This is a genomic window from Acinetobacter sp. YH12046 (genome assembly GCF_013419905.1).
Classification (GTDB): Bacteria; Pseudomonadota; Gammaproteobacteria; order Pseudomonadales; family Moraxellaceae; genus Acinetobacter.
On record NZ_VOZF01000014.1, the window covers coordinates 1 to 57,671 of the forward strand.

Here is a 57,671-nt window from a genome sequence, read left to right on the forward strand (position 1 = left end):
GAATAATTCAAGTGAATTTGTTTGAAAGAAGAACTTTAAAAGCTTTATTTTCACCCGATAAAATACCCATAAAACAAGAGGAAGCTCATTTGAGCTTCCTCTTGTGAAAAATTGTGGGACAGCAATGCGTACAGCGCCTTTTTTATTGTCTGTATTTTCTTTTATATCCAGTTTAAACAAAACAACATTTGCTTACCCAAATTTCTAGAAAAATCAGGCAGACTCGAAAACATTCGAAATAAAATAATACAGAAGGATGTATCTAATGACTCAAGTGATTGTGGTGCATGGCTATACCGCAAGTCCTGAAGAAAACTGGTTTCCATGGATTCAGGAAAAAGCCCAGCAGGAACATGTCAGCTTGAAAGTACTCAGACTTGACCCGTCAACTACGCCAAAACTGGAGGTCTGGGAACAGCAAATGCGTGAACAGATTGACGGGATTGACGAAAACAGTATTTTTATTGCGCATAGTCTGGGTTGTCTGGCTGCATTACATTATTTAAGTCGCGAATTAAAAAATCAGAGAATCAAACAACTGGTTTTGGTGGCCGGTTTCAATGGCCGACTGGGACGTCTGGAAGAAGTTAATCCGTTCATTGACGCGGCTGAAGTAGATTTTGATTTACTGAAACGTCAGATTGATGAACGTGTAGTGATTTATTCGGAAGGTGATGATCGGGTTCAGCCTGACTTCAGTCTGGAGCAAGCGGAAAGTCTGGATGCAATCGTAGTCTGTGCCGAACATCAAGGGCATTTTATTAATTCGCAGGGTTGTACTGAACTGCCGGAAGTCTGGCGAGTGATTCAGCCTTATCTGATCCAATCTTCAACTAAATAGGGAGGATGATGAACAGATTGGTTCAATGATGACAGGGTGAAGTTGAATAAGGAATATTGAATTTCATCCGCTAATAAATAATTAAAAACTTAATTTTTTTCGGAGCATTTTGCTCTCAATATAATAAGTACAATGCTATGAAAAATATAACGAAGAAAGTCTATATCGTGCCTGACTATCAGGCGACCTCAAATGACCACTGGTATCCGTGGTTAAGCCGGCAGATCAAAGACGCCGGGTTCGAGGCCAAACGGATCATGCTGGCCAATCCTTTTCAACCCGATCTGGAAGAATGGCAGCACAACCTGAAACTGCAGATTCCACATCTGGATGAGCATAGTTTCATTGTTGCGCATGGCTTGGGTGGCTTAAGTGCTCTAAAGTTTCTCGAAGAACACTATAACCGTACACAGTTGAAAATTGGCGGGCTAATGCTGGTCGCAGCTTTTGATACACCACTGGTGGCCTGGTCGGAACTAAACAAAATGGTGCAGGCAGTAAAGCTAGATCTGAACAATTTATCACTTGGCGCCAAACGTTTTGTAATGCTGCTTTCCAGCAATAATCCTTATGTGCCTGCACCGATTTCACTGCGTTTGGGCCATAGCCTGAATGCACAGATTTTTGAAATCAAAAATGCAGGGCATTTTAACAAGCTGGATGGCTATGCAGATTTTTCAAAGTTGCTCGAGCTGCTCAAACTGTGTTTGGCAAATGATCTGCAAAATGCTGCAGGCCTTTAAGCAATAAATCGGGTTCAATAATAGGCTGAAACCGTTCGAGATGCTGGGCAAAGAGTGCAGCATCTCCACCGGTCAGGATCAGCTGTGCCGGAAAATCTTGCAGTACTTTTTCAATGGTACTGAGCAGACCGAATAAAATGCCATGATGTACGGCATCAATGGTATTGCGCCCAGGACTGAGTTCCTCGAAAGCTGCATCCGGGATTTTAATGCCTTTGGTATTCTGGATCAGGGAATCGCGTTGTAAATACAGATTCGGCAGGATATAACCGCCGAGATGTTTCTGACCTTGGGCTAGATCAATGGTCAGGGCAGTCCCGCAGCTGATGACACAGTAATTTTGCTCGGTCGACTTGGCAACGGCCAGCACCTGCAACCAGCGGTCAATCCCAAGCTGGGAAGGATCATCATAGCCACAGATCAAACCGGCATAGCGTGCCTGTACCTTGGCAAAAACTACAGGAATGTTCAGGCAGGTCAGAATCGATTGAATTCGGGTATTATTTGCTTTGTCCAGCACGGAAGAAATCCCGACCTGATGCAAGCCTAAACTCTTAAAGTGCTGAATCAAGCCAAGAAGTAAGTCGGCAGGGGATTGCAAATGCATTTCCGCGGCATGTTCAATGATCTGGTTCTGCTCCGTAATCCAGTACTTGAGCCGTGTATTGCCGATATCCAACCATAGTTTTTTCATTGAATGATGCCTGTTCAGCCACCGTTTTTAAGACGGAGTTGCCCCTGATAAAATGTCTGCGTACCTGCATTCGTTTCGATAATGACCGCACCATCGTCTTGAATGCCGAGGAAAGTTCCGGAATATTGGCCTTGAATATCGGTAAATTCAACTGTTTGCTGGAAAAATGCAGCATATTGGTTAAACCGTGCCGGCAGATTCTGACTGCCATAATTAAACCATTCCCCCGCTTGCTGAATAGCCAGATACAACTCGGCAATCAGATCTACACGTGAAGTATGTGGTAGTCCCAATTCAGTCAGAGAGGTGACCTGCTGGTCTGGAATGCTTTCCATGAGTGGGCTGATATTGATCCCGACACCAACCACCACCTGTTGAGTCGAAATCGGTTCAATCAGAATGCCACCCCATTTCCCCTGCAGGCTGTACAGGTCATTGGGCCATTTCACCTGCAAGTCCAGTCCTTTTAGGCTTGGCATTTGCAGGATATTTAATGCAATTTCCAGTGCCAGGCGACCATCGATTACTTTTTGTGTATGCAGCAATGTGCTTAAATAGATGTTCCCCTCAGGAGAAATCCACTGACGTTGACGCTGTCCACGTCCCTGGGTTTGCACGCGGCTACACACTAGTACCTGTTGTACCCCTTTGGTTGCCAGTTCCCGGACATCGTCATTGGTCGATGTGGTGATCGGCTTGATCAGCAACACTTCAGGGAGTTGGCCTGCTTGACTTAAACGTTGCTGCAGTTCGCGAGTTTCTACATCCATTTGAATCTAAACGTGGTAAATGTCGTTATGGAGTTAATCATATATTTATTGATTGGTGCAATTGCAGGATTTGCCGCAGGCCTGTTTGGCGTGGGTGGTGGTCTGATTATCGTGCCAATTCTGTACATTGTTTTTACCCAGCTCCAGTACGATCCAAGCGTGATTATGCATATGGCAGTCGGAACTTCTCTGGCCACAATTATTGTAACCTCAATCAGTTCGGTGATGGCACATCATCAGAGAGGGGCAGTGTTATGGGATGTAGTGCGTAATCTGGCACCCGGCCTGGTCATTGGCTCATTCTTGGGAGCTGGAATTGCAGATTATTTATCGGGCCAAGGCCTGCAATTGCTGATTGGCTTCTTTGCAGTCTGGATTGCATTCAGAATGTTTAGAGGCGCGCATTATCAGGTTGATCCGAATCAGAAATTGCCTTCAGCCGCATTACAGTTGGCAGCGGGTGGTGGCATTGGCGTGGCATCGGCCATATTCGGGATTGGTGGCGGCAGTTTGACTGTGCCTTTCCTGAATCGTTGTGGTGTCGTCATCCAGAAAGCAGTAGCCACTTCTGCTGCCTGCGGTTTGCCGATCGCAGTGGCTGGTGCCTTAGGTTTCATCTGGTTTGGTCAGAAAGCTGAAGTCGAAGTACCAAATACGATTGGTTATATTCATATTTATGCGTTTATTGGTATTAGTGTGATGAGTTTTATCACTGCAAAATTTGGTGCAAAAGTGGCGCATTTATTATCACCAGTTCTATTAAAAAAATGTTTTGCGGCCTTATTGACTACAGTTGGTCTGTATTTTATCTATCAAGGCTTTACTGTCTGAACTACTCATTTTTTATCAGCTAAATTTTTTGAGGAGAATAGGTCACTATTCTCCTTTTTCTTTGACTGGGTTGGCTGTATAGACACAAGATTGTCTGACAATGTCAAAGTATTTTCTGCAAAAAAGCCGTTTAATAACTGAAAAGTCATCCAGAATGACTGCACTTGCATCAATAAAAATAAGACAGGAACAGTATGCAACAACAAGAAGCACACAGTTTGTCTGAACAGATTGCCAAGCATATCAGTGAACAGATTATCCGGGGTGAACTGGTTGAAGGCGAACGCATCCAGGAACTCAGAATTGCATCGGAACTTGACGTCAGTCGGGGATCAGTCCGTGAAGCCTTGCTCTTGCTTGAACGTACCCAGCTGATTGAAATCTTCCCGCGTCGTGGCGCCATTGTTTCGGAAATGTCGGCCATGCAGGTTCGTGCCCTGTTTGACCTGACCTCTTTATTGCTGGGGCAGATGGTACATCGCATGGCAGAGACCTGGCGCAGTCATGAGGCAGAGCGCATTCAGCTACTATTAGAACAATTGGAAGCCGAAACCCGCCAAGGCCATATCGAAAAGTTTTATGATTTGATCTTTCAGGGAATGGCCCAGCAACAGGAGATGGTCGGTAATCTTTACCTGATGCGCTACTATCAGGAACTGCTGCCATCTTTACGCCGTAGCTATTTTCTGACCCTGAATATTTCAAGACGTGAGCTACAGGAATCTTTTGAATTATTTAAACTGGTGACGGAAGCGATTTTAATTCGTAAATCCCATCAGGCGACGTTATTTATGGAAGATTTTTGTCGACACTTGCGCAACCTTGTGTTGGAATCTCTGATACGGATGAAACAAATTGAACTCGCGTGGGCCAGACGCTCACGACGTTAAATCAGGACACTATGCGTTTAAGCAGTTTAAAACTTTCAGGCTTCAAATCTTTTGCTGACAGTACTACCTTACACTTCAAGGATAACCGGACTGCAGTGGTGGGACCCAATGGTTGTGGTAAATCAAATGTGATTGATGCCATACGCTGGGTGATGGGTGAGTCCAGTGCGCGCCAACTACGTGGTGGCAGCATGCAGGATGTGATTTTTACCGGAACAGCCAAGCGCAAACCGGTGGGCATCGCCAGTGTAGAACTGCGTTTTGATAATACTTATGGCAAGCTGGGCGGTGCGTATAATGCCTATAATGAGCTGGCAGTGCGTCGTCAGGTCAACCGTGATGGCAAGTCTGAATATTTCCTGAATGGCACTAAATGCCGACGTCGTGATATTACCGATATTTTCTTGGGAACCGGTCTGGGGCCGCGTTCTTATGCAATTATTGAACAGGGCATGATTAACCGTCTGGTAGATGCCAAGCCGGAAGAAATGCGGGTTTTTATTGAAGAAGCTGCCGGGGTTTCCCGTTATCAGGCACGTCGCCGCGAGACCATGCTGCATCTGGATCACACGACGCAGAACCTGTCGCGTCTGGAAGATATTGCCTCTGAACTCAAGTCTCAGCTTAAAACCTTGAAACGCCAGTCAGAAACTGCCATTCAATATAAGGAACTGGAAGGCCAGATCCGTACCATCAAGATTGAAATCCTGTCGTTCCAGTGTGAGCAGAGCCAGCGTCTGCAAGAAGAATATACTGTGCAGATGAATACGCTGGGCGAGAATTTTAAGCTGGTACGTTCTGAATTGACTACTGTTGAGCATGATCTGGGAGCGACCAGTGAACTGTTCCAGCGCTTGATTCAACAGTCCACACCGCTACAAACTGAATGGCAACAGGCTGAGAAAAAGCTCAGCGAACTGGAAATGACCCTGCAGCAAAAGCAGTCCTTATTGCAGCAGAACTCAAGCAGTCTGGTGAAGCTGGAAGAACAAAAAGCACAAACCAAAGAACGTTTACAGCTGATTGAATTGCAACTGGACACCCTGCATCAACAACTCGAAGATCAGACTGCACAATTGCAGAAGCAGGAAGGTCAAAGTCAGGAACAAAACCAAGGTCTGACTGATCTGAAATCCCAGCAAGGCACAATTGCTGCCCAGTTTGCTCAAATTAAAACCCAGGTTGAGCAACAGCAACAACGTAAACAGCAAATGCTGGCGCAAAGTGAACAGCTGGCTAAAAATATTGTCCGGATTGAACAGCAAAAAGAAACCTTGCAACAGCAGGCAGCACAAATTCAGCAGCAGGCGCAGCAAGATGAGCTGGAACAGTATCAGACTGATAGAGCTAAAACTGAACAGCAAATCACTGGCTTTGAGGCTCAACTCAAAACACTGAAAACTGAGCTTGAGCAGCTACAGGCAGAACAGGCAAGTCAGCAGCAAATGCTCATGCAGCTGAAATCAGAAATTCAGGTACTGCATTCAGAACGCAAAAACCTGAGCCAGTTACTGACCAAAGCCAATCCAAACGCCAAAGCGGATGCGGTGCAGTTAATGCAAGTGCTGAAGCTGAATCCACAGGCCAAAGCTTATGCCAGTTTGATTGAAAAGTTCCTGGCGAAATGGCTTTCTGCACAAGTATTAGAAGAAACTGAGCATTTTCTGGAAAATAGTGCACGCCAGCTCAAAGCTCAGACGACACAGGATAATATTCAGCTTGATGGACTCCTTTGTTTAGCAGACTGGATTGAAGCGCCTCAATATTCGCTCTGGCAACAGGTGGCCGTAGCTGAGAACTTTAAACAGGCGCTTGGTTTACAAACTCAGCTGAGAACAGGCCAGTCGATCTTAAGTCTGGATGGCTATCATGTCGGACCCGACTGGATGATTGCACTGGACTATGATGAAGCCAGTCAGGCGGGACAAGGAGCACTGAGTCATCGTATTCGTCTGGATGAAATCGAGCAGCAACTGATTCAGCTTGAACCAAAATTCGCAGATCTAGAGCAACAGCTTCCTGAGTTAAATGCTCAAGTGAAAGCTTTACAGAGCCAGATTCAGAGCATCAATGAGCAGCAGAAGCAGGCACAAAAGCAGTTACAACAGCTTGATCTGAATATTGCTAAAGTCCAGAGTGCGACACAGGCCTTTGCAGTACAGAAACAGCAATTGCAGAACCAGTTACAGCAACTGGACGAGCAACTGGAAGAAGATGCGATGCAGAAAGATGATCTGGAGATTGATCTGCATGCGCTGAATCTGAAACTGGAACAGGCACTGCCAAATTACAAAACCTTGCAATTCCAGCTGGAAGAACTCAATGCCCAGCTGGAAGACTCACAGCAAGTCACTCAGCAGGCGCAGCAGGAATTAGAATTACTGCGCCGTCAAACGGTACAAAGTCAGCAGCAGGCTGAACTGCTGGAAAAAGACCAGCTGTTTTTAAAAGAGCAATATCAACAGATTATTGCGCAAATAGAACAGGCCAAAAAGTTTGTCGATCCGGTACAGCTGGAATTACCTGCTTTACAGAGCCAGTTCAATGAACAGGCACTGATCACGGAAAAACTGCAAAAAACCTGGGCAGACTGGCAGATCGAGCTGAATCAGATCCAGAGCAAGCAGCAGCACCTGACTGAGCAGCGCCATACTTTCCAGCAGCAGGATGAACAACTGCGTACTGAACTTGAAGCCAAACGTCTGGCCTGGCAGGCAGCAAAATCCGATTTACAGCATTATTCAGAGCAGCTGAAAGAGTTGAATAGTGAAGTAATTTCAGGGCTAAATATTGATGTAAAAGTACATCAGGCTAAACTGGAAAAAGCACAGGCTCAATTTGATAAATTGGGTGCGGTGAATCTGGCAGCTTCTGAAGAGTATGAAGAAGTTTCGAAACGTTATGACGAACTCAGCCATCAGATTCAGGATCTGGAAAATACCGTTGAACAGCTGCAGGCAGCAATGAAAAGTATTGATCAGGAAACCCGTAAGCTGTTTATGAATACCTTCGATCAGGTCAATGCCGAGCTACAAAACCTGTTCCCGAAAGTATTTGAGGGCGGTGAAGCGAGTTTAAGTCTTGAAGATGGATGGCAATCGGGTGTAAAACTGATGGCACGCCCACCAGGCAAGCGCAACAGTTCACTGGCATTGCTTTCTGGTGGTGAAAAGGCTTTAACCGCATTAGCACTGGTCTTTGCAATTTTCCGACTAAATCCGGCACCGTTCTGTGTACTGGATGAAGTCGATGCACCGCTGGACGATGCCAATGTGGGACGTTTTTGTAATTTAGTCAAAGAGCTTTCTGAACAAGTGCAATTTATTTATATTACCCATAACAAACTTGCAATGATGATGGCGACTGATCTTTTAGGTGTAACCATGCCTGAACCGGGAACCTCAAAATTAGTGACAGTAAATTTGGAACAGGCAAAAGAATACGGCTTAGCTGCGGAGGTATAACATGGAAATCACCACAATTATCGGGATTGTTATTGCAATTGTGATTATGCTATTCGGCATAAGACTGATCTTGAAAAAACCTGCGGAGGCTGTACCGTCACTGGATGCGGATCTTCATATTGATCCTGACAGCCAGACTCCGGTTATTCCAAGGCATGTACGATCTCAACTGTCTAAAACAGAAAGTCCGGCAGCTACACGTGTTGAACCGAGCCTGAATGAAGAAGCAGTAGACAACATTGCACCTGTGGCAGAACAAAAAGAAGCAGCCAAAGTAGAGCCAACTTTGACTGAAACCGTCCAGCCCGAAACCAAAGCAGCAAGTCCGCTCGATACACAGGTGGTTGCAGAGGAAGCAGCCAAAACAGAAGAAAACACTACGTCAGCTGAACAAGAAAGCAAGCCTGAAACAGTAGAAGTAGCAGAAACAGCAAAAGAGCCTAAAGCCGCCGAATTTAGCCTGAATAGCAATATTGAGAAAGCTGAAATTTCTGACTTCAATGATGAAAGCAGTATTCTGGATGCACATCTACATGAGCAAAAAATTGTGGATGAAGAATGTTCGCTAGCCAATGCTGAAACGATTATTTCATTGCATGTTTATCCACAAGGCCGTGCACTGTCAGGTGAAAAAACCTTGAAAGTTTTACTGAAATATGGCCTGCGTTATGGTGAGCTGGCATGTTTCCATCGTTATAGTGAAGATGGCTCGAAACTGCTATTTTCGGTATTACGTATGGCAGATACCGGTATGGAAGGTTTTGACCTAGAAACCCTGTCGACTGAAGAAGTGAAAGGTCTGGCATTCTTCCTGGCTTTACCGCATAGCGATGTACAGAATGCTTTCGATACCATGGACAGCATTTCACGTCTGATTGCGCGTGAAGTGGATGGTCTGGTTTATGATCAGAACCAGCAGGAAATGACCCCGCAATTACGTGAATTCTGGCGTCATCAGGCGATTGATTATCGTGCTGGACAGACTGCAGAAGTTTAATATTCCAATATTGAATCTGCAGAATCCGATTTTTATAATAGCGAAAAGCTGAATATTGTATAGGGCGGATTTTCCGCCCTTTTTTATGGTGAAATTATGACCCAAGATGCCACTGTCATTGCGCAAATGCGTCAATTGATTCAACTGCTTGCCAAGCATAATCATGCTTATTATGTGATGGATCAACCTACGATTGAAGACAGTGAATATGATCAGCTCTTTCATCAGCTCAAAGCTTTAGAAGAACAATATCCACATTTACAACAGCCAGACACACCGACAGTTAAAGTAGGCGGTCAGGCACTTTCCAAATTTCTGACCGTAACGCATGCGGTGCCAATGCTGTCTTTAGGCAACGTGTTTAATCAGGATGATCTGTTTGCTTTCGCACGCCGTATTGAAGAGCGTTTACCCAATCAAAAGATTGAATACGATGTTGAGCTGAAATTTGACGGTCTGGCAATTTCCCTCTGGTATGAACATGGCGTACTGGTTCGTGGTGTCACTCGTGGTGATGGGGAAACTGGCGAAGATATTACCCAGAATGTCAAAACCATTCGTAACCTGCCGAAATTTCTGTCTCCAGTGAATGGCGTGATTCCAGAATTACTGGAAGTGCGAGGCGAAGTGCTGATGCCGAAATCTGGCTTTGAACGCCTGAATGCAGCCAATGCTGCGAAAGGCGAAAAAACTTTTGCCAATCCACGTAATGCCGCGGCCGGCAGTTTACGCCAGCTTGATCCGAATATTGCAGCTTCTCGACCTTTGGCTTTCTATGCCTATGGGATTGCCCAGTGTGTACCGCATCATGGTCAAACCACGATGTCAGCCAGCCTGGAATGGCTACAGCAGTTTGGCTTTGCTGTGGGTGAGCGTCATTTTATCTGCAGTAGCATCCAGGAAGTGCAAAAGGTTTACGAGCAGATCATTGAAGAACGTTCAAAGCTTAGTGTCGAAATCGATGGTATGGTCATTAAGGTCAATGACCTTAAACAGCAACAAAAACTGGGTTTCTTGAGCCGTGAACCACGTTGGGCAACGGCTTATAAATTCCCAGCAGTGGCTGCATTGACCACCGTTGAAAATATTGACTGGCAAGTGGGTCGTACCGGGACTCTAACGCCTGTAGCACGGTTGAATCCGGTTGCAGTGGGTGGTGTAACCGTTTCCAATGTAACGCTGCATAATATTGGTGAAATTCATCGTCTGGATGTAAGAATTGGGGATACCGTCAGTGTCTATCGTAGTGGTGACGTGATTCCTAAGGTAGAAAAAGTCTGGCCAGAATTCCGTCCTGCCAATGCGGTAGAAGTGCATTTACCTGAGAATTGTCCGGTGTGCGGTTCTCCAGTCGTTATGCCGGAAGGTGAGGCCTTGGCACGTTGTTCAGGTGAACTGTATTGTGCAGCGCAGCGCATTGAGACCATCCGTCACTTTGTTTCACGTAAGGCCATGGATATCGAAGGTTTGGGCGATCGCTGGGTGGAGTCACTGTTACATCTCAATCTTTTGAAAGATGTGTCGGATATTTATCACTTGCATGAGCATCGTGAGCAATTACTGCAAATCGAAAAAATGGGTGAAAAGTCCGTTCAAAATCTCATTGATTCGATTGAGAACAGCAAGAAAACTACATTGGCAGCGTTTATTTATGCGCTCGGGATTCGTGGCGTAGGTGAAACGACAGCACGTATGCTGGCCAATACTTTCCAGACTCTCGACGCTTTACGTAGTGCTGATGTAGACGCTTTAAAGAAAACACCGGATGTTGGTGATATTACAGCAGAGTGGATTGTTGATTTCTTCCAGGCACCGCATAATCTGGAAGTATTGGATCGCTTGTTGGCTGCCGGTATTCATTGGGATGCGCCAATTGCACCAACGCGCCAACCACTGAATGGCGAAAGCTGGGTAGTGACTGGAACTTTAAGCTCTATGGGACGTGATGAAGCGACGCAATTACTGCAAGCCTTAGGTGCACGGGTCAGTGGCAGTGTCTCTAGCAAGACCAAATGCGTGGTGGCGGGTGAAAAAGCCGGTTCTAAGCTCGATAAAGCAGAAAAACTCGGTGTGCCCGTGATCAATGAAGCGCAATTTATTGCTTTGATGAAGGAGCATGGGCAAATCGAAGAATAATTAGCTCTAAACAATGACTCAAATAAAAAAGACACCCAGGATGATGAATCTTAAGGTGTCTTTTTTATTGCTAGTTCAAAACTATAGGTGAATGAGAGGGGAGGATAGACAAATACAAGGACGGGTTCGGTAATGTAAGTTGAATTCACGTACAATAGATTCATTTGCAGGTATAGATCCTGCCTGATTGATTCTGTTCTCCCTTTGATGATTGGCATACACATGGCGCAAGCAAAGAAATCTTTTCCGCAACAAAAATCGCAATTACATGCACGAAATCTGCATCGCAGTCGTTATGATTTTCCTCAGCTGATCAAGACTTGTCCGGAACTTGCGCCTTTTGTCAGCCCGAATCAATATAACGATCTTTCAGTCAACTTCTCTGATCCTCAAGCTGTGAAAATGCTCAATAAAGCATTGCTCAAGCATTTTTACGGCATTCAATATTGGGATATTCCTCAAGATTATCTTTGCCCACCGATTCCGGGTAGAGCCGACTATATTCACTATTTGGCTGACCTGTTAAGTCTCAATAATAACGGTCAGATTCCAACAGGACACGCCGTTCACGTATTAGATATTGGGGTAGGGGCGAACTGTATTTATCCGATCATTGGGCATCGTAGTTATGGTTGGAAATTTGTCGGCTCAGACATTCATTCGGCATCGGTTAAAAGCGCTCAATTTATCGTGGAGGCAAATCCGAATCTCAGGAAGGGGATTCAGATTCGATTGCAGAAGACACCCAGCAATATCTTCAAAGGTGTGATTAAACCTTCAGATCGTTTTGATTTGACCCTGTGTAACCCACCATTTCATGCTTCGCAAGATGAGGCAAATGCCACAGCAACGCAAAAATTACGCAAACTTGGCAAACCGGTTGATCGCTCTAAGGTGGTGTTAAACTTTGGCGGACAAAAGAACGAGCTGTGGTGTGACGGTGGAGAAGAACGCTTTGTTTGCCAGATGGTACAAGAGAGCACACAGTTTGCTGAGCAATGTCTTTGGTTTAGTACACTGGTTTCTAAGAAAACCACATTGCCTATGCTGTTAAATACCTTGCGTAAGTGCGGTGCAGTGGATGTAAAAACTATTAAAATGACGCAGGGGCAAAAAGAGAGTCGTTTTGTGGCTTGGACTTTTCTAGATACAAAGCAACAGCAAGCGTGGAAAAATGCGCGTTGGACTTCTGCTTAGCTTGTTTTTATGCAGGAATAGTGAGCTTGTGGGCGCATAAGTCGGTGTAGTAGCTCAAATTTAATCTGACAGACACCATAAAAAATCGGTCACTGTCAGATCAGGTTTGAGCTCGTACAATTAAGGAATATATTTCTTCACCACACCATCATCCAGCAATTGCTGGAAATGTTCGACCAAGCTTTCTTTTACTGGACGATATTCCAGACCGAGTTCATCCTTACTTTTTTGTGCATTAAAGAAAATTGGATAACCCATATTGAGTTCAACAAATTTACGGCTAAAGCCGGCCAGAGGACCAAAAATCTTGAAAGCCGTTTTTGGCAACTGGTTGCGCGGAAACGGGAATTTTGGACCAAATGCTTCACGCAGGATTTTACCCATTTCTAGCAGGCTCAAAGTCTCACTACAGATAATATAACGGCCATGCGCTTCCGGATTAAATGCAGCACGGATATGGGCTTCCGCAACATCTTGAACATCCACCACACCATTCCACATTGGTGGAACACCCAGCAAGGTCATGCCATTGGCAAACTGTTGCAGAACTTCCACACTGCCTGATTGAGTATTAGGCGTTAAGGATTCCCCAAAGACCAGTGCCGGATTGATACAGATCAGGTCCCAGCGATCCTGTGCTTCCGCCATTTCCCAAGCTTTGCGTTCTGCCATGACTTTGGAATATGGATAAGGCTGATGGGTTTCTGAACTGGTGGTATTCCAGTGAGATTCATCAAAACTGGTGTGCTCGGTTTGCAAAATATCAATCGCATCGCCATACGTTGAGGCAATACTTGAGGTGACAATCACACGTTTGACAGATTCAGTTTTATTGACGCTATTCAGCACATTTTGCGTACCCAGAATTGCCGGTTCAATAATGTCTTTGAGCGCATCCTTATAATTGGTGACCACAAAAGGCGAGGCCATATGAAAGACAATTTCACACCCTTCCATGGCCGCATCAAAAGAACCGGGCTTGAGCAGGTTAGCTTCAAACAGCTTTAAGGTCCCCGGGCTGCTGTTTGCAATTTGTTCAAGGTGCGTATAACTCTGGGTTTTATTCAGGTCACGTACAGTGGCATGTACGGTATAACCCTGTTTCAAAAGTTTCTGGATCACCCAACTGGCGATATAGCCAGATGCGCCGGTGACCAGAACAGGTGCTGTGCTATGTTGTAATGTCATATTTAAACCGTTGTTGTTTTGACTTCTTTCATCGTAGGCACAATTATGCATGAACCAGGCCAAACAGGTGAGTCCAAGATAAAAATAAGCAACAAGATAAGTGCTTATTAATATTTACAAAAATTAACGTTTGAATATTCCAGCTTGCTGGATTGAATAAAAACGGAACGAAAAATGCAAGATGTTGTTTTATAAATGGGATTTGTCCGAACAGAGAGCGTAAATGCAAGTGCTTCTCATTTTAATTATATAAAAATCAGACATTTACCATAATTTTGCTTTTGCAAAACAAACATCTTTTCTCCATAATAGGATGATAAAAGCAGGGAGTAATTCAAATGCGCGGTAATCCAGAAGTCGTAGATTATTTAAATATGCTGATCGGTGGCGAACTGGCTGCTCGTGATCAATACCTGATTCACTCTCGTATGTATGAAGATTGGGGTCTGACTAAAATCTTTGAACGCATCGACCATGAAATGCAGGAAGAAGCACAGCATGCAGATGCCCTGATCCGTCGTGTCCTTTTTCTTGAAGGTACGCCAAATATGCAGCGTGATGACATCGAAGTTGGTGAAGATGTAGTGACCTGCCTGAAAGCTGACCTGAAGCTTGAGTATCATGTCCGTGAAAAGCTGGCTCAAGGGGTCAAACTTTGTGAAGAGAAGGGCGATTATGTGACCCGTGACATGCTGCGCCAGCAAATGTCGGATACGGAAGAAGATCATACTTACTGGTTAGAAAAACAGTTACGTTTGATCGAGCTGATTGGTCTACAAAACTATATCCAGTCACAAATGTAAGATATTGAATAATAAAAAAACCCAGCAGATGCTGGGTTTTTTGATTCTATAGACTTAAGAATTGTTGTTACTGACAATTCCGATTTTTTTCACTTCCAGACGCTGAGCCGCAGCCATCACCATCGCGATATGCTTGTATTCAGTTGCACGATCAGCCTTGATTTTAATCTGATCCTGATCGGCTTTTTGCGCCACGGTCTTGAATAAGGCTTCTAGCGCTTGAGCATTGGCCACTGGCTGATCATTCCAGAAGATCTGGCCTTGAGCATCGAGACGCAAATTCACAATCTCTGGCGGTTTTTCCTCAGTCGGTGGTGGTGTACCATTCGGCAGGTTGATATTAATCGAATTATTCGGCAATGGAATAGTGATAATAAACATAATCAGCAAGACCAGCATGACATCAATCAATGGTGTCATGTTGACGTCCAGCATTACATCATCATCCTGATTTGAGCCAACATTCATTCCCATAACTGGATTCTCCCTCAATCTTAAGGTGAAGCGGGCGGGGTCGTGACAAATGCAATCTTGCCAATACCTGCTTGCTGGGTAGTACTGATGACCTGATCAATCGCTTCAAAAGCTGTTCTTTGATCACCGCGAATATGCACCTCAGGCTGAGGACGTTTCTGGGCTTCTGCCTGTAAACGGGTCAGTAAAATTGCCTTGTCCGGAATATAGGATTCATTCCAGAAAATATCGCCATTTTTATTGACTGCCAGCTGGATATTTTCCGGCTTGGTTTCATACGGGACATTACGTTCTTCAGGCAGATCGACCGGTACGGTATGAATTGCAACCGGTACTGTAATCAGAAAGATAATCAGCAGTACCAGCATCACATCAACCAGAGGCGTGGTATTAATGGTACCAATGACCTCATCATCGCTGTCGTTTGAATTGACCATCATTCCCATGGTTGACCCCCATTTTTATTTTGTGTCGCGGTGAACAGGATTGTTTGAGCTGATTTCGCCGCTCAGTAGTACAGCATGCAGGTCAGAACCGAAGGTACGAACTTCTTCCATTACAGCTTTATTACGGCGAGTTAACCAGTTGTAACCAAGTACTGCCGGAACTGCCACAGCCAGACCGATTGCAGTCATGATCAGTGCTTCACCGACCGGACCAGCAACTTTATCGATTGATGCCTGTCCTGAAATACCAATTGCAGTCAGTGCATGGTAAATGCCCCAAACGGTACCAAACAGACCTACGAAAGGTGCTGTAGAACCGACTGTAGCAAGGAAGGCCAGACCGCCACTCAGATGGCTTTGAATCTTGTCGACTGCGCGTGAAATAGAAATCGTAACCCAAGTATTAAAGTCGATACGCTCAAGTAAAGTACCGCCATGGTTTTTGGTTGACTTGATGCCTTTTTCAGCGATAAAACGATATACGCTGGCTTCATCCAGATTTTGCGCTGCATTATCCAGAGAAGAAGATTCCCAGAACTGATGCTCTGCTTCTTTGGCTTGTTTGCGAATCTTGCCTTGTTGCAAGCACTTGGTGATCATGATGTACCAGGTACCGATCGACATGATCACCAGAATGAACAGGGTCACTTTAGACACCATGTCGCCTTCTTTCCACATGGCTTCCAGACCATAAGGGTTGCTGGCAGGTTTTTCAGCTGCAGCAGGTGCTGGCGGTGTAGGCTCAGCGACAGTCGCAGGAGTTGGGGTTGCCGTTTCAGTGACTGTCGTTGCAGGTGTAGGGGATTCTTCAGCAAATACGGTTTGCAAAGGTAGTAAAGTACTTGCCGCAATGACACTTGCAGCAGTGATATTTTTTAAAGTGTGTCGTGCGTTTTTCATAATGAATCTCCTCATTTTGTTTTTAATCTGTTGTCTGGATCAGTCCAAGATAAATTCGTAGGGAATGTCGTACCAAGATTCTTGTGGTTCACCATTTTTCATTGCAGGTTTAAAGGTACATAAGCTGAAAGCCTTGGACGCTGCACGGTCAAGTGAACGGCTGCCACTGGATTTTTTTACTTTGGCATCTTTCACTTTGCCGTCGGTATTCACAAAGACAGAGATCAGCACATTACCTTGCTCTTCATTCATTAATGCATCACGTGGATAATCTGGACGCTTACAGCCAGCTTCACCTTGAGATACGCCGCGTGTAACGCCAGTTGGTTGCGGTGGAGCAGCAGGTGCCGCTGCAACAACTGGAGCTGGTGCAGCCACCGGACTTGGGGATGGTGTTGCTGCAGCTACAGGCGTTGGTTCTGCAACCGGTTGAGTGACTGTTGGTGTAGGCTGTGTTTTCTGTACCGGAACCACTTTTTCTACCGGTTTAACCTCAGGAACCTGTGCCACTTTTTCTACAATTTTAGGTGGCTCAGGTGGGGTTTCTTTAGGTGGCTCTGGTTCTGGTGGTTTAATATCCTGAATAATCATCAATTCAACCGGTTCTTCTGACGGTTTGATGATGTCTTTTGCCATACCTGCCATTAGCACCAGGCCCACCAGGATATGCAAGAAAATCACGACACCAATTCCAGTCAACTTTTTGGCGGAGCTTTTTTCTATGTCTTCAAACGTTGTGCTCATCATGACTCCTGGAATTTAAGACAAACAAGAAATAACGGTTTATTTCAAAGCTGATGTAGCTGCATTATTTTTTGTTTGGCTAAAATGATATGAATACTGCAAATACAGCATGGCGCTGTATTTGCAGAAAGCTTGTCTTAGAATTTGTAAGTACCACGGATGTAGTAAGTACGACCTGTAGGATCTGAGTAACGAGGGTCATAACCGTATTGGAAGTTATCCAGAACATCAGATGCAGCAGGCTCTTCATCAAAGATGTTGAGGATACCGCCAGTCAACTCCAGGTTTTTGAAGCCTTTATAAGTTGTTGCGAAGTTATAAAGTGTGTAGTCACCCACATCACGTTCGCCAGAGTAGTCTTCATAACCACGAGTGAACTGTTGTTCAAAGATCATTTTCCAGTCTTCATAAGACCAGTTCAGGTTGGCAACATGTTTCCAGCGAACTACTGCCGGGTCTTCATATTTGCCTACCAGACCAGACCATTCACCGCCTGGTTCACTTTGGTAGTCCAGATTGATCACGTAAGTACCATCAATACCGAAACCGAAACGACCAGTAGATGTTTTAGGTGTCAGGTAGTTCAGGCTCAGGTCTACACCTGAAGTTTTTAAACCGCCAGAGTTCATCAGGGTAGTACGGATGTGCTGGATACGGCCTTCGCTATCACGTATGAAACGGTCTGCATAAAGGTCTGGATTACCAAAGATTGATGATTCACCCACTGTACCTACCAGACCATCGATCTCGATATTGAAGTAGTCAGCAGTGAAGACCAGGTTTTTGATTGGTTCAAATACTAAACCAGCAGTGAATGATGTAGATTCTTCTGGTTGCAGGTCAGGTGAACCACCTTGGGTACGCTTAAACTGGGTATTACATTCAACCTGATATTTAGGTTCGACTGGCGTGCCACCTGGACATAACACAGGGTCATTGTATTTCGCACCTGTCCAGGTTTCACTGATTGGCGCGTTGATTTCGTACAAGCTTGGTGCACGGAAACCGGTGCTATAAGATGCACGGAACATGACTTCCTTCATTGGTTCCCAACGAAGACCAACTTTCGGGTTGAAGGTATCACCGAAGTCGCTGTAGTCATCATAACGGGCAGCAATTTGAGCTTCCAGGCTTGGCAAGATTGGAATCTGGAATTCAGTAAAGAATGCTGTGATGTCACGATCACCCTTACTGATTGGTTTGCTCGGATCAATACCAGAACCTGGTACTTGAGCCACGATTTCAGAGTTTACTTTTGCTTCCCAGTCTTGAGTCGTGAAGCTACCACCGAAGGCAAAGCCAACATCACCTGCAGGTAATTCAAAAATTGGACGGCTGATTGTAAAGTCTGCAGTTGTAGACTCTAAAGAGGCGGTGTTAGTTTCGCCATTAATCACAAATGATTCCCAAGGGGTATCGCCTGGACGTGCTGGACCGAATGGGTTGATACGACCTTCATTCAATGCAGTTTGCAGGTTGCTACGGTGTAAGTAACCCCCTGTAAACTCATCAGTTGCTTCACTTTTCGCGTATGACACGCCTGCGTTGATATCCCAGCCTAATGCCTCACCTTCAATACCTGCAAAGAAGCGGTGAGAGTCATTGGTTGACATACTTTGACGGTTGCCTGCCTGAGAACGGAGGTAAAGTTGAAGTGGGTCACCGCTTAACTCGCCATCTGTAATAGCTGGAGTAATACCATTACCTGGATAGTATTGGCTGCTTGAAGGTAAAGTCACGGTACGGCCATAAACGTCTGGTGCAATTGAAGTGGATACTTCAGAACGTGTAAACACGTATTCACCAACCGCATTTAATGAATCATTAAGCTTGAATGTCCCTTTACCTAATGCAGACAGTGTTTCAACCTGTGGTTTGATCGCAATCAAAGCCTGCGTATTCAGGTAACAGAAGCCGTCATCTGGAGAAGACCATGGAACATTATTACAGTCATCTGGATATGGGTTACCTAAGTAACCAGTGGTTGGATCATAGATGTTTGCCGGGAAGCCGCTTGCAGAGCCGGCATCAATACCTAATTCAGGAATTACACCACCACGGCGGCTGACTTTACGCTGTTGAGCATGGATCTGGTTAGATTTACGGTAGTCCAAGACACCCATGACGTTAAAGCCATTTTCATCCAGGTCACCGAAACCACCGAAGATCGCAGCTTGTTGTTTCTCACCACCTGAATGTTCAGTTTCATGTAAGGCTCCGGTAACGCCTAAGCCATTGTATTCAGATTTGGTGATGAAGTTGATTACCCCCGCAATCGCATCTGCACCATAAACTGCAGAAGCACCATCACGTAAAATCTCAATACGGTCAATCATCGCCATAGGGATGATGTTTAAGTTGGTACTATCTGTACTGAATGCACTATAGGCAAGACGGCGGCCATTTAAAAGCACAAGCGTTTTGTCTGAGCCTAGACCACGTAAGTTGGCTGTAGAACCTGAAGTATTACTTGCACCTACGTTTTGAGCAGTAGAGAAACCAGCCTGGTTGGCGCTGACTTTTACTAAAGCTTCTTCAACAGTAGTTACACCCTGGTTCGCAAGATCTTCACCTTTGATGACGGTGATTGGTGAAGAACTTTGTGCAGCAACCCCCTTGATTGATGAACCCGTCACTGTCACTTTCTGAACTTTAGTTGGCTGTTCAGCAGATGCAGCTTCTTCGGCATGGGCCAGCGGCAGACACATCATACTTAAGCTGAGTGCGCTTAACTTGAGTAGTCTTTTGCTGACGGTTGGAGCCCCCATAGATCCGACCAATTTATTTTTTTTCATCGTAAATTTCACCCTTTTGTTATGTGAAGTAGTGCTGGGTTGATCTAAGCAAGGCGAATGCCAACTTATAAAATTTTATATTTTTATATTTTTAAGTTATTGAAAAATATTAATTTAATTGAATTTGGTTTGATTTAGTCGAGTTATACTGAAGAAAAATTAAGAAGTCTGTGTATCGAATCTGAAGAAAGAAGGAAGAGAGAACCCTGTGAAAGCAATAAATAAATATTTAATGAATAAGAAAGTAGTCCAAAAATGAGAGGGAAATTGAATAAAGTTTAATCATGGTGCATAATTTTTACATAAAATATACAATATTTTTTTAAAATAAATTATTTATAATACAATTACTTGTGTTTATTTATTGTTTACCTAAAGGTATACAATAGTGCAATAAGATGAAACAGGGTTGAGTTATTTTTGTGCGAAATGAACTTTAGTGAGAATTTTAAGGATAAAAATTTAATTAATGATTCATGGAAAATATTATGTTATTCATAATGTTTTAAATAATTAATAAAAATAAACTTTTTTCAGTTAAAAACAGGAAGAAATCCCTATTTTTTGCAAGGATGGCATGAAATTCGCTTTGTTCAGTTTATTCCATCTGTCCAGCTTTGACCCATCCATTGAAGCAAATATGGGATGATGTATTTAAAACTTCCTATAGCAATAAAACTTCAAGATAAAGAATAGGTACAAATTTGAAATCAGCACTTTTTAGCATGACGATTTTGGCCTTGGCTATGAGCTCGGGGCAAACTGCCTGGGCAAAATCATCTGCACATCCGGATAAAGTTTTAAACCTGGCTTTCGAAGCACCTGATGATGGTTTTGATATGGTCAAAACCTATAATTTTTATAGTGGTAGCGTTGCTGAGGCCATTTTCGAGCCTTTGTTGCGTTATGACTATCTGGCCCGGCCTGCAATTTTGGCCCCAAATACCGCCGAGTCTTTACCCGTCGTTGAACAGGATGGCAAAGTTTATACCTTTAAAATCAAGCCAGGAATTTATTTCAGTCCGGATCCAGCCTTTCAGGGCAAGAAGCGTGAACTGGTTGCCCGGGATTATATTTATTCCATGCAAAGGGTGATGGATCCGAAAAACCATTCGCCTTCTTTTTCTTTTATCGAAGGCAAAATTCTTGGCGCAGATCAAATTATCCAGCAGGCCAAAAAAACGGGCAAATTTAACTATGATGCTCCGATTGCCGGTTTAAAAGCCCTAGATAAATATACCTTACAAATTACCCTGACCCGTTCAGACCTGAACTTTCCTTACATTCTGGCCTATGTCGCTTTTGCTGGCACTGCACGCGAAGTCATCGAACATTATGGCGATCGGGTAGGTCAGCACCCAGTCGGAACAGGGGCATACCAGTTACACAAATATGTGCCGCGTAGCCGCATTGAGTTAACCGCTAATCCAAATTATCGCGGTTTTGTCTGGAACTTTAAGGGGGATGGTTCAGAGTGGGATCAACGGATTGTTAAAGCCATGCAAGGCAAGCAGATGCCGCAAATCGGCAAGGTCAAGATCAGTATCATTGAAGAAGAACAATCACGTTGGCTGGCTTTAAAATCTGGACAATTAGACTATGACAAACTGACTGCAAGTGGCGCTGAACAGGCACTGGAAAATAAGCAGCTGAAAAGTGAATACAAGAAAAAAGGCATCCTGCATTATCCGAATAAAGAACCGGAAATCACCTATACCATCATGAATATGCGTGATCCGGTGATTGGTGGAGACTCACTGGAAAAAATTGCACTACGCCGTGCGATTGCCTTGTCCTATAACCAGAAAGAGGCCATCCAGCAGCTATATAAGGGGCATGCTGTTAAAGCTGAAATGATTCTTCCTGAAGGCGTGGGCGGATATAACCCGAATTATAGAAGCAGTATTGCCTATAACCCATTACTCGCCAATAAACTGCTCGATCGTTTTGGCTACAAGAAAGGCGCCGACGGTTACCGCACCTTGCCTGATGGCAAACCATTGGTTTTGAAAATGAACTCGACCAGCTCAAGTTCTTCCGTCATTTCTGCGGAGCTATGGAAAAAGAACCTGGATGCAATCGGGGTAAAAGTTGAATTTAAAGTCAGTAATTTTGCCGACAATTTAAAAGAAGCCACCCAGTGCAAACATATGATGTGGGGTGGCGCCTGGATTGCAGATTATCCGGAAGGGGAAAACTTTGCCCAATTGCTGTATGGCCCAAATGCCCAGCAAGGTAACCTGAGCTGCTATACCTCTAAAGCCTATGACGCGCTGTATCAAACTGCGATGAAACTGCCGCCTCAGCAACGCACTCCATATTATGAGCAGATGAACCGCCAGATGGAGGCCGATAATCCATGGATTTTGCACAATACCCGGGTACGTAACTGGCTGATTCACCCACAGGTACAGGGCTTTAAGGCACATCCGGTGACTAGAGCAGTTTGGCAATATCTGGATATTGAACCTGTTAAAAAATAACTTGAGAAGATTAAGAACCAGTATGAATGTGAATACAAACGCTTTAAAAAAGCTGGCCAGTGGTGTCTTAATGGCCAGTTTAATGATGGCCGGTGCTGCACCCACATGGGCTGCCAATCCCGCCAATCCAAATAAAGTCTTAAAAACGGTCTTTCCCGCGGCTGAAACCGGTTTCGACCCCGGTTATATCCATGACCGTTATTCGGCCAAGATTAACTCGGCGATTTTCGAAACCTTATATACCTATGATTATCTGGCTTCCCCAGCGAAACTGGTGCCATTGACTGCGGTAGATATGCCTCAAGTCAGTGCAGACGGTTTGACTTATACCATTAAAGTTAAAAAGGGCATTTACTTTGCAGATGATCCGGTCTTTGGCGGTAAAAAACGTGAACTGACCGCCTATGACTATGCCTATTCTCTAAAGCGTCTCTTAGATCCAAAACTTAATTCACCAAATAGCTGGTTGCTGGATGGTCGGATCAAAGGGCTGGAAGCATGGACAGCCATGGCGAAAAAAAATGGCAAAGTCTATGAAAATCCATTTGAAGGTATTCAGACTCCAGATCGCTATACCTTGGTACTCAAGCTGAATAATCCGGATCAGAACTTTCCGATGTTGCTGGCCCACGGTCCAGCTGCCGCAGTTGCACGCGAAGTCATTGAAAAGTATAAAGACAAAGCTGGCTGGGTAATGAGTAAGCCGGTCGGTACAGGGCCTTATGTACTTAGTCGCTGGACACCGGGATCACGCATTATCTTAAAGCCAAATCCGGCTTACCGTGGTTTTGTCTGGAATTATAAAGCCAATAGTGCAGAAGACCAGGCGATTGTCAGTGCGATGCAGGGCAAAAAAATGCCTCAAATCGGCACCATTGATGTGCGTGTCATTGAAGAAGCCCAATCACGGATGTTGTCATTCAAGAAAAATGAACTGGATCTGGTGGAAATCGACGGCGATCTGGTCGTGCAGGCATTGGATGGTGACAAGTTAAAACCTGAGCTGGTCAAGCAAGGCATCAAGCTGTCACGCATGTTGGAGCCATCGATTAACTACCATTATTGGAATATGCAAGATCCGGTAGTAGGTGGCTTTACGCCAGAAAAAATTGCCTTACGTCGTGCGATGGCAATGGCTTTTTCTGTTGAAAATATGATTAGCGTACTCCTTAAAGGAGATGGTGCAAAACTGCACATGCCTATTCCGCCAGGAGTTGCAGGCTATTCACCCGCTTATAAAACCAGTACGCCATATTCGGTCAAGGCAGCCAATATGTTGCTGGATCGCTATAACTATAAGATCGGTGCGGATGGCTGGAGGAGAACTCCTGAAGGCAAACCTCTGGTGATTGAACTGATTACGGCCAATACCAGTCGTGGTCAGCAACAGGGCGAATTCTGGAAAAAGACCTTAGATAATATTCATATCAAACTGACCAGTAAGGCCATGCCATTTGCTGAAGGCATCAAGCTGGAAAAGCAATGTAAAACCATGTTTAAAAGCTCTGCATGGATTGCCGATTATCCGGATGCTGACAACTTCATGCAGCTGTTCTATGGCAAAAACGTCAATGTCACCAATAATGCCTGTTTCAAGCATGCGGAATATGACCGTTTATATGAACAGAGTCAAAGCATGCCACCGGGTCCTGAACGTGATCTGGTTTATCGAAAAATGACCCGTATTTTAGAGGTCAATATGCCAACCATGATGCTGTATAGCACTTACCGTAATGCATTAGCGCAACCTCATGTTATTGGACACAAGTCCCATCCGATTCTGTCTACAGAATGGATGTATATCGATATTGATACTAAAAAGTAAGAAAAAGCTGGAGATGATGATGACATTAAAACACTTGAAATTTACCACACTCTGTCTGGCGATGATCGGGGGATCTCAAACCGTCATGGCAGAGACCCAAACCCAGCTTTTGCCTTTATTCAAGGCTGCAGAAATTCCGGCATTGTGCGATGCCAATCTGGATAAAATGCAAAAAGATATCCAGAAATTTGAAAGCCAGAAAATCAAAAATAAGGCTGAAGCCCGTCCTTATCTGGCAGCTTGGGATACATTGCAGGCATCGATCGGTGATTTTGTTTCACCTATCGGTCTATATAGTAATGTTGATCCTGATCCAGCCTTGCGTCAGGCAGCAGATGACTGTGAGCTGAAAATCAGTAAATACCTGACTTCCATGTATCAGAGTCCAAAACTGTATGCCCAGTTCAAGAAACTGAAAGCCACAGATCCGGTCGATGAAAAATTCCTGAAAGATATTCTGAATCAGTTTGAAAAAACGGGGGTACAACTCAGCGCAGAGAAACAGAAGCGTCTGAAGGAAATTATTGAAGAAAGTACCAAACTGGGGCAGGACTATTCCAAGAATGTACGTGATAACCCTGAAAAAGTTGAATTCACTGTTGCAGAGCTGAAAGGTTTACCTGAGAGCTATATCGCCGGTTTAAAGAAAAATGAAAAGGGCAATTATCTGCTCGGCTTCGACTATCCGGAATATCAGCCATTTATGGAGCTGGCAGAGAGTGATGAAGCTCGTAAACGTTATCAGACTGCCTATACCCGCCGAGGGACTGAGAAAAACCTCGAATACATGAAAAAGGCTATTGATCTGCGTTATGAATTGGCCCAGCTATTCGATAAAGACAGCTATGCTTATGTTGCCTTAAAAGATCGCATGGCCAAAACCCCAGAAGCAGTCAATAGTTTTCTGGATGAGGTCTATGCCAAAGTTGCGCCATTAGAAAAGCAGGATGTTGAAGAATTACGTCAGTTCAAGGCAGAAACCTTAAAAATTCCGCTGGAAAAAGCAGAAATTGAGCGCTGGAGCCAAGGCTACTGGAGTGAAAAACTGCGTCAGGCCAAATATAAGGTGGATCAGGAAAAACTGCGTGATTATTTCCCGACTGAAGCGGCGCAAAAATGGTTATTTGCCGTATCCTCCGAATTATATGGGATTGAATTCAAGCCGGTAAAAGTCAAAGCCTGGCACGATGAAGTTGAATACTATGCCGTGCATGACAAAGCCACTGGTGAGTTTATGGGCGGACTTTATGTCGATAAATATCCACGTGAAGGCAAATATGGCCATGCTGCAGTCTGGGGCGTTTATGGTGGCAGCCGTTTAAATCATCGCCGTCCGGTCTCTGTTTTGGTGACCAACTTCAACCGTAAAGGTCTGAACAGTAATGAGCTGGAGACTTTTGTACATGAAATGGGTCATGCGCTGCACGGAATATTATCGAAGACCCGTTATACCGAGCAGTCAGGTACATCGGTAGAGCGTGACTTTGTTGAAGCACCTTCGCAAATGTATGAAGAGTGGGCGCGCCGTTTCGAGACTTTATCTAAAGTAGCGGATTACTGTGAACCTGCTTGTCCTCGTGTCGATGAAGCCATGACCGAGCGCTTAAAGAATGTGAAAAATTATGGTCGCGGCCTGCATTATGCCCGTCAGACTTTATATGCTCAGTACGACATGGCCCTGCACGGTAAAGATGCGAAAAGTATTGATCCATTAAAACTCTGGCAGGATATGGAAAGTAAAACTGCGTTGGGCTCTGTTCCAGGTCAGCAATTCCCGGGTCAGTTCGGACATTTGATGGGTGGCTATCAGGCGGGTTATTACAGCTATATGTGGTCTGAAGTGCTGGCACTCGATATGTTGTCTGCTTATGGTGACCATCTGATGGATCCAAAAGTCGGCATGCACTATCGCGAGACTGTACTGGCACAAGGCGGACAAAAGCCGGGCGATCAGATGGTTAAGGATTTTCTGGGCCGTGATCCGGACAGCAAAGCTTTCTTTAATGAAATTTCAGGACATTAAGTCAAGGAAGGAAAGCGATGCTGGCATATATTATTCGAAGGATTTGGCAAATGATCCCCACCATGCTGGGGGTGATTCTGCTGATATTCCTGTTATTTAACTGGGTCGGGGGAGATCCGGCCTATATCCTGGCCGGTAAAATGGCCAATGCTGAGCAGATTGAAAATATCCGCCAGCAGCTCGGGGTCGATCAGCCTTATTACGTACAACTGTGGATTTTTATCCAGCAGATTTTGACCTTTGATTATGGCGTGAGCTGGAGTACCGGTGAGTCGGTATCCCAGATTATTACCACGCGTTTGGGGCCATCACTGACCATTCTGATTCCACTGACGATTCTGCAAACGATTGTTTCAATCATTCTGGCGCTCGGGGTGGCTTCAGTGCGTGGTTCGCTGACTGACCGCATGATCATGATGCTGTGTACCATCGGTATGTCGATCAGTATTCTGGTCTATATCATCGTATTCCAGTACGTCTTGGCTTATGAACTGAGCTGGTTCCCGGTACAGGGCTGGAGCGATAACTTTACTGAAAATTTATTCAAATATGCACTATTGCCAGTATTAATCATGCTGGTGGTGAGTATTGCACCGACTTTACGTCTCTACCGCAGTTTTGTTCTGGATGAAGTCAATCAGGATTATGTCCGTACCGCACGTGCCAAAGGTCTGGGCGAAAGCCGCATTCTGGGCGTGCACGTACTGCGCAATGCTTCGATTCCAATCATTACTGATGTCATGGCGGGACTTCCGGCTTTACTGATCGGTGCTTTCCTGATTGAACGTTTCTTCGGTATTCCTGGCATTGGCCGTGAAGTGATTATCGCAGTTGAACGTTCTGACTTTCCGGTAATTAAAGCGATTACGGTCTATGTTGCGGCTGCGACCATGTTATTTAACCTGATTGCTGATCTGATCTATAAATGGGTCGATCCACGTGTACAGTTGAAGTAGGTGAATTATGCTGAGTGCGATATTTAAAAAAGAGCAACATGCTTCAGCAGTGCCTGAGTCTGCTTCAACCGGATTATGGCAGCTGGCGTTGCGTCGTCTGAAACGTGACCGCATTGCGATGTTCTCCCTATTTGTGGTGCTGTTTTATCTGCTGATGTTGCTGCTTTCCATGACAGGTGTGATTGCCAAGGACTGGAATAAGGAAGTAGCGGTGAGTTATGCACCCCCAAGTTTTATCTATACACCGTCTGTACCTGGAGCGGCAGGTGAAGATCAAAGTACTGAATCTGCCGTAGTACCAGTTAATCCAGTTGATCCTTTAAAAGATGTGATTGCAGAACTGGAAGCAGAAATTGCTGCTGAACAGGGCGCAGGTGTGATTGATTATTATGGTGTAGTCGATCCACTGGCTGAAGATATGAAAGCCATTGATCAGGAATTAGGGGGTCAGTTACTGGATCAGAGTAGTGAGCTTAAACAGAGCCTGTTCTTTGGCGCAGATAAATGGGGGCAGGATGTACTACTGAAAACCATTAAAGGTGCAGAAACTTCGATTTTAGTTGGCCTGATTGCTGCGCTGGTTGCGGTGGTGATTGGTACAGTACTTGGTGCGATTGCTGGCTATTTCGGTGGTTGGGTCGATGATGTGCTGAACTGGTTCTACAATATCTTTACTTCTATTCCTTATCTGTTGCTGGTGTTAGCGATTGCAGCAGTACTGCAACAAAAAGGGATTTTATCGATTATCCTGATTTTGGGTCTGACCGGCTGGACCGGGGTATTCCGCCTGGTTCGTGCGGAATATATGAAGCATACTGCACGTGAATATGTACTGGCAGCGAAAGCCATTGGGGTAAGCAATATGCGCCGTATCTTCGTGCATATTTTTCCGAATGTCAGTCATATCGCTTTGGTTCAAATGTCCATTCTTGCAGTGGCCTTTATCAAGTCCGAAGTCATTCTCAGCTTCTTAGGCTTTGGCGTACCGATTGGTGTGGTGTCATGGGGTAGTATGCTGAATGAAGCGCAAAGCGAGCTGATTTTAGGTAAATGGTGGCAGTTGACTGCGGCATCGGTGGCGATGGCGGTACTGGTGACAGCTTTCTCAATGTTTACTGATGCATTACGTGATGCATTAGATCCAAAACTGAAATAGGAGCGCAGCGATGTCTGAAATGAATCCAAGCACAGCACCCGCGTTACTTCGCGTAGATAACTTACGTGTCAGTTTTAAAGGTGAAAATAAACAATATGTGGAAACGGTCAAAGGAATTTCATTTGAAATTCCGGCCAATACCACAGTGGCGTTAGTCGGTGAATCCGGAAGTGGTAAATCTGTAACTTCATTAGCAGTGATGGGACTTTTGGCGCCAGAAAATTCTAAGGTCGCTGAAGACAGTCAGATCCTGTTTGAAGGTCGGGACTTATTGAAACTTAAGTCGAGTGAAATGCGTCAGATCTGTGGCAAAGAAATTGCCATGATCTTCCAGGAGCCGATGTCCTCATTAAATCCGGTGTTTACCGTAGGCATGCAGATTTCTGAAATTCTACGCCTGCATTTGGGCATGAATAAAAAGCAGGCCCGTCAAAGAACACTGGAACTTTTGCAGGAAGTCGGTATTCCTTCACCGGAAACCAAGATTGATGCTTATCCAAGCCAGTTGTCTGGTGGACAGCAGCAAAGGGTGATGATTGCCATGGCTATTGCCTGTGAACCGAAACTCTTGATTGCTGATGAACCAACGACGGCATTAGATGTGACTATCCAGAAACAGATTCTGGACCTGCTTGAATCCTTGCGTCAGCGCCGTCAAATGTCGATGTTATTCATCAGTCATGACCTGGCGGTAGTTGGTGAAATTGCGGATCAGGTCATTGTAATGCGTTATGGCGAGATTCGTGAGCAAGGTTCGGTGACAGAAGTCCTGAACAATCCTCAGGATATTTATACCCAAGCTTTGTTGCATTGCCGTCCACAGCTGTCGCACCGTCCTTTGCGTTTGCCGGTGATTAGCGACTTTATGAAACAGGATAGTCTGGCGCATGACCTGCATGCGAACGCTCCGCTACAACAGGAACGTTCCCGTGGTTTAAAAGGTAATGAAGAGATCATTCTCGATGTACGTGATCTGAAAAAATCCTTCTATAGCCGTAAAGGCCTATTTGGCAAAGATGAATTTCAGGCTGTGAAAGGCGTGTCTTTTCAGCTGGCTAAAGGCAAAACCTTAGGGCTGGTTGGGGAGTCAGGTTCTGGTAAAACCACGATTGGTTTGCTCCTGATGCGACTGCAACAAGCTACAGGCGGCAAGGCGTTGTTTCAGGGCAAAGATATCTTGTCGATGACTGAAAAAGAGTTTACGGCCTATCAGCGTAAAATCCAGATCATTTTCCAGAACCCTTATGCTTCTTTGAATCCGCGTTTTACCGTGGGACAAATCCTGATGGAGCCGATGCAGATTCATCATATTGGCAAGGATGATGCAGAACGTAAACAGATGGCACTTGATTTATTAGAAAGGGTCAGCTTACCGGCTCAAGCTTTCTATCGTTATCCACATGAATTTTCAGGTGGCCAGCGTCAGCGGATTGCAATTGCACGCTGTCTGACCTTAAAGCCTGAGATTTTGATCTGTGATGAATCAGTGTCCGCACTGGATGTATCCGTACAGGCGCAGGTACTGAACTTATTGCAGGATTTACAGGATGAATTTGGTCTGAGTTACATCTTTATTTCGCATGATTTGTCAGTGGTGAAATATATTTCTGATCAGATCATGGTGCTAAATCATGGTGATCTGGTGGAAATTGCCAACTCAGATGATCTGTATCAGTCTCCGCAACACGACTATACCAAGCGTCTGTTAAGTGCGATTCCTCAGGGTATTCCGCAGTAACTTGCTAAAGTACGAAATAAAAAATGTCCACATTGCTGGGCATTTTTTTATGACAAGAATTCACTTTTAGGAAATAGAAGGGAGATACCCGCCTTTTATATCGGGTTCTATTGAGAAGACTAGGGATAGATAAAATTAGGTCATTATTATTGTTCTTGCAAAAAAAAGAGCCACCGAAGTGACTCTATCTTATTCAAAGCCTAGAACTTTTTAAAGCCTTTATTCGCACCATATAAACCGCGTGGTGCATTACCTTCACGGTTTTCGCGGCGGCCAAACTGGTTGTCTTCACGGTTGTCACGACGTGCAAACTGGGTGCCATTCTGGTTTTCACGACGACCAAAGCCTTGATCATCGCGACGTTCACGGTTGTTGTATTGCGGCTGCTGCTCATCGGTATCACGGCGTTGCTGACGCAGGTAACCACCACGGCGCGCTGCCATTGGTTTTTCCTGCATACGCTCATTACGACGTTTCGCCATACCGAATAAGCCGGTACCTTGACGCGGTTTCAGCTCAACTGATTTGGTCAGGTTGTCGATATCCTGTTTATCCAGTTCAATCCAGCGACCTGTACGAAGTTCACGTGGCAGAATCACGGTACCATAACGGGTACGTAATAAACGGCTGACTTTCAGGCCTTGTGATTCAAAGATACGACGAACCTCACGGTTACGACCTTCTTTCACTACCACCTGATACCATCGGTTGATCCCGTCACCACCCAGTTCAGAGAATGATTCAAACTTCGCAGGACCATCATCTAGCACCACGCCTTTCAGCATGTTGTTTTTTAGTTGAGGAGTCACTTCACCCATGACACGAACCGCATATTCACGTTCGATTTCATTGGATGGGTGCATTAAACGATTCGCCAGTTCACCGTCATTTGTGAACAGTAACAGACCGGTCGAGTTAATATCCAGACGGCCGACCATTACCCAGCGATCGCCTTGAATTGATGGCAGGTTGTCAAATACTGTTGGACGCTGTTCAGGATCGTTACGTGAACAGATTTCACCTTCTGGCTTATAGTAAATCAGTACACGACGACGGATTTCGTCTTCGATCTGGAACTGCACTTTACGACCATCGATGCGAAGCTCATCACCTGGTTCGATTCGTTCACCCACTTGGGCAATCTGCCCATTCACACTCACACGACCTGCGGCAATGACTTCTTCCATATAACGGCGAGAACCCAAACCAACACGTGCAAGCACCTTTTGCAACTTTTCACTCATGACAGCATAACCTTAGAAATAATTATTCAACAGTTCACCTATTTATGACTTCGGTGCATTCGCATCGAGCGCCATAAAAGCTTCCTTGGCATCCTGCAGGGGAGGCAATTGGCCTAAAGAATTTAAGCCAAACGCATTTAAAAATTGTGGCGTTGTCACTAACAACGCAGGTCTTCCAGGGAGTTCACGAAAGCCGGATTCTTTAATCCAGTTCCAGTCAAACAGCGTACGCAAAATCTGACTGTTATTCGTGACACCACGAATTTGTTCAATATCAGCTCGGGTCACTGGCTGATGATAAGCAATCACCGCAAGCATCTCCAGTAATGAAGGTGACAGGCGTGTCGGTCGCTCGGGCCAGGTCTGTGCAATAATATTACGATATTTTACACGCACTTGAAAACGGTAACCTTGCACAGTTTCAACCAGTTCAATAGAACGGCCATGCATCAGCATGGAAAGCTGTTGTAAATACTGGCGCAGCTCCTGCTTGCTATAGCGATCCTGAAATGCTTCTTTCAGTCGAGCTAAGGAAACTGGGGAGTCACTGGCAAAAATAATGGCTTCCAGCTGCATCAGAATTTCATGCAGATTATCTTCCGCAGACAAGGAGATATTGTGTTCTGTGTTCATACGTGTGCTCCTTGAATTGCGAGCGGTGCCTCAATGCCTGAGGCAATAATTTGAATTTTTTGCTGGCGGGTGAGTTCCAACACGGCCATAAAGGTCACGACTACACCCATGCGTCCCTGACTTGGCTTGAGTAATTTATCAAAAGATAAGACTTCACCAGATTCCAGACGGCTTTCAATATAGGCAATCCGTTCTTCCAGTAAAACAGGCTCCTGTTGCACCTGATGAATGACCGGTTCAGGACGGTTAAAGACGCAAAGCAAGGCATCACGCAGCAGATCAGCACTATGGCCTTCATTGGGTTGGATAAACTCGCCTAAGTGAACATTGGTCTCAAAGGTATCACGTTCCAGAATCGTCATCTGACCCAGACGTTCTGCAGCCTGCTTGATCCGTAAATAATTTTCCAGGCGCTCAATCAGGTCTTGTTTTGGATCCTGTTCAACCGCAGCCACGCTTTTCGGTTTAGGTAACAATAAACGAGATTTGAGATCGGCCAGTAAAGCAGCCATCACCATATAATCCGCGGTTAGTTCAATATTCAGGGATTTCATCGCATCCATATAGGACAGATATTGGGAGGCAATGGGCGCGATATCAACCTGTAACAGGTCAAAACCATTTTTCTGGATCAGGTAGATTAAAAAGTCGAGGGGGCCTTCAAAATGTTCTAACAGAATTTCAAACGCTGCTGGAGGAATATACAGATCCTCTGGAATCGTATTTTGCCATTCATCCAGAACCCGGATGTTTGGAGCAGATTCCATAGCGTTATGGGGCATTTGAGTCATTACAATTATAAGCCACGCGAATTTTCAAAGGCATGAAATGGCTTATTCCCCGAGCTGTTGTCAGGAGAAAAAGCACATAATTTAGTAGTTGGCATTGTACTGGAAAATTGTCGTTAAATAAAATAGATATGCATTCAAAAGCAAAAAAACCATATTTATTTTAGGAGAAATTTTATTTTTTTAATTTGGTAAAATGCACAAGTCTGATATTAAACAGCATATTAGCTAAAATTAAATACAATATAGTCTGGGTGGCTTAAGAAACTGTAACTTCATATAGAAAATTTTTAAAAGATTCTCAACACCTATTAAATAGTGACTGAGTTAAAGCTCATCAGGAAATATGTGATAAAAATAAGAAAAAACAGTTATCTATCGCCTAAAAAATAAACTAATATAGCCAAAAAAATATTGATAAATAACAATCATAGATCAGGTTAATTATAAAAATGCCAATCATACTTGTGTTAATCGGCGTCATCGGCTTAGGGGTATTCTGGGGCTATCCTCAATATCAGCTCATGCAGCTTGAAAATGAAATGCGTACCAATCTGAAGTCTGGCGGCTTTTCCAGCTTTGTCGAGCAGGCCAAACCAGTGATGCAGGCCATGAAACTGGATTTTAGCGTACTGGACCAGTATCCTCATATTCGTTTCTATATGCGTAATACGCTTTATACGGGCAAAGATTTACCCGACGGTGTTACTGCAATGGTCAAAACCATGAGCTGTAATTCTATTGATTCTTTTAGGACTATGGAATCCACAGCCCGGACTGCGTTATTGAATGTGCTTGAAGAGGATCAAATCACTTTTCATGTTTCAGTCAAAAACAGGTTTGGTGCTGAACTTGCAACTCATCAGCAAAAACTGTCGGAATGTCCAAACTTCTTGCAGTTAAAACATTATAAAGAAGGTGATCCGTTACCCCCAATGCCAAGTTTGAATAATCAGGTTCCTTCGATTGCACCAGCGGTCAGTACATCTACTCAGGAGCGTGCAGCGAGCTATTAAATCCTGGCATGCGTGATAAGGTTATTTTAATTCTGCTCTCGTAATACATATTCGATGATACGTTGGCAGGTAGCTGCCAGACAAACATTGCTTGTTGAATAAACTTGTAGAAGTTTTCTTGCCATCGCGATCTCAAGAAAGTATGAGTATTCAATATTGTTGATATTCAGATTTAATTCTGGCTTGGAATTTTTATCGATAGATATTGCCTTGGATTCCAGTGTCCAAGGCAATTCAGCATAGATCAGATGATCGGCAGGAAATTCATTCAGGTTCAGGAGGATATAAAACAAATCCATTTTATTTTCTTCTGAGACTTCATTAGAAGCAGCTTTATTTATTCAAAAGCACTGACATCACCAACACCACGACGAATCACTTCAGGCTGATCTCCTGATAAATCCACAATAGAAGTCGTACTTAATGTGCCTAGTCCACTGTCGATAAACACATCAATACGCTTACCAAGCTGCATTTCAATGTCATAAGGATCATCTAAAGGATCCGTCTGGTCTGGCAGGATGAGCGTTGAAGTGAGCAGCGGTTCGCCCAGCTCTTGAAGCAGCATCTGACACACAGGATTGGTAGGGATACGCAAACCAATGGTTTTTTTCTTTGGATGCATTAAACGTTTAGGCACTTCGCTGGTTGCCGGAAGAATAAACGTGGTCACAGCAGGTGTATTATTTTTCAGCAAACGATAGACGGCATTGTCGACTTTGGCATAAGTCGCAAGATCGGATAAGTCACAGCAGATAATGGCATATTGGTGCTTAGGTCCTAGACCACGAATCTGTGCGATTCGCTCCATCGCATGTTTATTCCCGATCTGGCAGCCAATCGCATAGGCTGCATCGGTCGGATAAACCACAACATCACCGGCACGAATACGTTCTACTGCCTGACTGATCAGACGAGCTTGCGGATTATCCGGGTGTACACGTAAATGCAGCATAAATATTCCTCCCAACCTGCCTTAAACTTATTATGAAATGCCTTTGTATAAAGTAACAATGACAAACAGGTAGATTTGTGTAATTTAATCAAGCATTTCACGTTGAAATTCATCAGATTGTAAACTTTTGCCCGCACGGGTGCAGACACAGATACAATCAATGAAACGTTTGGCATCACGTGGCAGTTTGGCTTCACCACTAAAATAGCGTTGTACCTGAGCATAAACATTATCTTTAAAGCTGGAGCCATCGCCACCATCGCCGGTTAAATTGTCCAGGGACACACGGAACTTACGGCCAAATGCTTTGGAAAACATCCATTCAATCGCTTGTGGCTTGATTTCGACCTGCTCAAATAATGCTTGCTGTTCCTTGGTGCGACCATCTGGCGCATACCAATAACCTAGATCTGGTAGCAGACGGCGCTTATCACCGGCAATGGTCCAGTGACTGATTTCATGCAGGGCACTATTAAAGAAGCCATGCGCAAACTGGATCCGGGCAGGGCTATCTTTTGTTGCCGGGAAATACTCCGGTTCAAACTCACCACGGACTAAAGTGACATTTAGGTGGGAAAACCAGTGATTAAAGTGTAAGATGAGCCAATCAACCTGTTCCGCTTCTGAGGATAAATTCGCCCACGGTAAGCGTTGCACTTGCTGTAGTGAGCTGTCAGAATCGGAGGTTGAAAGTGTGCTAACGAGTGATGAAACATTCACTTCTGTTTGCGGCTGCAACAGATGCATGACTGAAATTACCCAATTGGTCTGTCTAAAAATAAGTACAAAATTGTATCTTAATCTTTGACAGAGTTCTGATGAATTTGTAGAATTGCCGCCTTAATTATGTCAGCAAATACCTTTCCGGCACAGATTGAGCCGTTTAAATGGGCTGAACAGAGCTTTAAATGGTCAGGTCAACTGCCTTTATCCCGCTTTGTTCGTATTGCTCGTGAAGCTGTTGGATCAATTGATGATCAATTGATTAACATAGACTGTAAGCTATCAATGGATGCCTATCATCGCATTGCATGGTTGGATGGTCATGTTGAAACGAAAGTTCCAATGGAATGCCAGCGTTGTCTGGAGACCGTTGAAATCGAACTCGTTTCAGATTTTCATCTAGCTCTTGTGGATGATGAGTCACTGATAGAGCGCTTGGATGAGGATGCTGATTTCATCGTCTTAGGTGAAAGTGAAGCAACGACGAAGGGTTCATATGATGCACCTGCCACCGCTGACTTACTCGCACTGATAGAAGATGAATTGTTATTGTTGATGCCGCTGTCTCCTAAGCATGACGTTTGTGAGCATAAGCATCAACCTGCCGCAGAAGAAGTTGTTGAAGAAAAACGGGATAATCCGTTTGAAGTTTTGGCAGCTTTGAAGGGTAAACTTAACTAATTTTTGTGTTATACTCATGCGTATAAGACAATCGAATTTGTTCTGATCCATTTTTTCGATATTTGTAAGGAGCCATCATGGCCGTTCAGCAAAACCGTAAAAGTCGCTCTCGCCGTGACATGCGCCGTTCACATGACGCTTTAACTGAGAATGCATTAACTGTAGACCAAACTACTGGTGAAACTCATCGTCGTCACCACGTATCTAAAGATGGTATCTACCGTGGTCGTCAATTATTCGCTAAAGCATCTGCTGAATAATTGATGATGTATTAAGCGTTAAAGCTTAGTAGAAAAAATGGGAGCGTTAAGCTCCCTTTTTTTATGCCTGATTTTATGCACAGGTTTTGCGGTCATCATGTGAAGTCGCGGTTTTTGTTGTATTTGGCAATTACCCAAGCCAAAATTACGTGTTAAATTGCGCTCCACAATGGGTAAGGTGATCTGATCGGCCAATTTTTAGGTCTAAGAAAAGATTCGCACCTCTTGAATGAAAGGATTTTATTTATGTCTGCTAAACAACTCGAACAAGCAGCTCAAGCAACTAAAACTGCATTTGTGTTCCCAGGTCAGGGTTCACAAAAAGTCGGCATGCTCGCTGAACTTGCAGAACAGTTTAGTGGTATCCGCGATACATTTGCTGAAGCATCTGAAGCGGTGGGTTTTGATCTGTGGCAGATTGCACAGACGGGTGAAGGTCTGGATCAAACCGAATTTACTCAACCGGTACTATTAACAGCATCAATCGCTTTATGGCGTGTATGGTTAGAACTGGGTGGAGTGGCACCAAAATATATGGCGGGCCATTCACTCGGTGAATACAGCGCGTTAGTTGCAGCGGATGCTTTAAGTCTGGGTGATGCAGTCAAGCTGGTGAACCTGCGTGGTAAGTTGATGCAAACTGCTGTACCTCAAGGCGTAGGTGCAATGGCGGCGATTCTGGGTCTGGATGATGCCAAAGTGATTGAGCTTTGTGCACAAGCAACAGCAGCAGGCGAAGGTTCAGTTGAAGCAGCCAACTATAATGCTCAGGGGCAAGTCGTAGTTGCCGGTAATAAAGAACGTGTAGAAGCCGTGATGGCACTGGCGAAAGAAAATGGCGGTAAAGCGATTGCACTGCCAGTTTCAGTTCCTTCACATTGTTCACTGATGAAACCTGCCGCTGAGCAGTTCGCAACAGCTTTGGAACAAACTGCCATTGAGATGCCACGCATACCTGTATTACAAAATGTAGGCGCAAAAGCAGCTGCGGACGTGAGTGAGCTTCGTCAGGCTTTGACTGAGCAGCTGTATGAGTCAGTACAATGGACTAAAACACTACAATTCCTTCAAGATGAAGGCGTTGAGTACATTGTAGAATGTGGCCCAGGTAATGTACTGGCCAATATGGCAAAACGTTTACCAAATATCGAAAAAGCACTTCCATTAGATACTCAATCTCGTCTGGAAGATGCGCTTAACACCGTATTGGTGGCAGAAGGGAAAATTGCATGACACAGGAACGTAAAGTTGCCTTGGTGACAGGTGCAAGCCGCGGCATTGGTGCTGCAATTGCACAACAATTAATTCAAGACGGTTATTTTGTCGTAGGTACTGCAACTTCTGAAGCGGGTGCAGAGAAACTTAACGTACAATTTGCTGAACATGGTGCCGGTAAAGTTTTAGATGTACGTGATGGTGCTGCGATTGATGCACTGGTCAGCGATATTGAGCAAAACTATGGTCCTGTGCTGGTACTGGTGAATAATGCCGGTATTACCAAAGACAATCTGTTATTGCGTATGTCGGAAGACGACTGGGATGATATTTTAAACATTCATCTGAAAGCCGTTTATCGTTTATCTAAACGTGTGCTGAAAGGTATGACTAAGGCACGTTTCGGCCGTATCATTAATATCAGTTCTGTGGTGGCGCATTTTGCTAACCCAGGTCAGGCGAACTATTCAGCTGCCAAAGCAGGTATTGAGGCGTTTGGTCGCAGTCTGGCTAAAGAAATGGGTAGTCGTCAGATTACAGTCAATGCTGTTGCACCTGGCTTTATCGCAACTGAAATGACTGAACAGTTAAGTGAAGAAATTCGCAAAAAAATGAGTGATCAAGTGGCTTTAAACCGTTTAGGTGATCCACAAGATATCGCGAATGCCGTAAGTTTCCTGGCATCGGACAAAGCCAGTTACATTACAGGTACAGTCATTCACGTTAATGGTGGTTTATACATGAGCTAAACGGCACATGTATTAACTTTCCAAATTTTATAGATTCAATTAAACTAACGGCATTAAAAACGCCACAAGCAATGAGGAGAATTCCTGTGAGCGATATCGAACAACGCGTTAAACAAGCGGTTGCAGAACAACTTGGTATCAAAGTCGAAGAGATTAAAAACGAAGCATCTTTCATGGATGACTTAGGTGCTGACTCTCTAGACCTGGTTGAACTTGTTATGTCTTTCGAAAATGACTTCGACATCACTATTCCTGATGAAGATTCTAACGAAATCACAACTGTTCAATCTGCTATTGACTATGTTACTAAAAAACTTGGTTAATGCTGATTTTCAGCTTTGCTGAAGCTAAAGACCACCGCAAGGTGGTTTTTTTGTGCCTGTAGAATAGATATAGGGTGATTTTACAATCGATAACCTTTTGCTTACCAATGACTAACTTTGTATCTGCTGCTTTCCTTGTACAAATAAGAATGATCTGATGAATAACAAGAATGGAGTCCACTATGGGTCTTTTTGATTTTGTAAAAGGCATTGGTAAAAAGAACACTGCAGCTGCGGAGCCACAACAAACACCGGCAGCAACTCAACAGGCACCTGCCGCTGCACCTAAAGCAGCATCGGCTGAACCTTCTGCACAGGAAATAGCGAACAAATTATTAGGCCATGTTAAAAGCCTAGGACTGCCAATTACAGGATTGTCGATCAGCTATAACTCAACCTCAGATCTGGCAACCGTACGCGGACAGGTACAAAGTCAGGCGGATCGTGAAAAGATTATTTTAGCAGTAGGAAATGTTGATCATGTCGCTAAAGTGGATGACCAGCTGACTGTAGCGAATCCGGAACCTGAAAGCAAGTTCTATACGGTTAAATCAGGTGATACCTTATCTAAAATTTCGAAAGAATTTTATGGTGATGCCAACCAGTACAACAAGATTTTCGAGGCAAATCGCCCTTTACTGAAAAATGCGGATGATATTTTCCCGGGTCAGGTACTACGTATTCCTGCCTAGTTTTAGATAATCATCAATATAAATTAATAAAATTTTATTTTAAACTTATCTAATTCAGATAAACGGTTCACAACAAAGCCCCTTATGGGGTTTTGTTGTATCTACCACTTGAACCCTTGTCAGAATTAGATTCCTACATCCAGATATGAACTTTCCTTTACTTCTTCCATCACCACATAACTATGTGAGGAAGCAGAAGAGGGGAGCTTTTTTAATAAATCCCCAAGCAGACGCCGGTAAGCACTCATTTCCTTTAGGCGGGCTTTCACCAGGTAATCAAAATCTCCCGAGATCAGATGACATTCCAGCACTTCAGGAATTTCGCTTAAGTCACGCGCGACCTGTTCAAATACATCACCGGATTTGGCAGAAAGTTTGATTTCCAGAAACACTAATAGGTTCTTTTCCAGCTTTTCCGGATTGAGCCGGGCATGGTAACCCATGATGATCCCATCCCGTTCCAGTCGCTTGACCCGCTCGGAACAAGGTGTGGTGGAGAGGTTGACTCGGGAGGCAAGTTCACTAATGGCAATGCGTCCATCGCGCTGCAGGATATCTAAAATCATGCGATCAATGCGGTCTAATTTACGCATCTATTATTCCCTTAATTTTTAAAAATGACGCGAAAAATCTAGTGAATTTGCTGAATATATCAGTTTAAAACAGTGAAATTCACTATTGATCCAAAAATATACTGGTGAAATAAACTATAAATGTCATTGAGGGTAATGTCATGCGCGTAATTGTATTAGGTGGTGGTGTCATTGGTGTAACAAGTGCCTACTATCTTGCGCAGCAGGGAGCAGAAGTGACTGTCCTTGACCGTCAGGCAGGTCCAGCTGAAGAAACCAGTTTTGGTAATGCAGGCCAGATTTCTCCTGGTTATTCGACACCGTGGGCAGCACCTGGCATTCCATTTAAAGCAGTGAAGTGGATGTTTCAGCATCATGCACCATTGGCGATTAATGTCGATGGTAGTCTGTGGCAGTTACAGTGGATGGCCCAAATGCTGAAAAACTGTAATGCTCAGCATTATGCGGTGAATAAAGAACGTATGGTGCGGGTCGCTGAATATAGCCGTGACTGTTTACGTAATCTACGTCGTGATATCGGCATCTCTTATGAAAATCGTTCTAAAGGAACGTTGCAGATTTTCCGTAAGGAAGCACAGCTCGATGCAGTGCAACGTGATATTGAAGTGCTGAAAGAAACCGGCGTGGATTTTGAATTGCTGGATCGTGAACAGCTAGCCAAAGTTGAACCGGCACTGACTGAAGCCAAAGATAAACTGGTAGGTGGTTTGCATCTGCCAAATGATGAAACTGGTGATTGCTACCTGTTCACCAATGCGCTGGCCAATTATGCCAAAGGCATGGGCGTACAGTTCAAGTTTAACCAGCATGTTGAAAAACTGCTGTTTGAAGATGACCAGATTAAAGGTGTACTGGTCAACGGTCAGGTATTGACTGCAGATAAATATGTACTGGCTTTCGGCAGCTATTCCCGTGATTTCCTGAAGCCGTTACACCTGGATCTGCCGGTATATCCAGTCAAAGGTTATTCATTGACCATTCCAATTGTGGATCAGACTCATGCACCGCAATCGACTGTGCTGGATGAAACTTACAAGATTGCATTGACTCGTTTTGATCAGCGCATCCGTGTCGGTGGTATGGCAGAGCTAACAGGCTTTAATTTGGGCCTGAATGAGGATCGCCGTGCAACCTTGGAAATGGTCACTCGTGACCTGTTCCCGGGTGGTGACATGGCGCAGGCCAGTTTCTGGACCGGCTTACGTCCAATGACCCCGGATAGTACGCCAATCATTGGACCAACACGCTTTAATAACCTGTTCCTGAATACTGGACACGGTACGCTAGGCTGGACCATGGCATGTGGCTCAGGAAAGCTGATCAGTGATCTGGTACTGGGTCAAGCACCTGAGATTAGCACTGAAGGCTTGTCGCTGAATCGTTATCAGCAGGTTGCTTAAGCTTTGAAGGATTATCAGTTTCAGGGAAGAAATTTATGCCACGTCCAATACACGCGGTGATTCATCAACAGGCATTGCAACATAACCTGCAAGTTGCACGTTCCTGCGCACCTCAAAGCCAGGTCTTTGCAGTGGTTAAAGCTGATGCCTATGGGCACGGTATTGAGCGGGTTTATCCCGCATTAAAAAGTGCTGATGGTTTTGCCTTTCTGGATCTTACTGAAGGAAAGCGTTTGCGTGCCTTAGGCTGTGACAAACCCTTATTGTTACTGGAAGGCATTTTTGGCCTTGAAGATTTATTCGACTGCGCCAAGTACGGGATAAGTTTTGCAATTCATGCCCAGCATCAACTGGAATGGTTAAAAACCTTTGTCGACTTACAACCAGACGTACAGTTTGATGTCTTTTTAAAAATGAATAGCGGAATGAACCGACTGGGTTTTTTACCTGAGCAGTATCGTGTCGCTTTTCAGGAATTAAAAAATATTAAGCAAGTATGCTCCATCAGTCATATGACACATTTTTCCGATGCGGATGGCATGCGCCTTGGACAGGAAGGTATTGAACATCAACAGCTGGTCTTTACCGAAACCATTCAAAATCTGCCGGGCAAAACTTCACTCAGCAATAGTGCTGCCATTCTGCGTCATCATCAGCATATACAGTCAGACATTGTACGTAGCGGCATCATGCTTTACGGCAGCTCACCTGACTATCCCGCCCATACGATTGATCACTGGAACTTAAAGCCGACCATGAGTCTGCGTAGCGAACTGATCGCGATTCAGCAGGTTTGGGCAGGAGGCAGCATTGGTTATGGCTCTACTTTTATAGTTGAGCAAGATATGCAGATTGGAATTGTGGCCTGTGGTTATGCGGATGGTTATCAGCGAATCACACAAACTGGAACACCAGTTTTGGTAGATGGGATTCGAACCCAAACGGTCGGTCGCGTCAGTATGGATATGCTGGCGGTTGATCTAGGTTCTGTACCTGATGCGCAGATTGGTAGCGAAGTTGTGCTGTGGGGACAATCCATACACGGCACAGTATTGCCGATTGATGAAGTGGCCGCGGGTTCGGGTACGGTTGGCTATGAGCTGATGTGTGCCATTACTCAACGTGTGCCCGTGCAGATTGAAAGCTAAAGATTAAACAAATATTAGAAATAAGAGAGGATAAAATTATGACGGAACATGCAGATATTCAGCGTTTGAACAGCAATCAGGTCATGAGTGCTGTCACCATTCACAATAAAACGGTGTATTTATCAGGGCAGGTGCCAGACAGCAGCAGTCTGGATATTCGTGGTCAAACGCGGGAAGTGCTCATGAAGATTGATCAACTCCTTAAACTGGCAGGTACAGACAAAAGCCGTCTGTTATCTGCACAGCTCTTTGTTAAAAACCTGGAAGACTTTCAAACCGTCAATGCACTCTGGATTGAATGGCTCGAGGGATGTGGCACACCAGCACGCGCAACCATTCAGGCGGATCTGGTAAATCCCGCCTGGTTAATTGAAATTGCAGTGATTGCAGCACTCCCTTAAGTTGCTTCAGATTTTTATATCTCCCAACTTGATTTTGTAAGCATATCAGGCCTGATCATTTAATCCATTAAATGAAACTGCATCTGCAATCAGGATTTCAGGAAGAAATCCGATCAGATAAGCGAAGGCTTGATGTGAAAAAGGAACCGAATATGAATACAGCCTCTTCTAAAGATGATGCATCATCATCTCCCCATGAATTACAACGTAAGCTCTCTAACCGCCATTTGCAGTTAATTGCCATTGGTGGTGCCATTGGTACAGGCCTGTTTATGGGTTCTGGTAAAACGATTGCACTGGCAGGGCCTTCAATCTTGTTTATCTACATGATTATTGGAGCCATGTTCTTTTTCCTGATGCGTGCATTAGGGGAAATCCTGTTATCCAATTTGCACTATAAATCCTTCATTGATATGGCGCATGACCTGATTGGTCCGGGGGCTGGCTATTATATTGGCTGGTCGTACTGGCTGGGCTGGATTCTGGTCGGTATTGCCGACTTAGCGGCAATTATCAATTATCTGAATTTCTGGCTGCCACCCGATATGGCTTTTACACCCATGGGACAGGCCATGATCAGTGCGGGCTGTGTATTGCTGGTATTGGGAATTAACCTGCTGACCGTGAAGCTGTTTGGTGAAATCGAGTTTTGGTTCGCCCTGATTAAAATTCTGGCGATTCTGGGCCTGATTGTGATTGGCGGATATATGATCTTCAGCGACTTCCAGGCACCAAGTGGATCGGCTGCCAGCCTGACCAATGTCTGGGCCTATGATGGTATGTTCCCTAAGGGCACAATGGGCTTTCTGGCTGGCTTCCAGATTGCGATGTTTGCTTTCGTAGGTGTAGAGCTGCTGGGTACGATGGCGGCTGAAACCAAGGATCCGGAAAAGAACTTGCCTAAAGCAGTGAATGCGATTCCTACACGGATCATCCTGTTCTATGTATTGTCTCTGCTGGTGATTATGTCTGTAACGCCATGGGTAGAAATTCCTGCTGATCAAAGTCCTTTTGTGACTCTTTTCCTGCATGCGGGTATTCCGGTGTCAGCCATTATCATGAATCTGGTGGTGCTGTCTTCTGTGATGTCTTCCATGAACAGTGGCGTATTCTCTACCAGCCGGATGCTGTTTGGTTTGGCACGTGATGGCCAGGCACCTCAGGCTTTGGCTGAGCTTTCAAGTCGTGCAGTTCCGGCTAAAGGTCTGTTATTTTCCTGTGCCTTTATTATGGCAGGTGCGGCTTTCCAGTACTTTGTACCGAACACGATGGAAGCCTTTACGCTGGCCAGCTCACTCTGTGTGATTCTGTTTATCAGTATCTGGGGTCTGATTATGGTGTGTTATATCCGTTACCGTAAACAGCAACCTGAAAAACATGCCACTTCGACCTTCAAGATGCCGGGCGGAATCTGGATGTCCTATCTGGTGTTGATCTTCTTGTTCTTTGCCTTAGTTATTTTAAGTCTGGAAGCAGATACCATGAAGGCACTGATGATTAGTCCGCTGTGGTTGGTGATTCTGTTTACTACCTATCATACTTTGTATAAACCACGTCTTCGTAAACGTCAGCAAATTCTCTCCGGAGAATAAAGTGCAGACATAAAAAATCCCCGATCAATCGGGGATTTTTTATTTTAGGGAATTTTAGAAAGTAGGTTTTACCACCACTAAAATCACCACAGCAAATAAAATCAGCGTTGGCATTTCATTAAAGAAGCGCCAGAACTTGTGTGACTTGTAATGGGCATTTCCCATCAGTTTCTTACGATAATAACCACATACCAAATGGTAAATGACCAGCAAGCCAACCAAGCCGACTTTCAGATAGAACCATAAGGCTTCATGGTAATGACGCGTTGCATCACCCCAATCGACCAGAAAGTGTGCTGTGATCAGCGTGGCGACCATAGCTGGCCACATAATCCCGCGATACAGCTTGCGTTCCATAATTTCAAAGCGTTGATGACTTACGACATCTTCGCTCATGGCATGGTAGACATAAAGCCGTGGCAGATAGAACAATGCAGCAAACCAGCAAACCACAGCAATAATATGTAATGCTTTTACCCACAAGAAAGCATCAGAAGGAGCATCCATCAAGTCACCCTAAAATGGGCGGCTTAGCCTTCCCATTTTTTGAAAACGAGACAAGCATTTACGCCGCCGAAACCGAAACTGTTACTCATCACAGTATTCAATTTTGCGTCACGTTTTTCAAGTACGATATCAAATGGTTTTGCGCCTTCATCCAGTTCAGTCACATTGATGTTTGGTGCAATAAAGTCATTTTGCATCATCAGGATAGAGTAGATCGCTTCCTGTACACCTGCAGCACCCAGGCTGTGACCTGTCATAGATTTAGTCGAGCTGAGTGGAGGAACCTGACCTTCACCGAAGGCACGTGCCATAGCTTTAAGTTCAGTAACATCACCTGCTGGGGTAGAAGTACCATGTGTATTCACATAGTCAATTTTATCTACACCATGCTGTTTGGCTTCTTCTAGAGCCATCAGGATACAACGTGTTGCACCTTCGCCAGATGGAGCAACCATGTCAGCACCATCAGAGTTAGCTGCATAAGCCACAACCTCAGCCAGAATATTCGCGCCACGTGCCTGAGCATGTTCCAGTGACTCAAGCACCACAAAACCGCCACCACCAGCAATCACGAAACCGTCACGGTCTGCTGAATATGGACGAGAAGCTGTTTCAGGTGTGTCGTTGTATTTAGAGCACAGTGCACCCATCGCATCAAACAGCAGGCTTTGAGACCAGTGATCTTCTTCGCCACCACCGGCAAGCATTAGATCCTGTTTGCCTAATTGAATCAGGTTATAAGCATAACCAATGGCATCGGCAGAAGTTGCGCAGGCGCTGGTAATCGAGTGGGCAATCCCTTGTAATTTGAATGCCACACCGACGTTTGCTGTAATGGTATTCGACATGTTACGTGGTACGAAGAATGGACCAACTTTGCGTGCGCCTTTTTCTTCCAGCAATTTTGTCATTTCTACTACAGAAGCTGTCGAGTTGCCACCTGAACCACCCGCAATACCATAACGTGGATTATTCGCCAGATCTTCCTGCTTTAAACCCGCATGCTCAACAGCAGCCACAGCAGCATTATAGGCATACATCGCGCACACGCCCATAAAGCGTTTCAGCTTACGGTCAATACCATCAAAATCCTGTTCAGCAGCAGCGCTCACATGGCTTTTGAAATTCAGTTCAGCATAAGTCGGATTAAAACGTGTTCCTGAAATCCCGTTTTGTAAAGAGTGATTCACATCCTCTAATGTATTACCAATGCACGAGTTAATACCCATACCAGTGATGACAACACGTTTCATCTACAGATCCTTATAGTTTATCTCTGGGGCAGCGGGAGATATTTGGCGTTGATAAGACTGCAAAATATAGCGCTGACCCCTATTTCACAATGCAGAACATCATAGCAGAAAGATTTTTGAAATCTTATGGCAAATGTTATGCCGTGTGACAGTAGGTTGAGTTTATAAAGTACTGTGTAGAGCTTTTACTAAATGAAACAGAATAAGGTTGAGATAAATGCTGACTACACCTAGTATTTATACCAAATACAAGCACGTGCATGCTGAGGTAAAAAATGGTAAATGCTAATAATAAACAATCTAATGGTCTGATTTCGAATGCCTTTGGAGTGGCGAAAAAGTTCAGTTCAACAGGTTTGGAACTGTTAAATCATGTTGCACCAGATTCTGTGACTAAAACCTTCAATACCGATCATGCTGTTGATGGCTCGGCAAAAGTCAAAAGCCCTTTTGCTTCAAAAAAATATGAAAATCCTAAAGACATGCTACGCGAACATCTTCCAAATGTTTCCCGTCAGCTGCTGGGCCGTCGTTTTAATACTGTGAATAATGTCGCGCATTTTGTTTCTCCCCAGCTGGCCGACAAAGTATCTGACTACTTTTATAATCACCTGAATCAATTCAGTAACCAGATGAGTTCGGTTGATGCCATTCTGAATGAAGCAGGGGCGAAGGATCTGGAAGAACTGACTCAGGATACTACGCGTTCACAACGCATTTCTCAGGCGTTTGCCGAACAAAATAAATGGATGGCGACAGTACAAGGTGCTGTAAGTGGCGTCACTGGGGTATTGGGAACTGCGATTGATATTCCGGCTTCTTTATTGATGGCACTGCGTACCATCTATCAAGTAGGACGTTCTTATGGTTTTGATCTGAGCAAGGAAGATGATCAGGAAATCGTACAGCATATCTTTAGACAAATTGATCTCAGTCTGATTGCAGAAAAACAAGCACTCTTAATGGGGCTTAAAGCGCTGAGCAGTACCTTAAAGACACATGACCTGTCCCAGCTACAGACCATGCTCGGGTCAAGCAATGATATAGAAACACTGAAAAAATGGCTCAGTAATCAGGATGGCAGCATGAAGTGGGAATGGATGAACCATTTTCCGAAACTGTCTTTATTAGAGCAGCTAACCAAACTGACTCCATTGGCAAGTGCAGGGATTGGTGCAGTCTATAGCCATCGCTTTGTGAATGATGTGAACCAGAAAGCTCAAGAAGTATTCTCGCATGCTCGTCAGTATTTGCAGCAGCATCAGGATCTAGGTTTGTCGCCATATGCTGCCTATGAAAAAGCCGTTGACCTGCTCCAGCAGGCGACCCCGAAGCTGATGGAAAATCTTGATCATTCAGCCGCTGATAAAGATAAGCCAATTCTGGATAAAGAAATCCCAATTGAAGGTAATCAGACCATCAAGCAAGTCAAACTGGTTAAGAAAGAGCAGGAAAGCTTGAGCCCGGAAGAAGCTGAAGTGAAAAAAGATGAAAAGGTCAGTGAAGGTCTGGATGAATTGACCGATAAACTGGTTGAACATGCCGACGCTAGACAGGAACAAAAACCGGCTATTCCAAAAGATTCTTTTGATGCAGATGCAGCCCTAGAAGAAGAGCTCGGCTTGCAGGAAAATGACACAGAAATGTTACAGGCAGCCGCTGAAGAAGAGACGGATACAAATAATCCAGAAAACTCCGAGACTGCAGACAAACAAACGCAAGCTGAGGAAACTACGGAAGATGTTACAAAAAATGCTGCCACGAAATCGAAAAAATAAGTGATTTTCGCCATAAAATAAACGCTTAAAGTCGAGATGCGATCGTGTTTTGCCTGACTTCGGCATATTGACCGATTTTGCATCTTGACATACAATTGCATGCCCTCAAAAAGTAGTATTTTTTTGGGGCTTTTTATTAACGGGAGAATTGCCACATGGCAACAACAAATCAGTTGATCCGTAAGGGTCGTACGACTTTAGTTGAAAAATCTAAAGTTCCTGCGTTGAAGGCTTGTCCACAGCGCCGTGGTGTTTGTACACGTGTTTACACAACTACACCTAAAAAACCTAACTCAGCAATGCGTAAAGTTTGCCGTGTTCGCTTAACTTCAGGTTTCGAAGTTTCTAGCTACATCGGTGGTGAAGGCCATAACCTGCAAGAGCACAGTGTTGTTCTTATCCGTGGTGGTCGTGTTAAAGACTTACCAGGTGTACGTTACCATACCGTTCGTGGTTCTTTAGACTGTGCTGGTGTTAAAGATCGTAACCAAGCTCGTTCTAAATACGGTACTAAACGTCCTAAGAAATAATCTTTCGAGATTAAGCTCTTAGTTCGCTAGAACTGCAATCCTTTATCGTCTCGCTTGTCTGATTTCTGCATTTAATTTTGTGAAAATTCAAGCGACGTGTAGTAAGGCCAGCGAATGCACACGACACTTTGTGCTACTGCTGGATTAACCTGAAGTGTCATATTTATAGGTAGTTTTAAAATGCCAAGACGTCGCGTAGTCGCTGCTCGTGAAATCCTTCCGGATCCTAAGTTCAGCAGCCAAACAATCGCTAAATTCATGAACCACGTAATGCAAGATGGTAAAAAATCTATTGCTGAAAGTATCGTTTACGGTGCTTTAGACCGCGTTCAAGAAAAATCTAAAGTAGATCCAGTTGAATTTTTCGAGACTACTCTTGAAAAAGTTCGTCCTATGGTCGAAGTAAAAGCACGCCGTGTTGGTGGTGCTACATACCAGGTACCTATGGAAGTGCGCCCATCCCGTCGTACTGCCTTGGCTATGCGTTGGTTAGTAGATGCTGCTGCTAAGCGTTCTGAAAAAACTATGGCTTTACGTCTTGCTGGTGAGTTGCTTGATGCAGCTGAAGGTAAAGGCGCAGCGGTTAAAAAACGTGAAGATGTGCACCGTATGGCTGAAGCCAACAAAGCCTTCTCTCACTATCGCTTCTAAGCGGTTAAAACAGCCCCTATTCAGGAGGATGATGAGCCAGTTTTCGCTGTTTTGTCATCGAATCGCTTTAAGTTGCCCAGCAGCTTAAAGCGTCCTGTTTTAAACAACAAAATTTAGGAATGCAAGAAATCATGGCTCGTCAAACCCCAATTTCTCGTTACCGTAACATTGGTATCTCAGCGCACATTGACGCTGGTAAAACAACGACTTCTGAACGTATTTTGTTCTACACAGGTGAGAGCCACAAACTAGGTGAAACTCACGAAGGTTCGGCAACTACGGACTGGATGGAACAAGAGCAAGAACGTGGTATTACCATTACTTCAGCAGCTGTAACATGCTTCTGGAAAGGTATGGGCAACCAGTTCGAACAACACCGTATTAACGTTATTGACACCCCAGGACACGTTGACTTCACAATCGAAGTTGAGCGTTCTATGCGTGTTCTTGACGGTGCGTGTATGGTTTACTGTGCTGTAGGTGGTGTACAACCTCAGTCTGAAACTGTATGGCGTCAAGCGAACAAATATAAAGTTCCACGTATTGCGTTCGTTAACAAAATGGACCGTACTGGTGCGAACTTCTTCCGTGCGGTTGAACAAATGAAAACTCGCTTGGGTGCTAACCCAGTGCCAATCGTTGTTCCAATCGGTGCTGAAGAAAACTTCCAAGGTGTTGTTGACCTTATCGAAATGAAAGCGATTATCTGGGATGAAGCATCTCAAGGTATGAAGTTCGAATATGGCGACATCCCAGCTGACCTAGTTGATACTGCTAATGAATGGCGTACAAACATGGTTGAAGCAGCTGCGGAAGCATCTGAAGAGCTTATGGACAAATACCTTGAAGAAGGTGATTTGACGAAAGAAGAAATCGTAGCTGGTTTACGTACGCGTACGCTTGCAAACGAAATTCAACCGATGATGTGTGGTTCGGCGTTCAAAAACAAAGGTGTTCAACGTATGTTGGACGCAGTAATTGAATTCCTTCCAGCGCCGACTGACGTTGAAGCAATCAAAGGTATCTTAGACGACAAAGACGAAACTGAAGGTTCTCGTGAAGCGTCTGATGATGCACCGTTTGCTGCGTTAGCGTTCAAAATCATGAACGACAAATTCGTTGGTAACTTAACGTTCGTACGTGTTTACTCTGGTGTTCTTAAAGCGGGTAGCCCGGTTTATAACCCAGTGAAAATGAAACGTGAGCGTATCGGCCGTATCGTACAGATGCACGCAAATGACCGTCACGACATCGAAGAAATTCGTGCGGGCGACATCGCGGCATGTGTAGGTCTTAAAGATACAACGACTGGTGATACATTATGTGATGAAAACCACGTAATTACACTAGAGCGTATGGAATTCCCAGAGCCAGTAATTGCACTTGCAGTTGAGCCTAAAACTAAAGCTGACCAAGAAAAAATGTCAGTTGCTTTAGGTCGTTTGGCGAAAGAAGATCCATCGTTCCGCGTACGTACTGACGAAGAATCTGGTCAAACAATTATTGCTGGTATGGGTGAGCTTCACCTTGACATCATCGTTGACCGTATGAAACGTGAGTTCAACGTTGAAGCAAACATTGGTAAACCAATGGTTGCTTACCGTGAAACGATCAAAAAATCTGTTGAACAAGAAGGTAAATTCGTTCGTCAAACAGGTGGTAAAGGTAAATTTGGTCACGTATACGTACGTCTTGAGCCAATGGACCCTGAATCTGGTAAAGACTACGAGTTCGCTGAAGAAGTTGTCGGCGGTGTAGTACCGAAAGAATTCTTCGGTGCGGTTGACAAAGGTATCCAAGAACGTATGAAGAATGGTGTCCTTGCTGGTTACCCAGTAGTTGGCATCAAAGCGACATTGTTCGACGGTTCTTACCATGATGTCGACTCTGACGAATTATCGTTCAAAATGGCGGGTTCTTATGCCTTCCGTGACGGTTTCATGAAAGCAGATCCTGTTCTTCTTGAACCAATCATGAAAGTTGAAGTAGAAACTCCAGAAGACTACATGGGCGATATCATGGGTGACTTAAACCGTCGTCGTGGTATGGTTCAAGGTATGGACGATCTTCCTGGCGGTACTAAAGCAATCCGTGCTGAAGTTCCACTTTCTGAGATGTTTGGTTACGCAACTCACATGCGTTCTATGTCTCAAGGTCGTGCGACTTACTCTATGGAATTTGCTAAATATGCTGAAACTCCACGTAACGTGGCTGAAGGCATCATTGCTAAGTTCCAAGCTGGCGGCAAAAAAGGTGACGACGAGTAATCTTTCGATTACTATATTGCCTAACTAAATTTATAGTTAAAATCTAATACTCATGCAGGTTTACTGCATGAGTAATCTACAAAGGAAGATGAACATGGCTAAGGCTAAGTTTGAACGTAATAAGCCACACGTTAACGTGGGCACAATCGGTCACGTTGACCATGGTAAAACAACTTTAACAGCTGCGATTGCAACTGTATGTGCTAAAAAATTCGGTGGTGAAGCGAAAGACTACGCTGCAATCGACTCTGCACCAGAAGAAAAAGCACGTGGTATTACAATTAATACTTCACACGTAGAATACGATTCTCCAACTCGTCACTACGCTCACGTAGACTGCCCGGGCCACGCCGATTATGTTAAAAACATGATTACTGGTGCTGCTCAGATGGACGGCGCGATCCTTGTATGTGCTGCGACTGACGGTCCAATGCCACAAACTCGTGAACACATCCTGCTTTCTCGTCAGGTAGGTGTACCTTACATCGTTGTATTCTTGAACAAATGCGACCTTGTAGACGACGAAGAGCTTCTTGAACTGGTTGAAATGGAAGTTCGTGAACTTCTTTCTACTTACGACTTCCCAGGTGATGATACTCCTGTAATCCGTGGTTCTGCTCTTCTTGCACTTAATGGTGATGACAGCCAATACGGCGAGCCAGCAGTAGTTGCGCTTGTTGAAGCGCTTGACTCTTACATCCCAGAACCAGAACGTGCAATCGACCAAGCATTCTTGATGCCAATCGAAGATGTATTCTCAATTTCTGGCCGTGGTACAGTTGTAACTGGCCGTGTTGAAACTGGTATCATCAAAGTTGGTGAAGAAGTTGAAATCGTGGGTATCAAAGATACAGTTAAGACTACTGTAACTGGCGTTGAAATGTTCCGTAAACTTCTTGACGAAGGCCGTGCTGGTGAGAACTGTGGTATCTTGCTTCGTGGTACTAAACGTGAAGACGTACAACGTGGTCAAGTACTTGCTAAACCAGGTTCTATCAAACCGCACACTAAATTCGATGCAGAAGTATACGTACTTTCTAAAGACGAAGGTGGTCGTCACACTCCATTCCTTAACGGTTACCGTCCACAGTTCTACTTCCGTACAACTGACGTAACTGGCGCGATTTCTTTGAAAGAAGGCGTTGAAATGGTTATGCCTGGTGACAACGTAGAAATGTCAGTAGAACTAATTCACCCAATCGCAATGGACCCAGGTCTACGTTTTGCGATCCGTGAGGGTGGTCGTACAGTTGGTGCTGGTGTAGTTGCTAAAGTAACTGCATAATCGCTGATTGTGTGAAAAAAGCGTCCCTTTGGGACGCTTTTTTTATATCTGTAAATTCAACCTACTCATTTTCAAGCATATTTAAATTGTCTAACAATATATTTACAAGCTGTCCTTAAGTGATATTTCACTGACCTTATCTGCCCTTATGTGAAAAATTCAACGCAGTAATATAACTATAAGAATTTTAATAATTAGATTTCAGCTCTATATAGAACTGATGGGAGTAAGTGTATGAATGCTCAAGTGAAAATTACCAACCGTGCAGGTGCAAGTTTTCCGGTACGTCGTATGAGTTTTGATTTTGATCAGGTGTCAGAATACTGGATGAATGGTTCAGCAGGACTGACTCACTTTATGACTGCACTCTCTGCACTATTCCCGGCAGGCGAAAAATTCTTTATTGATTCTGTTCGCGCTGTACGTCAGCACCCAGCAATTAAAGACAATGAAGCATTGCAAAAAGAAATTTCTGTCTTTATTGGTCAGGAAGCCATGCATACCCAGGAACATGTTGGCTTTAATGCCTCAGCGCAACGCCATGGCCATGATGTTGATACGCTAGATCGTTATACTGACCGAGTCATTCAAACTGCACACAAAATCTTCGCGGCAGTCGGTAAGCCAGTCGGTATTACCCAGGAAATGGTCGACCTCACTGCGACGACTGCACTAGAACATTTTACTGCGACCATTGCATCTCAGTTACTGACCAATCAGCATATTCAGGAACTGATGAAAGATGACACCATGAAAACCATGTGGCTCTGGCATGCAATTGAAGAGAATGAACATAAGGCCGTGGCCTATGATGTATTCGAAGGTGTTTTCGGTAAAGGTTTAAAATCTTATCTACTGCGTACCACTTCACTGGTTGCAGCGATGGTCACGCTATTCTTTGTACAAAGCTACTTCGTATTGCGTTTATTGAAAGAAGACCGTCAGTTAAGTCTTGGAGCTTTAAAAGAAATCTATACTTATGGTTATAGCCCATCTAAAGGAATTATTACCGGTATGGGTAAAGAAATGCTGATGTACTTTAAACCTGGTTTTCATCCAAATGATCATGACACCCATAGCTTATTACAAAGCTGGAAACAAAAACTGGGCCTTTAATTTAAAACTAGATTAAAAGACTGAAGAGCAACCTAAGTTGCTCTTTTTTTTGCTCGATTTTTTAAATAAAGTTTCTATAATGCGGAGGTTAATTCTAGATAAGATGAACGAAGATGATTCGTTTGATGCAAGCTGCGGATGTACCAGCCGTTGCCAAGATTGAAACCAAAGTACAATCCCATCCCTGGACCTTTAAACAATTTGAAGATGCTGTTACTGCCTATCAAAGCACTGTGATTGAACAAGCAGGGCAAGTCGTAGGGTTCTGCATTTTACAGCCGGTGTTGGATGAAGCCAATTTATTACTGATGGCAATTGATCCTGCGCAACAGGGCAAAGGTTTAGGTTATCAGTTGCTAGATGCCTCAATTGCATTATTGAAAAATAGTCCAGTACAAATCTTTCTGGAAGTACGGGAAAGCAATACTGCTGCAATTAAACTGTATGAAAAAACCGGTTTTCATCAGATTGATCTGCGCAAGAACTATTATCCGAATACGAATGGCACTCGGGAACATGCCATTATTATGGTGAAGTCCTGTACTGATGATTTTGCCAGCCTGTTTAAATAATATTCCAGCTCTTATTTGACGACTAAATTACTTGATGATGGGATTATTCCATCCGCTAGGCAAGGTCGTCATCAAGGAGTTTCCCAGATGTTCAATCTCCACAGGGGTAAGGGTGCGGTTTAATCGGCGCCATTGCCCGTCAATCAATAATTCAAGTGGCAGGTATTGAGACTTGTAGTTCATTTTGGCTGAATGTGGCACCCAGTAGCCCAGATAAACAAACTGTAAGCCAAGTTTTTGAGTGTGCTCAATCTGTTTCAGAATCGCAAAGGCACCAAGGGAACGGCGGTTCTCATCAGGATCAAAGAAAGTATACACCGCTGAAACGCCATCATCGAGCAGGTCACAAGTCGATACACTGATGAGACGGTCATCTTTCCATAATTCCAGAAAGAAACTATCGGTACAGCTTTGCAGTAAAAACTTTTCGAACTGGTCACGGCTAGGTGGATACATATCACCATCTGCATGACGTTCATTAATATAACGTTCATAGAGGGCGTAATGTATATCTGTGGCCTGTTCAGGATGGGTAATTTTAACCGTCAAATCCTGATTACGTTTCCAGGCTTTTTTTTGCGAGCTGTTCATTTGGAATTCATGAACAGGAATACGTGAAGATAAACATTGACGGCACAGGTGGCATTCAGGCCGATAGACAAAATCACCACTACGACGGAAACCGGTACGAGAAAGCTCGGACAGCGTCACTACATCAATACGGTGCGCTGGATCAAGAAAAACCATGCGCGCGGACTTGTTGGGCAGATAGCTACAGTCATGCGGCGGCGTAATATAATACTGTAAATCGTTCAGTAGGGACTGTGGTTGATAAGAGTTCATAACAAGTGCCCTCTGTTATTTTCATTCACTTAATCGCGCAGACTGCGCTATTGTTTTACTTGAAAATACACCGTCTTGATACTTTTTCCAATTGATCGCAGGCTGTTTTATCACATCTTGTAACGATTTAAGATATGTATGGCGAGAAATTGTACAGGCACCTAGACTCATCAAGTGATCATTCACCAATTGACAGTCAATCCAGGGCAGCTGATTTTCTCCGCCAATCAGCATCAGGGCATAGAAAGCCATTTTAGAAACATCGGTCTGGGTGCTAAACATGGATTCACCGAAACAGCCCTTGCCGATAGTCACCCCATAGAGTCCACCTACTAGGCGATCTTCATCCCAAACCTCAATACTATAACCATAACCCGCATTAAACAGGTCGCAATAACCTTGAATGATCTCTTCACTAATCCAGGTCTCATCTGCATAAGCGCGAGGCAATGAGCAGGAACGGATGACTCTTTCAAAAGCATGATTCACCGTAATTTTATAATCCTGTTTTTTCATGCTTCGAAGCAGGGATTTACTTGGATGATAATCTTCTGGCCGAATAATACAGCGTGGTTCCGGACTCCACCAGCAGATCGGATCACCTTCAGAAAACCAGGGGAAGAGACCATGGGTATAGGCCTCATACAAAGTAGAAGGGGAGAGGTCTGCACCGATACAAATCAGGCCTTCACCCTCAAGATCTGCTTCTTCAGGATTAGGGAAAATGTACTGTGAAGGAGGAAGAAGATGCATGCAGAACCCTGATCTTGAAATAGACTGTTTTTATCATACATAAAAAAACCGCCCATGATGGACGGTCTTTTTATTTTCGCTGCTTAGTCTAATTTACCCATTGCATCGAGATATTTTTCTGCATCCAGTGCCGCCATACAGCCTGAACCTGCAGAAGTAATCGCCTGACGGTAGATACTGTCTGCGATATCGCCTGCAGCGAATACACCCGGGATAGAGGTTTGGGTGGCATTCCCTGCGGTACCGCTTTGTACCTGAATATAACCATCACGCAGTTCTAGCTGGCCTTCGAACATAGTGCTATTTGGTTTATGACCAATAGCAACAAATAGACCTGATACTTCAACGTCCTGAGTTGAATCATCTTGAGTTGATTTTAAACGTACCGCAGTGACGCCAGTGGTATCACCCAACACTTCTTCTACCTGATGATTCCAGATAATGCTGATTTTTCCTTCTTTTTCTTTTTCAAAAAGATGGTCTTGCAGGATTTTTTCAGAACGCAACGTATCACGACGATGAACTAGGGTCACATGAGAAGCGATGTTAGAGAGATATAACGCTTCTTCAACAGCGGTATTACCACCGCCCACAACCATCACTTTTTGTTCTTTATAGAAGAAACCGTCACAGGTTGCACAAGCGCTCACGCCTTGACCCATAAATGCAGCTTCTGATTCCAGACCCAGGTATTGCGCAGTTGCACCAGTACAAATGATCAGGGCATCACAAGTGAACTCTTCCATATCGCCTTTCAGGACGAATGGACGAACGTTAAGGTCAACTTCATTGATATGATCATAAACAATTTCAGTACCAAAACGTTCTGCATGAGCCTGCATACGTTCCATTAAAGCTGGACCAGTCAGACCTTCAGGATCGCCAGGCCAGTTATCTACTTCAGTCGTTGTGGTTAATTGACCACCCAGTTGCAGACCTGCAATCAGGGTCGGTTTTAAGTTTGCACGCGCTGCATAGACTGCTGCGCTATAGCCAGCAGGGCCAGAACCTAAAATAATCAGTCGTGAGTGACGTGCGCTCATTCGCTGTATCCTTTTTTATTTAGAAATTTATTGAATTATACGTGAAACTGTATAACAGTGGTGTGAGATTAAAGTCGATATTATTGATCATCGAAATCGATTTGGGCTATATAGAAGAAGTACACAATAATGCATCTTTTTTGATGCAACAGGTGCATAATATGCATTTTATTGCGACGCTTTTTTTGAAGCATACCAGCAAAAGAATATTCATGAAGAATTGGTTACAGGACAGTATATGACAGCGGTGTCGAGTGCCTATGCACAGCGCTTAGTAATGACATTATTTTTAGTCTCATTTGGGATTTATCTGTTTCTTGCAACAGTGACCTATACACCATTTGATCCGGGGTGGATGCATATCTCTAGTGATACGCAGACAGTTTCAAATGCCAGTGGGGTTGCAGGGGCTTGGATTTCAGACCTGTTATTTGGCTTTCTCGGCTGGGCAAGCCTGCTGATCCCTGTGTATCTGTTTATGGAAGCAATCCAGGTCTGGTGGCCGCGCAGCTTCCTGAACCGTCCATTCCGCTATGCTGCCCAATTCTTCCTGTTATTGACTACAT

At 44.3% G+C, this 57,671-nt stretch carries 55 protein-coding genes (1 of these 55 running past the window's edge); 34 read left to right on the forward strand and 21 right to left on the reverse strand.

Annotation, left to right across the window (positions count from 1 at the left end; translation table 11 throughout):
- A partial coding sequence (locus FTU03_RS16090; RefSeq protein ID WP_218949855.1) for a hypothetical protein occupies nt 1–180 on the reverse strand: 180 nt, incomplete at its 3' end.
- Between the two features lie 85 nt (nt 181–265).
- Here FTU03_RS16090 and FTU03_RS09625 point away from each other — a divergent pair.
- Both FTU03_RS09625 and FTU03_RS09630 read left to right on the forward strand, forming a co-directional pair.
- Nucleotides 266–841, forward strand: coding sequence for an alpha/beta hydrolase (locus FTU03_RS09625; protein ID WP_179992862.1), 576 nt, complete (start codon nt 266–268; stop codon nt 839–841).
- A gap of 137 nt (nt 842–978) precedes the next feature.
- Nucleotides 979–1,584: an alpha/beta hydrolase gene (locus FTU03_RS09630; protein WP_179992863.1), complete on the forward strand. Its 606-nt coding sequence runs from the start codon at nt 979–981 to the stop codon at nt 1,582–1,584.
- Here FTU03_RS09630 and FTU03_RS09635 read toward each other — a convergent pair.
- Together FTU03_RS09635 and FTU03_RS09640 are read right to left on the reverse strand one after the other, a co-directional pair.
- A complete protein-coding gene (locus FTU03_RS09635; RefSeq protein WP_179992864.1) occupies nt 1,538–2,278 on the reverse strand; it encodes a type III pantothenate kinase in 741 nt (246 codons plus the stop codon). The genes FTU03_RS09630 and FTU03_RS09635 overlap by 47 nt on opposite strands.
- A gap of 14 nt (nt 2,279–2,292) precedes the next feature.
- Complete coding sequence (locus FTU03_RS09640) at nt 2,293–3,048, reverse strand: biotin--[acetyl-CoA-carboxylase] ligase (RefSeq protein WP_004783349.1); 756 nt, start codon at nt 3,046–3,048, stop codon at nt 2,293–2,295.
- A 27-nt stretch (nt 3,049–3,075) separates the two neighbouring features.
- Between FTU03_RS09640 and FTU03_RS09645 the strand changes: the two genes are divergently transcribed.
- The 6 genes from FTU03_RS09645 to rlmF all read left to right on the forward strand — a co-directional run bounded on the left by FTU03_RS09645 (nt 3,076) and on the right by rlmF (nt 12,563).
- The gene (locus FTU03_RS09645) at nt 3,076–3,879 is read left to right on the forward strand and encodes a sulfite exporter TauE/SafE family protein (protein ID WP_179992865.1); all 804 of its coding nucleotides are present in this window, start codon (nt 3,076–3,078) and stop codon (nt 3,877–3,879) included.
- Between the two features lie 194 nt (nt 3,880–4,073).
- On the forward strand, nt 4,074–4,769 hold the full coding sequence (locus FTU03_RS09650) for a GntR family transcriptional regulator (RefSeq protein WP_004783346.1): 696 nt from the start codon (nt 4,074–4,076) through the stop codon (nt 4,767–4,769).
- A gap of 11 nt (nt 4,770–4,780) precedes the next feature.
- Complete coding sequence (gene smc, locus FTU03_RS09655) at nt 4,781–8,233, forward strand: chromosome segregation protein SMC (RefSeq protein WP_179992887.1); 3,453 nt, start codon at nt 4,781–4,783, stop codon at nt 8,231–8,233.
- A gap of 1 nt (nt 8,234) precedes the next feature.
- Entirely contained in the window at nt 8,235–9,230 is a 996-nt protein-coding gene (locus FTU03_RS09660) for a cell division protein ZipA C-terminal FtsZ-binding domain-containing protein (protein WP_166136706.1), read from the forward strand.
- A 96-nt stretch (nt 9,231–9,326) separates the two neighbouring features.
- Entirely contained in the window at nt 9,327–11,366 is a 2,040-nt protein-coding gene (gene ligA, locus FTU03_RS09665) for an NAD-dependent DNA ligase LigA (RefSeq protein ID WP_179992866.1), read from the forward strand.
- A 222-nt stretch (nt 11,367–11,588) separates the two neighbouring features.
- The gene (gene rlmF / locus FTU03_RS09670) at nt 11,589–12,563 is read left to right on the forward strand and encodes a 23S rRNA (adenine(1618)-N(6))-methyltransferase RlmF (protein WP_179992867.1); all 975 of its coding nucleotides are present in this window, start codon (nt 11,589–11,591) and stop codon (nt 12,561–12,563) included.
- A 120-nt stretch (nt 12,564–12,683) separates the two neighbouring features.
- On the opposite strand, the gene FTU03_RS09675 is transcribed toward rlmF, so the two are convergent.
- Nucleotides 12,684–13,751, reverse strand: a complete 1,068-nt coding sequence (locus FTU03_RS09675) for an aldehyde reductase (protein ID WP_034590045.1) — start codon at nt 13,749–13,751, stop codon at nt 12,684–12,686.
- A gap of 338 nt (nt 13,752–14,089) precedes the next feature.
- Here FTU03_RS09675 and bfr point away from each other — a divergent pair, with 338 nt between their 5' ends.
- Nucleotides 14,090–14,554, forward strand: coding sequence for a bacterioferritin (bfr, locus tag FTU03_RS09680; RefSeq protein ID WP_004783337.1), 465 nt, complete (start codon nt 14,090–14,092; stop codon nt 14,552–14,554).
- Nucleotides 14,555–14,608: 54 nt separating this feature from the next.
- Here bfr and FTU03_RS09685 read toward each other — a convergent pair whose 3' ends face one another.
- From FTU03_RS09685 to FTU03_RS09705, 5 genes are all read right to left on the reverse strand, one after another.
- A complete protein-coding gene (locus FTU03_RS09685) occupies nt 14,609–15,028 on the reverse strand; it encodes a biopolymer transporter ExbD (protein ID WP_004783336.1) in 420 nt (139 codons plus the stop codon).
- Nucleotides 15,029–15,048: 20 nt separating this feature from the next.
- The gene (locus tag FTU03_RS09690) at nt 15,049–15,474 is read right to left on the reverse strand and encodes a biopolymer transporter ExbD (RefSeq protein ID WP_005234255.1); all 426 of its coding nucleotides are present in this window, start codon (nt 15,472–15,474) and stop codon (nt 15,049–15,051) included.
- 15 nt (nt 15,475–15,489) lie between these two features.
- Complete coding sequence (locus FTU03_RS09695; RefSeq protein WP_179992868.1) at nt 15,490–16,374, reverse strand: MotA/TolQ/ExbB proton channel family protein; 885 nt, start codon at nt 16,372–16,374, stop codon at nt 15,490–15,492.
- A gap of 39 nt (nt 16,375–16,413) precedes the next feature.
- Nucleotides 16,414–17,118, reverse strand: a complete 705-nt coding sequence (locus FTU03_RS09700; RefSeq protein ID WP_175966796.1) for an energy transducer TonB — start codon at nt 17,116–17,118, stop codon at nt 16,414–16,416.
- 137 nt (nt 17,119–17,255) lie between these two features.
- Complete coding sequence (locus FTU03_RS09705) at nt 17,256–19,913, reverse strand: TonB-dependent receptor (protein ID WP_179992869.1); 2,658 nt, start codon at nt 19,911–19,913, stop codon at nt 17,256–17,258.
- 725 nt (nt 19,914–20,638) lie between these two features.
- On the opposite strand from FTU03_RS09705, the gene FTU03_RS09710 reads away from it, so the two are divergent.
- Genes FTU03_RS09710 through FTU03_RS09735 form a run of 6 tightly spaced genes read left to right on the forward strand, consistent with a single transcriptional unit; the run spans nt 20,639 to nt 30,094 of the window.
- Complete coding sequence (locus FTU03_RS09710) at nt 20,639–22,396, forward strand: ABC transporter substrate-binding protein (protein WP_179992888.1); 1,758 nt, start codon at nt 20,639–20,641, stop codon at nt 22,394–22,396.
- Nucleotides 22,397–22,418: 22 nt separating this feature from the next.
- Complete coding sequence (locus FTU03_RS09715) at nt 22,419–24,221, forward strand: ABC transporter substrate-binding protein (protein WP_179992870.1); 1,803 nt, start codon at nt 22,419–22,421, stop codon at nt 24,219–24,221.
- Between the two features lie 19 nt (nt 24,222–24,240).
- The gene (locus FTU03_RS09720) at nt 24,241–26,244 is read left to right on the forward strand and encodes a M3 family metallopeptidase (protein ID WP_179992871.1); all 2,004 of its coding nucleotides are present in this window, start codon (nt 24,241–24,243) and stop codon (nt 26,242–26,244) included.
- 17 nt (nt 26,245–26,261) lie between these two features.
- A complete protein-coding gene (locus tag FTU03_RS09725) occupies nt 26,262–27,200 on the forward strand; it encodes an ABC transporter permease (protein WP_004783323.1) in 939 nt (312 codons plus the stop codon).
- Between the two features lie 7 nt (nt 27,201–27,207).
- Complete coding sequence (locus tag FTU03_RS09730; protein WP_179992872.1) at nt 27,208–28,356, forward strand: ABC transporter permease; 1,149 nt, start codon at nt 27,208–27,210, stop codon at nt 28,354–28,356.
- A gap of 10 nt (nt 28,357–28,366) precedes the next feature.
- Entirely contained in the window at nt 28,367–30,094 is a 1,728-nt protein-coding gene (locus tag FTU03_RS09735) for an ABC transporter ATP-binding protein (RefSeq protein WP_034701592.1), read from the forward strand.
- A gap of 200 nt (nt 30,095–30,294) precedes the next feature.
- Here the strand turns inward: FTU03_RS09735 and rluB are convergent, their stop codons facing one another.
- Genes rluB through FTU03_RS09750 form a run of 3 tightly spaced genes read right to left on the reverse strand, consistent with a single transcriptional unit; the run spans nt 30,295 to nt 32,762 of the window.
- Nucleotides 30,295–31,338 (reverse strand): 23S rRNA pseudouridine(2605) synthase RluB, encoded by a 1,044-nt coding sequence (rluB, locus tag FTU03_RS09740; RefSeq protein ID WP_004783318.1) that lies wholly within the window; start codon nt 31,336–31,338, stop codon nt 30,295–30,297.
- Between the two features lie 42 nt (nt 31,339–31,380).
- On the reverse strand, nt 31,381–31,971 hold the full coding sequence (gene scpB, locus FTU03_RS09745) for an SMC-Scp complex subunit ScpB (protein ID WP_005234269.1): 591 nt from the start codon (nt 31,969–31,971) through the stop codon (nt 31,381–31,383).
- Complete coding sequence (locus tag FTU03_RS09750) at nt 31,968–32,762, reverse strand: ScpA family protein (RefSeq protein WP_179992873.1); 795 nt, start codon at nt 32,760–32,762, stop codon at nt 31,968–31,970. Before FTU03_RS09750 ends, scpB begins: the two co-directional genes overlap by 4 nt.
- A gap of 449 nt (nt 32,763–33,211) precedes the next feature.
- On the opposite strand from FTU03_RS09750, the gene FTU03_RS09755 reads away from it, so the two are divergent.
- Nucleotides 33,212–33,775: a hypothetical protein gene (locus tag FTU03_RS09755; RefSeq protein ID WP_179992874.1), complete on the forward strand. Its 564-nt coding sequence runs from the start codon at nt 33,212–33,214 to the stop codon at nt 33,773–33,775.
- Nucleotides 33,776–33,801: 26 nt separating this feature from the next.
- On the opposite strand, the gene FTU03_RS09760 is transcribed toward FTU03_RS09755, so the two are convergent.
- From FTU03_RS09760 to FTU03_RS09770, 3 genes are all read right to left on the reverse strand, one after another.
- Nucleotides 33,802–34,074 (reverse strand): hypothetical protein, encoded by a 273-nt coding sequence (locus FTU03_RS09760; protein ID WP_125278773.1) that lies wholly within the window; start codon nt 34,072–34,074, stop codon nt 33,802–33,804.
- A gap of 38 nt (nt 34,075–34,112) precedes the next feature.
- Complete coding sequence (locus tag FTU03_RS09765; RefSeq protein WP_004783309.1) at nt 34,113–34,730, reverse strand: L-threonylcarbamoyladenylate synthase; 618 nt, start codon at nt 34,728–34,730, stop codon at nt 34,113–34,115.
- Nucleotides 34,731–34,814: 84 nt separating this feature from the next.
- Nucleotides 34,815–35,477: an elongation factor P hydroxylase gene (locus FTU03_RS09770; protein WP_125278772.1), complete on the reverse strand. Its 663-nt coding sequence runs from the start codon at nt 35,475–35,477 to the stop codon at nt 34,815–34,817.
- Between the two features lie 99 nt (nt 35,478–35,576).
- Here FTU03_RS09770 and FTU03_RS09775 point away from each other — a divergent pair, with 99 nt between their 5' ends.
- The 6 genes from FTU03_RS09775 to lysM all read left to right on the forward strand — a co-directional run bounded on the left by FTU03_RS09775 (nt 35,577) and on the right by lysM (nt 39,373).
- Complete coding sequence (locus FTU03_RS09775) at nt 35,577–36,134, forward strand: DUF177 domain-containing protein (RefSeq protein ID WP_179992875.1); 558 nt, start codon at nt 35,577–35,579, stop codon at nt 36,132–36,134.
- A 77-nt stretch (nt 36,135–36,211) separates the two neighbouring features.
- Nucleotides 36,212–36,394, forward strand: coding sequence for a 50S ribosomal protein L32 (rpmF, locus tag FTU03_RS09780; RefSeq protein WP_004783304.1), 183 nt, complete (start codon nt 36,212–36,214; stop codon nt 36,392–36,394).
- Nucleotides 36,395–36,640: 246 nt separating this feature from the next.
- Complete coding sequence (fabD, locus tag FTU03_RS09785) at nt 36,641–37,627, forward strand: ACP S-malonyltransferase (protein ID WP_179992876.1); 987 nt, start codon at nt 36,641–36,643, stop codon at nt 37,625–37,627.
- Nucleotides 37,624–38,358 (forward strand): 3-oxoacyl-ACP reductase FabG, encoded by a 735-nt coding sequence (fabG, locus tag FTU03_RS09790; RefSeq protein ID WP_159123542.1) that lies wholly within the window; start codon nt 37,624–37,626, stop codon nt 38,356–38,358. Before fabD ends, fabG begins: the two co-directional genes overlap by 4 nt.
- Nucleotides 38,359–38,444: 86 nt before the next feature.
- A complete protein-coding gene (gene acpP / locus FTU03_RS09795) occupies nt 38,445–38,681 on the forward strand; it encodes an acyl carrier protein (protein ID WP_004783299.1) in 237 nt (78 codons plus the stop codon).
- A gap of 182 nt (nt 38,682–38,863) precedes the next feature.
- A complete protein-coding gene (gene lysM, locus FTU03_RS09800) occupies nt 38,864–39,373 on the forward strand; it encodes a peptidoglycan-binding protein LysM (RefSeq protein WP_004783297.1) in 510 nt (169 codons plus the stop codon).
- A gap of 125 nt (nt 39,374–39,498) precedes the next feature.
- Here the strand turns inward: lysM and FTU03_RS09805 are convergent, their stop codons facing one another.
- Nucleotides 39,499–39,966: an Lrp/AsnC ligand binding domain-containing protein gene (locus FTU03_RS09805; protein ID WP_004783295.1), complete on the reverse strand. Its 468-nt coding sequence runs from the start codon at nt 39,964–39,966 to the stop codon at nt 39,499–39,501.
- A gap of 140 nt (nt 39,967–40,106) precedes the next feature.
- Between FTU03_RS09805 and FTU03_RS09810 the strand changes: the two genes are divergently transcribed.
- The 4 genes from FTU03_RS09810 to FTU03_RS09825 all read left to right on the forward strand — a co-directional run bounded on the left by FTU03_RS09810 (nt 40,107) and on the right by FTU03_RS09825 (nt 44,507).
- Entirely contained in the window at nt 40,107–41,366 is a 1,260-nt protein-coding gene (locus FTU03_RS09810; RefSeq protein ID WP_179992877.1) for a D-amino acid dehydrogenase, read from the forward strand.
- A gap of 35 nt (nt 41,367–41,401) precedes the next feature.
- Nucleotides 41,402–42,514, forward strand: coding sequence for an alanine racemase (gene alr, locus FTU03_RS09815; RefSeq protein ID WP_179992878.1), 1,113 nt, complete (start codon nt 41,402–41,404; stop codon nt 42,512–42,514).
- Nucleotides 42,515–42,552: 38 nt separating this feature from the next.
- On the forward strand, nt 42,553–42,915 hold the full coding sequence (locus FTU03_RS09820; protein ID WP_034701622.1) for a RidA family protein: 363 nt from the start codon (nt 42,553–42,555) through the stop codon (nt 42,913–42,915).
- Between the two features lie 152 nt (nt 42,916–43,067).
- Entirely contained in the window at nt 43,068–44,507 is a 1,440-nt protein-coding gene (locus FTU03_RS09825) for an amino acid permease (RefSeq protein ID WP_034701631.1), read from the forward strand.
- A 54-nt stretch (nt 44,508–44,561) separates the two neighbouring features.
- Here FTU03_RS09825 and FTU03_RS09830 read toward each other — a convergent pair whose 3' ends face one another.
- On the reverse strand, nt 44,562–45,014 hold the full coding sequence (locus tag FTU03_RS09830) for a CopD family protein (protein WP_179992879.1): 453 nt from the start codon (nt 45,012–45,014) through the stop codon (nt 44,562–44,564).
- A 23-nt stretch (nt 45,015–45,037) separates the two neighbouring features.
- A complete protein-coding gene (locus tag FTU03_RS09835) occupies nt 45,038–46,267 on the reverse strand; it encodes a beta-ketoacyl synthase N-terminal-like domain-containing protein (protein WP_005234293.1) in 1,230 nt (409 codons plus the stop codon).
- A gap of 275 nt (nt 46,268–46,542) precedes the next feature.
- On the opposite strand from FTU03_RS09835, the gene FTU03_RS09840 reads away from it, so the two are divergent.
- From FTU03_RS09840 to rimI, 7 genes are all read left to right on the forward strand, one after another.
- Nucleotides 46,543–48,045: an EcsC family protein gene (locus FTU03_RS09840; protein ID WP_125278763.1), complete on the forward strand. Its 1,503-nt coding sequence runs from the start codon at nt 46,543–46,545 to the stop codon at nt 48,043–48,045.
- 155 nt (nt 48,046–48,200) lie between these two features.
- Nucleotides 48,201–48,575, forward strand: coding sequence for a 30S ribosomal protein S12 (rpsL, locus tag FTU03_RS09845; RefSeq protein WP_004783283.1), 375 nt, complete (start codon nt 48,201–48,203; stop codon nt 48,573–48,575).
- A 180-nt stretch (nt 48,576–48,755) separates the two neighbouring features.
- A complete protein-coding gene (gene rpsG / locus FTU03_RS09850) occupies nt 48,756–49,226 on the forward strand; it encodes a 30S ribosomal protein S7 (protein ID WP_004783282.1) in 471 nt (156 codons plus the stop codon).
- 131 nt (nt 49,227–49,357) lie between these two features.
- Nucleotides 49,358–51,493, forward strand: coding sequence for an elongation factor G (fusA, locus tag FTU03_RS09855; protein ID WP_159123545.1), 2,136 nt, complete (start codon nt 49,358–49,360; stop codon nt 51,491–51,493).
- Nucleotides 51,494–51,587: 94 nt separating this feature from the next.
- Complete coding sequence (tuf, locus tag FTU03_RS09860) at nt 51,588–52,778, forward strand: elongation factor Tu (protein ID WP_166139643.1); 1,191 nt, start codon at nt 51,588–51,590, stop codon at nt 52,776–52,778.
- Nucleotides 52,779–53,012: 234 nt separating this feature from the next.
- Complete coding sequence (locus tag FTU03_RS09865; RefSeq protein WP_179992880.1) at nt 53,013–53,894, forward strand: metal-dependent hydrolase; 882 nt, start codon at nt 53,013–53,015, stop codon at nt 53,892–53,894.
- 113 nt (nt 53,895–54,007) lie between these two features.
- Nucleotides 54,008–54,466, forward strand: a complete 459-nt coding sequence (rimI, locus tag FTU03_RS09870; RefSeq protein WP_179992881.1) for a ribosomal protein S18-alanine N-acetyltransferase — start codon at nt 54,008–54,010, stop codon at nt 54,464–54,466.
- A gap of 27 nt (nt 54,467–54,493) precedes the next feature.
- Here rimI and FTU03_RS09875 read toward each other — a convergent pair whose 3' ends face one another.
- The 3 genes from FTU03_RS09875 to trxB all read right to left on the reverse strand — a co-directional run bounded on the left by FTU03_RS09875 (nt 54,494) and on the right by trxB (nt 57,105).
- The gene (locus tag FTU03_RS09875) at nt 54,494–55,309 is read right to left on the reverse strand and encodes an arginyltransferase (RefSeq protein WP_005234302.1); all 816 of its coding nucleotides are present in this window, start codon (nt 55,307–55,309) and stop codon (nt 54,494–54,496) included.
- A 21-nt stretch (nt 55,310–55,330) separates the two neighbouring features.
- Nucleotides 55,331–56,062 (reverse strand): leucyl/phenylalanyl-tRNA--protein transferase, encoded by a 732-nt coding sequence (aat, locus tag FTU03_RS09880; RefSeq protein WP_179992882.1) that lies wholly within the window; start codon nt 56,060–56,062, stop codon nt 55,331–55,333.
- Between the two features lie 83 nt (nt 56,063–56,145).
- Complete coding sequence (gene trxB, locus FTU03_RS09885) at nt 56,146–57,105, reverse strand: thioredoxin-disulfide reductase (protein ID WP_004783272.1); 960 nt, start codon at nt 57,103–57,105, stop codon at nt 56,146–56,148.
- A gap of 238 nt (nt 57,106–57,343) precedes the next feature.
- Between trxB and FTU03_RS09890 the strand changes: the two genes are divergently transcribed.
- A protein-coding gene (locus FTU03_RS09890) for a DNA translocase FtsK (RefSeq protein WP_179992883.1) crosses the window boundary here: on the forward strand, nt 57,344–57,671 show its 5' end (the start). The gene runs 2,723 nt beyond the window's last position; the window shows 328 of its 3,051 coding nt (coding positions 1–328); its start codon is at nt 57,344–57,346; its stop codon lies off the right edge, out of view.

Coding starts and splice junctions, on each gene's coding strand:
- FTU03_RS09825 (WP_034701631.1), top strand. CDS start 43,068: ATGAATACAGCCTCTTCTAAAGATGATGCATCATCATCTCCCCATGAA.
- rlmF (WP_179992867.1), top strand. CDS start 11,589: ATGGCGCAAGCAAAGAAATCTTTTCCGCAACAAAAATCGCAATTACAT.
- FTU03_RS09630 (WP_179992863.1), top strand. CDS start 979: ATGAAAAATATAACGAAGAAAGTCTATATCGTGCCTGACTATCAGGCG.
- FTU03_RS09735 (WP_034701592.1), top strand. CDS start 28,367: ATGTCTGAAATGAATCCAAGCACAGCACCCGCGTTACTTCGCGTAGAT.
- FTU03_RS09685 (WP_004783336.1), bottom strand. CDS start 15,028: ATGGGAATGAATGTTGGCTCAAATCAGGATGATGATGTAATGCTGGAC.
- tuf (WP_166139643.1), top strand. CDS start 51,588: ATGGCTAAGGCTAAGTTTGAACGTAATAAGCCACACGTTAACGTGGGC.
- rimI (WP_179992881.1), top strand. CDS start 54,008: ATGATTCGTTTGATGCAAGCTGCGGATGTACCAGCCGTTGCCAAGATT.
- FTU03_RS09675 (WP_034590045.1), bottom strand. CDS start 13,751: ATGACATTACAACATAGCACAGCACCTGTTCTGGTCACCGGCGCATCT.
- FTU03_RS09640 (WP_004783349.1), bottom strand. CDS start 3,048: ATGGATGTAGAAACTCGCGAACTGCAGCAACGTTTAAGTCAAGCAGGC.
- rpsG (WP_004783282.1), top strand. CDS start 48,756: ATGCCAAGACGTCGCGTAGTCGCTGCTCGTGAAATCCTTCCGGATCCT.
- FTU03_RS09695 (WP_179992868.1), bottom strand. CDS start 16,374: ATGAAAAACGCACGACACACTTTAAAAAATATCACTGCTGCAAGTGTC.
- FTU03_RS09805 (WP_004783295.1), bottom strand. CDS start 39,966: ATGCGTAAATTAGACCGCATTGATCGCATGATTTTAGATATCCTGCAG.
- FTU03_RS09660 (WP_166136706.1), top strand. CDS start 8,235: ATGGAAATCACCACAATTATCGGGATTGTTATTGCAATTGTGATTATG.
- scpB (WP_005234269.1), bottom strand. CDS start 31,971: ATGAACACAGAACACAATATCTCCTTGTCTGCGGAAGATAATCTGCAT.
- smc (WP_179992887.1), top strand. CDS start 4,781: ATGCGTTTAAGCAGTTTAAAACTTTCAGGCTTCAAATCTTTTGCTGAC.
- FTU03_RS09765 (WP_004783309.1), bottom strand. CDS start 34,730: ATGCTGCATTTACGTGTACACCCGGATAATCCGCAAGCTCGTCTGATC.
- FTU03_RS09625 (WP_179992862.1), top strand. CDS start 266: ATGACTCAAGTGATTGTGGTGCATGGCTATACCGCAAGTCCTGAAGAA.
- FTU03_RS09755 (WP_179992874.1), top strand. CDS start 33,212: ATGCCAATCATACTTGTGTTAATCGGCGTCATCGGCTTAGGGGTATTC.
- rluB (WP_004783318.1), bottom strand. CDS start 31,338: ATGAGTGAAAAGTTGCAAAAGGTGCTTGCACGTGTTGGTTTGGGTTCT.
- lysM (WP_004783297.1), top strand. CDS start 38,864: ATGGGTCTTTTTGATTTTGTAAAAGGCATTGGTAAAAAGAACACTGCA.
- rpmF (WP_004783304.1), top strand. CDS start 36,212: ATGGCCGTTCAGCAAAACCGTAAAAGTCGCTCTCGCCGTGACATGCGC.
- FTU03_RS09770 (WP_125278772.1), bottom strand. CDS start 35,477: ATGCATCTGTTGCAGCCGCAAACAGAAGTGAATGTTTCATCACTCGTT.
- aat (WP_179992882.1), bottom strand. CDS start 56,062: ATGCATCTTCTTCCTCCTTCACAGTACATTTTCCCTAATCCTGAAGAA.
- FTU03_RS09650 (WP_004783346.1), top strand. CDS start 4,074: ATGCAACAACAAGAAGCACACAGTTTGTCTGAACAGATTGCCAAGCAT.
- FTU03_RS09875 (WP_005234302.1), bottom strand. CDS start 55,309: ATGAACTCTTATCAACCACAGTCCCTACTGAACGATTTACAGTATTAT.
- FTU03_RS09715 (WP_179992870.1), top strand. CDS start 22,419: ATGAATGTGAATACAAACGCTTTAAAAAAGCTGGCCAGTGGTGTCTTA.
- bfr (WP_004783337.1), top strand. CDS start 14,090: ATGCGCGGTAATCCAGAAGTCGTAGATTATTTAAATATGCTGATCGGT.
- FTU03_RS09700 (WP_175966796.1), bottom strand. CDS start 17,118: ATGAGCACAACGTTTGAAGACATAGAAAAAAGCTCCGCCAAAAAGTTG.
- FTU03_RS09835 (WP_005234293.1), bottom strand. CDS start 46,267: ATGAAACGTGTTGTCATCACTGGTATGGGTATTAACTCGTGCATTGGT.
- FTU03_RS09810 (WP_179992877.1), top strand. CDS start 40,107: ATGCGCGTAATTGTATTAGGTGGTGGTGTCATTGGTGTAACAAGTGCC.
- FTU03_RS09720 (WP_179992871.1), top strand. CDS start 24,241: ATGACATTAAAACACTTGAAATTTACCACACTCTGTCTGGCGATGATC.
- FTU03_RS09840 (WP_125278763.1), top strand. CDS start 46,543: ATGGTAAATGCTAATAATAAACAATCTAATGGTCTGATTTCGAATGCC.
- alr (WP_179992878.1), top strand. CDS start 41,402: ATGCCACGTCCAATACACGCGGTGATTCATCAACAGGCATTGCAACAT.
- FTU03_RS09645 (WP_179992865.1), top strand. CDS start 3,076: ATGGAGTTAATCATATATTTATTGATTGGTGCAATTGCAGGATTTGCC.
- fabD (WP_179992876.1), top strand. CDS start 36,641: ATGTCTGCTAAACAACTCGAACAAGCAGCTCAAGCAACTAAAACTGCA.
- FTU03_RS09830 (WP_179992879.1), bottom strand. CDS start 45,014: ATGGATGCTCCTTCTGATGCTTTCTTGTGGGTAAAAGCATTACATATT.
- FTU03_RS09705 (WP_179992869.1), bottom strand. CDS start 19,913: ATGAAAAAAAATAAATTGGTCGGATCTATGGGGGCTCCAACCGTCAGC.
- trxB (WP_004783272.1), bottom strand. CDS start 57,105: ATGAGCGCACGTCACTCACGACTGATTATTTTAGGTTCTGGCCCTGCT.
- fabG (WP_159123542.1), top strand. CDS start 37,624: ATGACACAGGAACGTAAAGTTGCCTTGGTGACAGGTGCAAGCCGCGGC.
- FTU03_RS09725 (WP_004783323.1), top strand. CDS start 26,262: ATGCTGGCATATATTATTCGAAGGATTTGGCAAATGATCCCCACCATG.
- FTU03_RS09820 (WP_034701622.1), top strand. CDS start 42,553: ATGACGGAACATGCAGATATTCAGCGTTTGAACAGCAATCAGGTCATG.
- FTU03_RS09760 (WP_125278773.1), bottom strand. CDS start 34,074: ATGGATTTGTTTTATATCCTCCTGAACCTGAATGAATTTCCTGCCGAT.
- FTU03_RS09730 (WP_179992872.1), top strand. CDS start 27,208: ATGCTGAGTGCGATATTTAAAAAAGAGCAACATGCTTCAGCAGTGCCT.
- rpsL (WP_004783283.1), top strand. CDS start 48,201: ATGGCAACAACAAATCAGTTGATCCGTAAGGGTCGTACGACTTTAGTT.
- FTU03_RS09865 (WP_179992880.1), top strand. CDS start 53,013: ATGAATGCTCAAGTGAAAATTACCAACCGTGCAGGTGCAAGTTTTCCG.
- FTU03_RS09710 (WP_179992888.1), top strand. CDS start 20,639: ATGACGATTTTGGCCTTGGCTATGAGCTCGGGGCAAACTGCCTGGGCA.
- FTU03_RS09750 (WP_179992873.1), bottom strand. CDS start 32,762: ATGACTCAAATGCCCCATAACGCTATGGAATCTGCTCCAAACATCCGG.
- ligA (WP_179992866.1), top strand. CDS start 9,327: ATGACCCAAGATGCCACTGTCATTGCGCAAATGCGTCAATTGATTCAA.
- FTU03_RS09690 (WP_005234255.1), bottom strand. CDS start 15,474: ATGGGAATGATGGTCAATTCAAACGACAGCGATGATGAGGTCATTGGT.
- FTU03_RS09635 (WP_179992864.1), bottom strand. CDS start 2,278: ATGAAAAAACTATGGTTGGATATCGGCAATACACGGCTCAAGTACTGG.
- FTU03_RS09775 (WP_179992875.1), top strand. CDS start 35,577: ATGTCAGCAAATACCTTTCCGGCACAGATTGAGCCGTTTAAATGGGCT.
- fusA (WP_159123545.1), top strand. CDS start 49,358: ATGGCTCGTCAAACCCCAATTTCTCGTTACCGTAACATTGGTATCTCA.